Raw genomic sequence first — 47,234 nt, forward strand, 5'->3', positions numbered from 1 at the left:
GCCGCCGCCCTGGGTTCCGCCCTGGGTGTTCCCATTGCCGTTGCCCTGGGTGCCGCCCTGGGTGTTCCCGCGGCCGTTGCCCTGGGTGCCGCCCTGGGTGTTGCCGTTTCCGTTGCCTTGTGTGCCGCCCTGGGTGTTACCGCCCTTGGGCATGCTGCCCTTCTTGAAGGTGTTGTTCTCGTGGTGCTGCTGGTGATGCCGGCCGGCCGAGTACGAGGTCTCGTGGTGCTTCATCGGTGCGGCCTCGGCGCTCGCCATACCGAGACCTCCGACGGCCAGAGCGGCGATGCAGGAAATACCGGCGATACGGGCGGCTATGTGACGTCGCGTGTTGTACATGAGAAAACCTCTTGTTCCTGTTTCCCGAGGGGGATGCAGTTCCGGATGAACTTGCGTAATTCATTTCAGCCGGTGTGGGGGCTGCCGTGTGTCCCCCGGTCGGTGGAGCGGGCGGCTGACATGCCCGTCAGCCCGTCGGCGCCCGCCGGGAAGCGGCTTCCCCCGGCCCCGGGAGGACACCGCACCCGGCCCGGCACGAGGGGTGCCGGACGCGGAAACGGCGAGGGCCCCCGTGAGCGGTGGGGGAACGTCGCACGTCCCTCTCACTGCCTCACGGGGGCCCGCTTGTCATGACAAGCGGTGGCCTTACGCCCTCATCGCGTCGGTGGCCGCCTCGAACGAGTCCGAGATGATTTGCTCTGTGATCTTCTCGGTCGCTTCCCCGGTGGCCATCTCCAGCGAGGAGGAGATCAGCTTCTCCGTCTCCTCGTCGACGACCTTGGTGGCGCCGGTCGTGCCGCCCTGGGTGTTGTTCGTGCCGCCCTGCGTCGCGCCCTGGGTGTTGTCGTCCCCGGCGCCCTGGGTCGCGCCCTGGACGTTGTCGGTGCCGCCCTGCGCGCCGCCGAGGGTGTTGCGGGTGCCGTTCTGCGTGCCGCCCTGGACGTTGTTGGTCCCGCCCTGGGCGCCGCCCTGCGCGTTGTGCGTGCCGGACTGGGTCCCGCCCTGGACGTTGTCGGTGCCGCCGACCGTGCCGCCCAGGGTGTTGTTGGTGCCACCGAGCTGCGCGCCGCCCTGGACGTTGTCGGTGCCGCCCTGCGCACCGCCCTGGATGTTGTGGTCACCGCCCTGCGCGGCGCTCTGCGTGTTCCCGATGCCGCCCTGGGTGTTCCCGGTGCCGCCCTGAGTGCCGCCTCGGCCGCCGGCGCCGACCACCTGGACGTTGTTGCTGTTTCCGTCCCCGTTGTTGACGACGTCGCCAACAAATCCGCCATTATTAAAGATGATCGTATATTTGGCGGAGGGGTCGGGGGCGTGGCGGAATTCCGCGGAAGCCTGGCTCGCTGTTGCACCCGTCAGCGCCATGGCAGCGGCAATGGACAGGGTTGTGTAGAGGCCTACCCTTTTCACAGCAGCCCTTTCGTGCGGTAGATAGCAGATAGGATTTTCCTGCCGGACCAAAATGGCGTAAATCGGCACTGCATATCTAGTGCGACACGGCCCTGTCACCCATACAGACTGCGGCCGGACTTCTGCGGACACGGCCCCCGGTTCCGGCCGGCGCCACCGCTGCGCCGGCCGGGCGGACGGGTCGGGTGGACTGTGCCTTCTCCGGTGGGCCGCCTCGTGTCTTCCTGCCGGACCGCGCGGTCAGACGGTCGCGGCCAGCCAGCCGATGGTTTCCGTCGTGTGTTTGCCGTCGCTCTTCGCGGCGCCGGCGTACACCTCGTTCAGGCGGATCAGGAAGCCCGTGGGCGTGACGTCATGGATGCGGATGCCCGGCGTCTCCGGGCCGTTGAAGGTCTGGGTCAGGGGGAGCACGACAACACTTGAACCGGGCGGGAACGGAGTGGGAAAGGTGACGCGGGTGAAGGTCGAGGTGTTGCCGCCGGTCGTCTCGATCGCGTTGTCGGAGTTCAGATCGATCTTGCCGGTCTGGATGAAGCTCATCGTGACCTCCTTGGTGGGAGGACGTGCCTGGCTGTCCTCGCCGGCTGGAGGGAGGCTTGTCGTTCCGTACACTCTGTATGCCGAAGTCCCGCGGATGAGTGATCGCCTTTCGGACAGGCGGAACGCCGACGCGTGGGCCCGGAGTGAAGGTGTCCGACCGGACGCCCGCCGGCCGTGCGCCCCCGCGTCCGCTCGGTACACCCGGCGCACCCCCTCGACGGCACGGGCCGCGACGAGCCGGGCGGGATTCCACCACCGGCGGGTCGAAGCCCCCGCCGGCGCGTCACTGCTCACCGAGGGGTGGCTGCCGGGCCAGGAACTCCTCGAACGCCGCCCTCTGCTTCGGGTCCATGAAGCCCTGGCGGACGCTGCGGGCCTGTTCCTCGAGCCAGTGCGCCTCGTCGGGGTCCAGCAGTTCGGCGACCACCACGCCTCCGCGAGCGACTGCCGTGCGCCCTCCTACGCGACGGCGAAAGAGCGTGAACGGGCCGAATTCCATCGGGTGGGCCAACTCCCGCTCCCCGGGACCGACTTCGCTCTCGCTCTCATGGTCACCGGTCGGGCAGGCGGTCGGTGCCCAGTGTTCCCAGAGGGCCAGCGTGGCGGCGGGCACCAGCACCGCGCGCTCCGCCTCTCCGCCTCCCTCCCACATGAAGGTGACGGTGACCGGTTCGCCGACCGCCTCGGCCAGTCCGAGTACCCGCTCCATCTCGTCGTCGACCGGGTAGGCCGCTACTGCATCGATCTGTATACCCATGGTGCCGCAGGCTACTGGCCGCCTCCGACAGTGCAGTTGTACGGCGGTCCCGGTACGGTTGCCGGCCGGAGGCCGAGCCGCCGCCCCCGTGGCGCTTCTCGTGCCAGGCCCACCCGAGGGGCGCCGCACCGCGTCCGAGGATCGACTCGGGCGGGGACCGACTCGGACGGGGATCGACTCTTGCGGGGACCGACTCGGGCGGGGATCCAGGGCTGCCGGGGACCCCCGCGGCCTCGCCGGGCGCCCTCGCACGAGCGCGGCGGGCTCCGGGACCGGAGGGGCGTGGCGCACTTGGCCTCCTCCCGCTCACGTCACCAGACGCAGTGACGTCGCCGCGACACCCAGTCGTACGCTCTGGCCCCAGGTCAGCTCCAGGGCGTCGGTCTCCATCCCGTCCCCGAATACCACCATCCGGTCCGACTCCACGGTCAGCCGCAGGTCCTGCCCCCGCCCCAGGTCACCCGCGACCCTCGACGTGCCGGTCGCGGGTGACGGCCATGCCTCGCGCACGAACCACAGGAGCCGCGGGTCGCGCGGCTCGGGCATGGGCGCGCTGCTGCCGCGCTCCAGCCACAGGGAGCGGAGCCACCCGGTGGCGCCCGTCCCGGTGCCGACCAGCACGCCGGACGATGCCTGGGCCTCGCCCGGGTCCGCCTCGCCGTCGGTGCTCAGGCGGTAGCGGGCCGTCTGGTGACCGGGCGAGCCCACATAGATCTCGTTCAGCGCGAGAAGGCGCTGGGTGTCGTCGGCGACGGCCTCGACCATGGTCAGCTCCTCCACCCGGCCCCCGGCGGCGGTGGCGGCACGCAGCAAGGAGGCCGTGTCGGCGGAGCGGTGACGGACGAGCACCCCCGGGTTGCGTCCCGGATCGGTGTCGACACCCACCACCGGCTGCCCGGACAGATACTTCGCGGTGTTGGCGACCAGACCGTCCTGACCGACCACGATCACCACGTCCTCCGGCGCGAACAGGAAGCGGTCCAGGTCCGACCGTTCCACCCCGGATCTGCGCCAGGTGAGCGGCACCGCCGACGCCACGACGCGCAGGGCCCGCCGGGTGTCGTCGTGGCGGCGGACCACCTCGTCGATCGAACGGCCCCGGCTGGAGAGGAAGAACGCGGCCTGGCCGTGCGTCCCGTGCCGGGCGAGCAGCCCCTCGTACTCGGTCCTGCGGTGCACGAGCACCGCGCGCGGAGCCAGGCTCACGCGTCCGCCCGGCCTTCCGGGCGGCCGAGCCTGGCGAGGAGACCGCTCAACACGTCGGGGGAGAGGGTGACGCTGTCGATCCGCGGCAGGTTCTCCGCCAGCCGGGTCGCCGCCAGTGCGTGCAGCGTGGCCGGGTCGACCTCGCCGTGCACCCGCAGCCAGGCGGCCTGGGCCTCCGCCCGCGCCGCACCCGTCGCGCGAGCCGCCTCGGCCTCGGCTCGGGCGAGGCGGACCTTGCGGGCCGCCTCGGCCTCGGTCCGTACACCGTCGGCGGCCGCCTTCTCCTCGGCCTCACGACGCGCGTTGGTGCCGCGCTGGTCGACCAACTGCTCCTCGCGCCTGGCCAGTTCGATCTGGCTGGCCAGCTCGTTCTCGGCGATGGCACGCTCGCGCTCGACGGCGACGGCCCGCCGCTCGTACGTGGCCCGGTCCGCCTCCTGCTGGATCTGCTCGCGGGCCGGGGTGCGCAGGGCGCGCTCCACCTCGGCCTCGGGCCGGATCGCGACGACGCGTACGGCCACCACGTCGATGCCGGTCGCCGGCAGGCGGGGCTCGGCCGCGAGTCCGGCGGCGACCCGGTCCCGCACGGAGGCGACGCCGTCCACCAGGGCGACGGCCAGCGGGGTCCGGGCCAGTACGTCCAGCGTGTGCTGCTGGGCGGTCTCGGTGAGGAGGGTGGCGATCTGCTCCAGAGGGGTGCCGCGCCAGCTCCCGCTGTCCGGGTCTATGGAGAAGTCCAGCCGGTTCGCCGCCTCGGCGGGGTCGCTGATCCGGTAGGTGACGGTGGCCTGCACGGTGACGTCCTGGAAGTCGGCCGTACGGGCGTGGAACGCCATGGCCAGTTCCCGGTCGTCCACCGGCACTTCGGAGAGCGCCGCCGACAGCGACCGGTACCAGAAGCTGAGCCCCCGGCCGTCGTGGGCGAGCCGGCCGCGCTTGTGGTGGCGGACGTGGGCGGTGGGCGCGCAGCGCAGATGGCGCCATCCGAAGCGCCGGGTGATGTCGGCCATGGTGAACCCCCTTGATTTCGTCAGTGAGACGATAATAGGGAGCGTTGATCTCGTCAACCAGACGAAAACGATGCGGCACCTACGACCCGGCACACGCCGGGGCGGAGGCCGCGCGCCTGGCCCACCGCCGGAGCGGACCGGGGTTCGGGCCGGCCCGAGCACTCACACGCCCCCGACGGCCGCGTCCGGGCGCGCCACACCGGCCCCGGAACCCCCTTTGCGCGCCGGCCACTTCGTCCCTGGCCGGACCACTCCCCGGTGGGCGGCGGTCCGGCCCGGGACGACGTGCCGGGTGACGTGTCTCAGCGGACCGTGACGTCGAAGACCGGTGAGGCCGTCCTGCCGTTGACGATGCGCAGGTCGTTCTTGCCCTTGAGGCCCAGCTTGACGCCCAGCGAGTAGGAGCCGTCGCGCGAGACCGGGGCCGAGGCGGGAAGGGAGACCCAACTGCCGCGCTGCTTCTGCTGCAGGGTCACCTTGCTGCCGGCCGCGATGCCGGTGGTCTTGCCGGTGACCCGGAACAGCTCCCAGGCCCGGACCGAGGTCTTGGACGGCTTGGCGGTGATGCCGGTCTGGGCGGCCGGGGCCTGCTGTGCCACGGACGCGGAAGGCGTGGTGTGCGTGGCCGTTCCGGTGGCTGCCGTCGCGGTGCCCGCGAGGGCGAGGGAGGCGGCGCCCAGAGCACCGATGACGGCCGTACGCAGGGAGTGCCGCTTCGAGATCATCACTGGCATGTCCTTTTCTGTGACGAGGATGGCTTTTCGTGCCGGAAGTGAGCTACATGCCATTTGGTGTAGTCAGTCATGGAGACGGCAGGGGAGCGGCGGACGTTCATCGCCGTCATGTCCGCGTCCTGTAACAGCCGACCGGCCCCACACGCCCGCTGTTCAGGCAGGCGCGTGCACAGGACCGCCGCCGCCTCCGGCCGGCCGCTCGTCGCGGGACCGCCCGTACGCCCTCGTCATGGAGGCACGGGCGGATCAGGCGACGGCGGCACCGCTACGGTCCGCCGGCACAGCGGACCTCGCGCCGGTCACTTCCGTTCCAGCGCGGCCAGCCTCAGCTCGAGCTGGTCGATCCGGTGTCGTAGCAGGGCGACCTGGGCTTCCAGGCCGACCTCCCGCTCCGCCCTGCGTTGAATGCGCGGTGACGCGGCGGCGCGCTCGATCACTGCCTCCAACTGGACAAGGCGCTGAGGCCCGTTCGGGCCGTCCACCAGCCGTGACCGGATCTCGCCGTTGCGGTACCACGACCGCAGGGCCGAGCGGGACACGCCGGTCTCGGCTTCCGCCTTGGCCAGGGTGACCCAGGGCGTCTCGTCCAGCTGCTCGAACAGCTCCAGCTCGCTCTGCCAGCGCGCGAGCCGGTCCTCCCAGTCCGACGGAGTCCCCATCGCACCCTCCCTTGAACACAGTGACCCTGTCAATACCAGTGTATTGACAGGGTTGAGACCATCGAACCATGCCATTCGAACGGTTCACGGTGGAAGCCCGCAAAGTAGTCGTCACGGCTCAGGAGGAGGCGAGGCTGCTGAAACACAGCCACATCGGCACGGAGCACATCCTGTTGGGGCTGCTGGACGATCAGGACAGCATCGCGGCGAAAGCCCTGCACCAGCTCGGGTACGACAAGGCGGCGGCACAGGCAGACATCGCCGCTGTGGCCGAGCCCGGCACGCGGGAGCTGCGCGGCCACATCCCGTTCGCGCCGAGCGCGAAGAAGACGCTCGAACTCGCCCTGCGCGAGGCGCAGCAGCTGCACCACCACCACATCGGTACGGAACACATCCTGCTCGCCCTCGTCAGGGAGGGTGGGGGCGACGGGGCGGGTGCGGGTGCGAAGGTGCTCGCCGAGCGGATCACCCCGGTCGACAAGGTCCGCACCGCGGTGCTGGCCCTGCTGGAGGGACCGCAGCAGGCCGCGGCAGGCCCGTGGCCGGCCGGCACACCCGCGACCGAGGACACCGTGTCCGCCGCCAGCGCGCTGGCCGGTGGCGCACCGGTCGGCAGCCATCACCTGCTCGAGGCGATGCTGAGGGCGGAGAACAGCATGGCGGCCAGGGTGCTGCGTGAACTCGGGGTCGACCCCGACGCGGTCGCCGCCAAGATCGACGAGATCGACCCGGAGACGACCACGGACGCGAACCCGGAGGAGGCCGCCGCCCGGAGGATGGAGATCCGGCTGGTCGACGACGAGGTGCACCTGATCCTGCGGGACCCGGCAACGGTCACGGCCGCCAGGAAGGTGACCGAGTTGTCCGGCGGACCGGTCCTGGGCGCCGGGCCGGTCGCCGGCATGTTCGTCCCGCTCTGGCGGTCGACCAACCAACTGCTGTCGCGGATCCAGCGTGTGCTGGAACCGGAGCACGACGACGCGGACGCAGCCGCCGGAAGCAAGACGGCCAAGATCCTGCGCACGGTGCTCGCGCCCCGGCTCCGCCGGTGAACCGACGATCAGCGGCCCACCGGTTCCGCGGGTGAACCCGCTGATCAACGGCCCACCGGCTCCGCGGGTGAACCGACTGATCAACGGCCCGGAACCGGTCGGTGGGCCAGCCGGAGCGACTACGCGGTGCACGACCGGGCGCTGACATCGCCTCACCTGCGACCGAGGCGCCACACGCAGCAGGTCCGCCGCGCCGAGTGAGGCGCGGCGCGGCGGACGGCAGGCCGCGCCACCCACGAACAGACATCACGGTGCATCGGAGGCAACCATGACCATCAGCATCATCGGAGCCGGACCGGGCGGCCTGGCCCTCGCCCGCGTGCTGCACATGAACGGCATCGACGCCGTCGTGTACGAACGAGACCCCGCTCGGGGCGCGCGCGGTCAGGGCGGCACGCTCGACCTGCACGCCGCGACCGGCCAGCGAGCGATGCGCGAGGCCGGACTGATCGACCGGTTTCAGGCGCTCGCCCGTCGTGAGGGGCAGGACCTGAAACTGTTCGAGCCGGACGGCACCCTCCTGCTCCAGGTGGACACGCCCGACGACGCGCCGCTCGAACGCCCCGAGATCGACCGTGCCGATCTGCGCAACCTGTTACTGGACTCCCTCCCCGCACATGCGGTGCGCTGGGGGCACTCGCTCGAATCCGCCGACGACGGCGTCCTGCACTTCGCCGACGGCAGCAGCGCCCCGTTCGACCTGCTGGTCGGTGCCGACGGCGCGTACTCCCGGGTCCGCCCCCTGCTCACCGACGCCCGGCCGGCACACACCGGCCAGAACGTCGTCGAGCTCGGCATCCCCGACATCGACCGCACCCACCCCGACCTCGCGGCGACGGTCGGGCGCGGGAACTACTGGGTGCTGGGCGACGGACAGTCCCTGTCGGCGCAGCGCAACGGCGACGGCCGCGTACGCGTCTATCTCAGCTTCCACGACACCGCCGAGGACTGGTTCGCGACCAGCGGGATCCCGTTCAGCGACCCGGCCGCAGCCCGCGAGCGGCTGACCGGCCTGTTCACCGGCTGGGACCCACGGGTCACCGAACTGATCGCTGCCTGTGACGGCGCGGTCCTGCCACGACCGATCACCACTCTCCCGGTCGGGCTGACCTGGCTGTCGCAGCCGGACGTGACGCTGCTCGGCGATGCCGCGCACCTGATGCCGCCGGTGGGGCAGGGCGCCAACATGGCGCTGCTCGACGGGGTCCTGCTCGGCCTCGCGCTGGTCGCCCACGCGGACGATTTCTCCGGCGCGGTCGAAGAGTACGAACGCGAGATGTTCGAACGTACCAGCGCCGCCGGCCGGCAGTCCGCGTACGTCCAGGACATCCTGGCGTCGCCGGACGCCGGCCAGAAGATGCTCGCTTTCTTCCAACCGGACGAAACAGGCGGCCAGTCCTGACGGAACGGAGGGACCGGGCCCCGGAACCCGCCCGACGTATCTGCCGCGAGGTGACCGAGTCCGCCTGTCTGGCAGGTGACCAGGTGGGTGGCCGGCATGGGTCCGGGCGGCCGTCACCAGGTGGGCGAGGAGTCCGCCCCGCCCTGCTATGGTGCGCCGATGTCATCGATCAGGCAGTTCCAGGTCACCTTCGACTGCGCGGAACCCGCGCGTCTCGCCGGTTTCTGGTGCGAGGTGCTGGGATACGTCGTACCGCCGGTCCCGGAGGGCTTCGACACGTGGGAGGACTACCACCGTTCGCTGCCGCCTGAGAAGCAGGTCGTCTACTTCGCATGCAGTGATCCTTCGGGCATGGGCCCGCGCGTGCTGTTCCAGCGCGTGCCCGAAGGGAAGGTCGTCAAGAACCGGGTGCATCTCGACGTGCGGGTCGGCACCGGACTCGTGGGTGAAGAGCGCCTGGCCGCCCTGGAGGCCGAGTGCGCACGGCTGGTCGCGCTCGGCGCGGTGCACGTGCGCACGCTGCTCGCCGACGAGGAGAACGAGTCCTGCATCCTGATGCAGGACATCGAGGGCAACGAGTTCTGTCTCGACTGAACCGCTGCGGCCCGACGTGAGCGAGGCCGGACCGGCAGGCAGGGGCCGTCTGGTCCCGCACCGGTAGCCGGGCCGTCCGGGGGAGGGGCGCCCAGGAGTGGACAGCTCGCCGGTCCGCGAGCTCGATTCTGCTCAAGGTCACCGATGGTCCGGTCACGAGCCGAGTCTGGCAGGTGCAGTCGCCCCGGCGTGGCGTTCACGAACAGGCGCTCAGCTTGCCGTTCGACCGCCGGGCCGCTCTTCATCGCCTCGTGGACTGCGAGTTCCTCTGGAGTGCCGAGGAAGGCCGGCCCGGCCCGCAGCCGGCTGTCCGTCAACGTATGCGTCGCTCAGCGCAGTTGCGGCGCGCCCACCTCGATGTCGAAGTCGCACACCTGCGCCCGTACATGACGCCCCTTGGCATCCGTCATCCGCACCGAGGAACCGTCCTTGGTGTGCGGGGGCACCACGGTGATGCTGGGGTCGTACGCGGCCGAGACCTCGCAGCCGTCGCCCGGAGCGGCCGTCGCCTCGTAGAAGAGCGGGAATTCGACGGTGTGGCCCGGGTGCAGCTCCACGTGCACCGGTGCGGCCCCCCTCTTCGGTTTCCCGTCGGCGGCCGGCCCCTTGCCGATGTGCACGTCGATGTCCGGGTAGCCGTCGAAGGCGCAGGATTTCGGTCCGTTGTTCTCGGCGCTGAGCGTGGCCGCCCCACCGTCCGGGTGCTTGCCGAGCAGGCGGGTCATCTTCCAGTCCAGCTGGGACGTCCGGCACGCGACGGAGCGAGCGTCGGACGCACTGCGATCGGTGCCGCAGGCCGCGGATCCCAGCGTGACCACCAGGCCGAGAGCGGCGACCGCCAGTATCCGCCGTGCCATGTGAATCCTCCCGCCGAAGACACCCCGGCGGGCCTCGGTGTTACTGCTCCCGCCTCACACCAATCTAGATGCGCGCAACGCGGAAGCGGTTCCAGCGAGCGGGTCCTACTCGGTGAACGCCTGTCGGCAGTGTGCGAGCAACCGGCCTACCGCCGGGGTTGGCGCGCTCTTCCAGATCAGGGCGAGTACCGCTGGTGTGCCGACGTCGTCGATGGCGCGGACGGTGAGCCGGTCGCGGTGCTTCTCGGCCATCGAGCTGCTGAGGACGGCGACGCCGAGCCCGCGTGCGGCGAGGTCGGCGATCGCGTCCGCGGCACTGGCCTGCAGCGTGATCGTGGGGTGGAGGCCCTGTGCGGCGCACGCCTGGTCGAACACCGTGCGGAGGCCCGTACCGGGTGGCATGCACGCGATCGGGTGGGCGATGAGGTCACGCAGGCGGAGGTGCGGCTGTTTCGCCAGGGGGTGCCCGGCGGGGACTGCCGCGGTGAGCCGTTCGCTGATGATCGTCAGCGCTTCCAGCCCGTCGGGAGCGGTGGTCGCGGTTCCGACGAGTGCCAGGTCGAACGCGCCGGTACGCACCCCTTCGACGAGCCGGTCGGAGCTGTCCTCCAGGAGCACGATCTCCACACCTGCATGGGCCTCGTGGAACGCGGCGAGGGCGTCGAACAGCGGGGTGAGCGTGCAGCCGATGACCATCCCGACGGTGACCCGGCCCCGGATCAGGTCGGTCACCTCGCCCACTGCCTGGCCGACCGCTCCGGCCGCGGCGAGTGCGGCGCGGGCGTGATCGAGCGCGGCCTTACCCGCGACGGTGAGGGTGACGACGCGGGCCGACCGGTCGAACAGCTCGGCACCGAGTTCTCGTTCCAGCTGCCGGACCTGGGCGCTGACCCCGGACTGGCTGATGTGCACCCGCTCGGCCGCGCGGGTGAAGCTCCGCTCCTCCGCGACGGCGACGAAGTACTCCAGCTGCCTCAGTTCCATGACTGAGAATTCTAGTTCGCAGAAGAACCATCTGTTGGACTTCTGGACGCTCCGCGACCAGGCTGAGGAGCACCGGAAACCGATCCCAGGAGGAATCATGTCGGAGTACGAGAAGGCCATGCGCCCCGAGGACATCACCCGCTTGTTCGTCGAGCGCTCCAACGCCGGTGACGCGGCCGGAGTCGCCGCCCTCTACGAAGAGGATGCCGTGCTGGCCTACCCGCCCGGCAAGCTGACGGAGGGGCGGGAGGCGATCCGCGCACTGTGGGAGAAGGTGCTGGCCAACGGCCCCCGCTTCGAGCCGGAACAACCGCTGCCGACGCTGGTCAGCGGGGACATCGCGCTCACTTCGACCCCACCGAGGGACGGGACCGGCGCGCGGGCCCAGGTGGTCAGGCGTCAGCCCGACGGAAGCTGGCTGCGCCTGCTCGACCAGCCCGAGTTCACCCCGCCCGCCCGCTGACCCCTTCCGCCTCCCAATGCGGCCCAGGACGGCAGGTGTTGCGCGGAGAGCGGTGTCCGGCCGGTCACCCACGCCGGTCCGCCCCCGTACGCATGCCGGGCATACCCCCACACTCACCCGCACGGCGTCCAGCGGTTGATGCGTTCACCCCACCGCTGTCGCACCGGCCGGATATCGTGCTGTGTCCCCGGCAGGAAGGGCGATGACGCCATGGGCAGATCTGCCTCCAGGAGCTTGGCCCGTGTGGGCCTCGTGATGAGCACGTCACTGCTGTCGGCCGTGCTCTGCGGTACGGCGAGCGGGGCTGTCCCCGAGGACGCCGGGGGGCAGACGGCAGCGGTCCCCGCCGCACGTGTGGGCGGCGAACGCGACTGTCCCGTCGTGTACTTCGACCTGGGTGAGACCCTTCTGCACACCGCCGACGACGGCAGCACCGACTACCTGCGCGGCGCGGCCTCCTACCTGCGCGCTCTGCGTGAACGCCACATCAGGGTCGGCCTGATCACCAACGTCCCCTCCTCCTGGGGCACGACCGACGCCGAGCGTGCCGCCAGGCTGAAAGAGGAGGTCGACGCCACCTGGCGGGGGCCGGTCCCCTTCGCCTGGGCGGATTTCGGGGACCGGATCCTGACTCCGCGCGCCGAGACCGAGCGTAAGCCGGCCCCGGTCCTCTGGCAGCGTGCGAAGGCCGAGTCGGGCCGCTGCCGCGTCGTGTACGAGGCGGAGACGGCCGAAGAGGTCTCGGTGGCCTCCTCGCTGGGCTTCGTGTCGTACCAGGTGGGCCGACCCCACCGGCCCGCGTTCCTGCCGGTGGGCCTCGTGGAACTCCTCGGCCGTCGGTCCCGCTGAGCCAGGACCGGGCACCCTGCCTCCGCCTACCGGCGGCCCGCGGGCCAGTGCGGGTTCGGCATGCCGTCGTCGCCCATGTGTGCCCGCCGCCAGATCGCCTTCCAGCTGTACGCGGCCGCAGGCACGGACGGGTGCCTTCGTCCGCACGGACACGGCGCCGGCGCCCAGGCACACCGGCCGCACAGCTCGACCCGTCCGTGCCCGGTCGAGTGCGGCTCCGGCTGCCCCTCGTTCCCGCACGCGGGGCAGCCGGGCAGCTCAGCGCCGTCCAGAAGCGCGTTCTGCCGCCGGACGTACTCGGTCAGCAGCAGAGGCGGGTGGCGCAGCGGGTCGTCGTACCAGGCGCGGGCCGGCCCGTCCCAGGGGCTGCGCAGCCACCACGGCCGAGGATTCGGCACAGCCCGTCGCCCGGACCGCTTCTCCGCCCGGCGTTGCGCCGCGTACTCCTCCGCCCGCGCGAGCCACAGCACTCGTGCCTCGTGCAGTTCCTCCACCGCCCGCACCAGCGCCTCGGGGTCCGCCCGCAGGTGCCGAGGGATCCGTGCGCTCAGCGTGAGGTGGTGGTATGTCGCCCGGAGACCGTAGGGCGCGAAGACGGTGAGGCAGGTGCGCAGCGCGCTGTGCCGGCGGTGGAGGGGGAGCCGGGCGTCGTGCACCCGCGCTCGGTGGGTCAGGAAGCTGCTCACCTCGTGAACTGTAGGTCCGGTGCCCGGGCCGGAGGCGTGGACCCCGAGCCCGGGCACCCCGGCGGGCCGCCTGCGGCCCGCCGGGGTGCCCGGCCCGTTCAGTGGGCGGCGAGGAGCTCCAGCGTGTCGATCACCCGGTTGGAGAAGCCCCACTCGTTGTCGTACCACGCGACCACCTTGACGTGGCGGCCGTCGACGCGGGTGAGGGCCGAATCGAAGATCGACGAAGCGGGGTTCCCCGTGATGTCCGACGACACGAGCGGGTCGTCCGAGTACTCGAGGACGCCCGCGAGCGGCCCCTCCGCCGCGGCGCGGTAGGCCGCCAGCACGTCGTCACGCGTCACCTCGCGGGCGACGGTCGTGTTGAGTTCGACGATGGAGCCCACCGGCACCGGCACGCGGATCGAGTCACCCGAGAGCTTGCCGTCGAGGTTCGGCAGCACCAGGCCGATCGCCTTGGCGGCCCCGGTCGTGGTCGGCACGATGTTGACGCCGGCGGCCCGGGCACGACGGGCGTCGCGGTGGGGGCCGTCCTGCAGGTTCTGCTCCTGCGTGTAGGCGTGCACCGTCGTCATGAACCCGTGCTCGATGCCGGCCAGTTCGTCGAGGACGGCGGCCAGCGGCGCGAGGGCGTTGGTGGTGCAGGAGGCGTTCGAGACGATCGTGTGCACGGCCGGGTCGTAGGCGTCGGTGTTGACGCCGAACGCGAGCGTGACGTCGGCGCCGTCCGACGGTGCGCTGACGAGCACCTTCCTCGCGCCCGCGTCGAGGTGGGCCCGGGCGGCCTTGGCCGAGGTGAAGCGGCCGGTGGCCTCCAGGACGATGTCGACGCCGAGCTCGGACCACGGCAGTCGCGCCGGTTCGCGTTCGGCCAGCACCGTGATCCGCCGGCCGTCGACGACGAGGGCGTCTCCGTCGACGGTCACCGGACGCCCCAGCCGGCCGGCCGTGCTGTCGTAGGCCAGCAGGCGGGCGAGAGTGGCGGGCTCGGTCAGATCGTTGACGGCGACGATCTCGAGGGTGCTGTCGCGCTCCAGCAGTGCGCGCAGCACATTGCGTCCGATGCGGCCGAATCCGTTGATGGCGATGCGAGTCATGAGTGATGTCCCTTCCCTTCGCCACCAGCGTCGCCCGCTGCCCGCCTCGCGGACAGTGGCGGGATCGCCATGGTTCAAAAGGATCCCGCCACAAGGCCCCACCCCCGGGTGCCCGGCGGGTCACTCGCCCCGGGTGAAGGTGCGCCGGTACTCGCTCGGTGTGGTGCCGAGGATGCGCTGGAAGTGCAGGCGCAGGTTCGCACCGGTGCCGAGCCCGACGTCCCCGGCGATCTGCTCGACGCTGCGCTGCGAGCGTTCCAGCAGCTCCCGGGCGAGGTCGATACGGGCCCGCATCACCCACTGCATCGGCGTGTAGCCGGTCTCCTCGACGAAGCGCCGGGAGAACGTGCGCGGTGAGACCTCGGCCTGCCGCGCCAGGATGTCGAGGGTGAGGGGCTCGCCGAGCCGGTGCAGCGCCCACTCACGGGTGGCGGCGAACCGCTCGCCGAGGGGCTCGGGAACGCTGCGCGGCACGTACTGGGCCTGACCGCCACTGCGGTAGGGAGCGGCGACCAGACGCCGGGCCGCATGGTTGGACGCGGCCACTCCCAGGTCGCCGCGCAGGATGTGCAGGCACAGGTCGATGCCGGAGGCGGCGCCGGCCGAGGTGAGCACGCTGCCCTCGTCCACGAACAGCACGTTCTCGTCGACCTTCACGAGCGGGTGCCTGGCCTTGAGTGCCCGCGTGTAGTGCCAGTGCGTCGTGGCGCGCCTGCCGTCGAGCAGGCCCGTGGCGGCGAGCGCGAAGGCGCCCGTCGAGATGGCCGCGAGTCGTGCGCCCCGGGCGTGGGCGGCGATCAGCGCGTCGACGACGGCCTGCGGCGGGTCGTCGCGGTCCGGGAAGCGGTAGCCGGGGACGAAGACGATGTCGGCCCACGCAAGTGCGTCGAGGCCGTGGGCGACGTCGTAGGCGAGGCCGTCGCCGCCGGTCACGAGACCGGGCGACGCCCCGCACACCCGCACCTCGTACGGCATGCTCGCGCGGGTCGTGAAAACCTGCGCGGGAATTCCGACATCGAGCGGCTTCGCCCCCTCGAGCACGAGGACGGCTACGCGATGCAGGCGGGTGGCTGGCACAGGAAGAGATTACGTGGGCCGTGACGGCGGTACGTCCGCTGTGGGGACGGGCTGTGGGGACGGGACGCGGGGACGGGACGTGGGGACAGGCTGTGGGGACGGGCCGTGGCGGACGGGCCGTGGCGGACGGGCTGTGGGGACGGGTGGACAGGGGATCCTCCGGAACGTGCCTCCGCCCGCGCGGAGCCGGCCGGTGGCACTCGGCCACGTCGGCATCGGCTGACCGGATCGGCCTCGTGCGGCGTCGCGGAGGTCCGGTACGTGTGCTCCGGGCGGCCCCGGCCGGCGCAGCCGGCGGCACGGAGGGGGAGGGGACGTGGGCGAGGGGTCGGCGCCCGCGCCCCGTCCGGCAGCCGGTGGCGTCCGGTCAGACGGACCGCTCGGCGCCGTAGTAGCCATGGCGCAGGCGGAATCGCATGGGCTCGGTGCCGTCGGCCCGGATGTGCCCGATCAGCGTCGACCGCAGTGGCTCGGGCAGCTGCCTGCCGTGCGCGCCGGTCCATTCGAGCGACGCGAAGAGCTGGGCTGCGCCGTCCAGTTGGGCCGGGCTCGGCGAGTGCGTGGTCAGCGCGGTGAGGACGAGGCCGGGGTCTTCGGCGAGCAGCAGCTGCTGGACCGCCAGGTCGTACCACTTCAGACCGCCGTTGGGCTCCCTGGCGGCGGCTCCGGCCCAGGCCAGCAGGGCGAGGACCCGCTCGACGCCGTCGGGACAGACGCGGGGGACGAGCGTCGTGAGCCGGACTGTGGCCGCGCGGAGTCGGTCCGACCGGGTTCGCGGGTCACGTCCCGGCGGGTCGCAGACGTCCATGGCCGCCTCGCGCAGTCCGGCGGGCGCGGCCTGGACCCAGCGCAGCTGACGCCGGTCCTCCTCGGCCCGCTGCGCGGCCAGCCGCGCCTGAGCCACCCGGGACGCCGTCAGGCCCTGTTGCGCCAGCCACTCGGTGAGTGCCGAACCGTCACGCAGGTCGGCGTCGCTGTCGCCGAGGCCCCGAAGACCCGACCGGTGGTGCAGCGTCCAGCAGGCGATCACCCGGTCGTCCACGTCGTGAACCATGATCGTCGGGCCGCCGTCGCACCGGCACCGGTCGCCCGTACCGCCGTCCACGACGGCCAGGAGGCGGCTCAGGTCCGCGATCCCGGTGCCGGTCACCACGGTCCGCGCCACATCGGCGGAGTCCACGTCGGCAGGCGATCCCTCGGTGATCACGACGCGCCCGGCACGCTCCAGTACGTCGCGCAGGCGAGCCGTCGTCGGGGCGCCCTCATCCATACCTGTCGTTCCCTCGGAGATCACGTGCGCGAGAATAGCCGCGCCGTTCCGCCGACGGCCTCCGGGCACCGGAGCGGTGCCTGGGGCCAGGACCCGTCCGGTGCCGCGTCCGCGACCCTGTCCGGCGCCGGGGACCGGTGCTGCGGTCAGTGTCGGGCCGGCCCTGTCCTGCGCCGGTGACCGGCACTGCGGCCATGGTCCCGTCCGGCCCGCCGTCGGCGGTGTCCCGGCAGGGACCGAGCCGCCCGGAGAGAGCCGCGGGACCTGCCCGGTCTCGGGTGTGGTGCCCGGCCGACTGATCAGGCGGAGCGTTCGGGGATGGTGGGAAGGATCTTCTCGGCGATGTCGCGAAGAACGGCGTCGTCCGGGAGGGCTCCGGACTCGCTCCACACGGTGATGTCGTAGCTGCCCCCTCGGTCCGTGCGGTCCAGGGCGACCGAGAGAGTTCTCGCAAGGGGGCCTTGGTCGACCGGTGCAGCGGATCCGTCGCCGCTGAGGTCGATCGTCAGCTTGAGGGTGTGGTCCGAGGAGAAGGCCCCGGGGCGGCCGAGGACCTGGACCGTCTTGATGTCCTTCTCGCCCACGGTTTCCTTCAGCTTCACGTACTGCGCCACCGACAACTCGTCGTAGGTGGCCGAGATTTTGACGGTGTAGGTGTCGAACCGGACCTCGGCCTCCGGCTGGGCGACCCTCCCGCCGGACAGGGGAGCGGTGTTGTCGCTGCCGGATGCCGCGGTCGCCGTCTCTCCGGGCGTTCCGAGCAGCTGGGCCAGATCGGGCCGGTTGAGCGCCTCGCACAGCTCCTGACCGGTCACCGCGCCGGGCTCGGCCTGGTAGGCCCTCGGCAGCTCCTCGTGTTCCCTGCTCGAACAGGACGCGGGTCGCGATGCGCTGTCGTCGGACGGCATCACGCGCGGGAGCAAGAACAGCGCGGCCGCGATCGCCCCGAACACGGCGACAGCCGCAACGCCCTGGGCCCACGCGTTGGGCTCCTTCCGCGCAGTGGCCGTGACGGGACGCGGGCCGGATCCGTACTGAGGTCGCGGCTGGGGTCCGGCCTCGGACCGGAGTCCGGCGGCCGCATCGACGGCCAACCCGTCCGCGGACACCGCCGGGTCCGTGTGGGGTCCGGCCTCCGACCGGAGTGAGGCGGCCGCATCGACGGCCACCCCGTCCGCGGACGCCGCCGGGTCCGTGTTCCGGCGTGCTCGCAGGGCCTGGACCACGGAATGGACGCGCACCGCGGTGAAGACGAGGAACACGACGCCGAGGCCGGCCGCGAGCCGTTCATGCTCCTGGACGGCGAGATACAGGATGCGTATGCCGAGGACGGACCCGATGACGATGAGCAGGGGCTCTCGGACCCAGAAGGGGAGGCGGCGGATGAGGAAACCGAGCATCCGGTGATCTCACCACGTACGCCCTGGTGGAAGACACAGTTCCGCGCCGTTCGGGAGCCTGGCGAGCGCAGTGCCCCGGCAGGGCTCCACGGCGTCGGTCCCACATCGCCGATTCCCGCCCCGAGGCCCCTCCCGCAGGGCCCCGTGTGCCGGGGTCGCACGCTCCGGCGTAGGGTCGCGGTCGGCAGTGCCGGGCGGGGGTGGCCGACAATGCCGAGCGGGTGCGGCCGACAACGCCGAGCAGGGGTGGCCGAGAATCCCGAGCGGGGGCGGCCGACAACCAAGCGGGGGCGGCCGACGGCACGGACCGACGTCGGAGGTAACCTCGGCCGGCCATGGCACGGGCGGCCCCGCGTGCCGGGAACAGCCGGTCCGTCCGGCACTGTTGCACAGGCCGAGGGACCGGGGCCGGACCGGCGGGGGACACGGAGACCACCGGGTCGCCCCCCGACAGGGCCCGGGCCCAGAGGAGCGCGGTGCCCCCGCCGAGCTCCCGTACCGACACCTATGTCCGCAGGAGGATGTTTCATGACCGACCGGCCCTTGACGCTCATGGCAGTGCACGCCCACCCCGACGACGAGGCCACCGGAACCGGAGGGGTCCTCGCGCGGTATGCGGCGGAGGGCATCCGTACGGTTCTCGTGACGTGTACCGACGGCGGTTGCGGTGATGGCCCGGGAGGTGTCAAGCCGGGCGATCCCGGGCACGATCCCGCGGCCGTCGCCCTGATGCGCCGTCGCGAACTCGAGGCGAGCTGTGACGTCCTGAAGGTCAGCGATCTGGAGATGCTGGACTACGCCGACTCCGGGATGATGGGCTGGCCGAGCAACGACGCCCCCGGATCGTTCTGGCGGACCCCCGTGGAGGAAGGCGCCGCCCGACTCGCGGAACTCATGCGGCACTACCGGCCCGATGTGGTCGTCACCTACGACGAGAACGGCTTCTACGGCCACCCGGACCACATCCAGGCCCACCGCATCACGATGGCGGCGCTGGAGATGACCGCGCTGACACCGAAGGTGTACTGGACGACGATGCCCCGCTCGATGATGCAGCAGTTCGGTGAGATCCTGCGCGAGTTCAACGAGGACATGCCGGAGCCGGATCCTGCGGAGGCCGCCGCGATGGCCGAGATAGGTCTTCCCGACGACGAGGTCACCACGTGGGTGGACACCACCGCGTTCAGCGGTCAGAAGTTCGACGCGCTGGCCGCGCACGCCAGCCAGGGCGAGAACATCTTCTTCCTCAAGATGGGCAAGGAGAGGTTCGGCGAGTTCATGGGCGTGGAGACCTTCGTACGCGTCCGGGACACCTCCGGTGCGCCCGTACCGGAGAACGATCTCTTCGCCGGACTGCGCTGACCCGCCTGTCGGACCGCTGCCAGGGAAAGCTCATGGGCCGTACGGTGTGATCGGGCGCTCTCGCGAACCCTCATGCTTGGTCCGGCGTTCCGGCGTTCCGGCGTTCCGGCGTTCCGGCGTTCCGGCCGTGCCCGGGGGCTCTCCGGCGTTCCCGCCGTGCCCGGGGGCTCCGGCGTTCCGGCCGTGCCCGGGGACCAGAGGTGGGTCGTCGCCTCGGTCCCGGGCTCCGCGGTCAGGAGGTCTGAGGTCAGGCCGTCGCCTTGACCAGCCGTTTCATGCCGGGCTCGTCGGTCACACAGCCCACCAGGCCGAGCCCCCGGGCCAGAGCCAGGTCGCGTTCGTCGTTGACGGTCCAGGCCATCACGTCGATGCCGGCGGCGGCGCACCTCTCCACGATGGCCCGGTTCAGCTGACGCAGTTCCACGCTGACCAGGGTGGCACCGACTTTCTGGGCGCGGCCGACGAAGGTGTCGCTGTGCGCGCTGGGGCCCGCCACCAGAACGGTGCGGGCCTGCGGCAGCAGGTGGTGGATCTCGCTCAGGGCCTCGTCGTGGAACGACAGCACGGAGACCCGGTCCAGCAGGTCGCGGTCGGACAGCATCCCGGCCAGTGACCGGGCGGCGGCCACGTCCTTGATCTCCGCCTGGATCGGCAGTGCCGGCCCGACGGCGTCCAGCACCTCCCCGAACGTCGGGATGCGCTCGCCGAGGCCGGCATCGAGCGCCTTGAGCTGCCGCAGCTCCTGGTCGGCGATCGGACCGGAGCCGTCCGTCGTGCGGTCCAGGGTCTCGTCGTGCAGGACGACGAGTTCGCCGTCCTTGCTCAGATGCAGGTCCAGTTCGATGCCGTCCAGGCCCTCCCGTTCGGCCCGCAGGAAGGAGCGCAGGGTGTTCTCCGGCTCGGCGGCCATGACGCCGCGGTGGCCGATGGTGAAGAAAGACACGAGGTTGCCGTCCTTGGGTCTGGTCGTCCGGTCCGGAGCAGCCGTACGAGCGCCGTGCGTCAACCGGGCGGAGGGGAGGCCGCCCGGCGCGGCGCCCCAGCGTAATGGGCCCGTCCGGCATGGTCCCGGACGGAACGCCGGTCGTGGCGCCCGGCACGATGCGCGGGCCGGCCCCGAGGCGCTCCGCGCCGCTCACCACACGTCGCCGGACGAAGGATCAGGCCGCTGGGGTACCGGCAGCGCGCCCGGACGAGGGGTCAGCCTGACGTCGTACCGGGAGCGCCCCCGGACGAAGGATCAGCCCGCTGTCATACCGGGAGTGTCCCCGTTCAGCGGCGCCCGCGTCGGACGAGCCGTGCGCCGAGGCCCAGGCGGGTGCTGACGGCGGCCACGCAGCCGCCGACGAGGATCCCGGGCCACGAGCCCAGGCCGAGGGCGCGGCACGGCAGGACGGTCACGGTCAGCGCGGCCAGGGCCACGACGAGGTCCACGGCCGCCGCCCTCCGTCCGCCCGGCCGTCCGGCGCCGGTCAGTCCCAGTAGCGCGGATGCGCGCCGCCGTGTCCCGTCGCTCATGACAGCTGTCCCATCAGGCAGCCGGCCGCCGCGATCGACACATAGCCCCAGGGCCCGCCGGCGAACTTGACCATCCGCAACCCGGCGCGGGCACGCTGGATGTTGACGGAGACGTGGTGGGCCTGCACGGGGACGTAGGCGGCGAGAACGCCCATGCCGCACTTCTTCGCGGCCTTCTTCACCGTCTTGCCGGTCTTCTTCCATTTCCAGCTGAACGGATTCCACCAGGGATCGGCCACGACGGGGAAGGCCGTGCTCGCCGTGAAGTCCACCCGCTGCACCAGCGTGTCGCCGTCCAGGCGGTACGAGGTCGGGACGGCGGCTCCCCGGGCGTCCCTCGCCCAGGGGGCGTTGACGGCCGCGACGGGCTCGTCCGGGTCCGCCGGGACGATCACCACGGAACCACCGGACTCCTGCCGGAGCGCGCTCCCGGCGGGGCGGCGCAGCGGCACTCGGTACTCGTGCGGAGCGTCCGCCCTCTTGATGACCTGGAGGGTACGGCTGCCACCCGCCAGGGTCGGCTGGACGACGGTGTCCACGGCGGCGCCCGCATCGGCGTACACCACGCTGCCGCCCAGGTTGACGCCCTCGGTGGCCCGCCCGGCCGAGCCGATGCCGACGGCGCTGATGTCGTCGGGCTTCACCTCGATGGCTCCCGATGGGTCCCAGGGGACGGTGACGGTGCCGGTCGCCGTCTCGGCGATCGCGGCGTACCGGCTGTCGCTGGTTCCGGCCGGCGCGATGTCGGCCGCGTCCATGCGCACGGGGCCGCCGCTGACCGTGGTGGTCAGCGTGCCTTCCGGGTCGGCCCAGGTGGTGGACGTCTCGGTCCGCAGGTCGAGTACCTCCACCCTGCGGCCGGACATCTGCGCGGCGACGAGGGCGGACTCGGCGGTGGCGGCCTCGGTGACGGGCGTTCCCGGGGGAGTCTGCGCACGGGTGTCGTCCCGTGGAGAGGACCGAGGCGCGGTTTCCCTCTCGCCCCTGCTCCCCCCTTCGCCTGCCAGCGCGGGCACGGACGAGCCGAGCAGGGCGAGCGCCGCCAGGACCGAGACGCTCCCCGCAGCGAGGGTCCGGCGGTGTCCACGTCGTGTCGACGACATGTATGTCCTTGCGATCGGGATCGGCCCCCGCTCACGGGGGCGTGACCCATGGTCAGTGACCGACGCAAGGGTAAATTGATCTTAAAGGGCATGCAAATTACTGTCAAATACCCTCTCGTGTTGTTTCGTTGTGTGATTTGTCGCAACTTCGAGCTGTGGTCGCCCGGTTGCGCGTCGTACGGGTCTACTCGGCCCAGGCGCGCTCCAGCAGGGCGGCGAAGGGGGCGGGCTTCCGTCCGATCAGCTGGGCGAGCGTCGGGTCGACGGCGGCGAACTCGCCGTTGCGCGCCGCCGTGAAGATGCTCAGCATCAGGGCGGCGATCGGAGCTGGGGTGCCGTGCGCCAGGGCCTGCTCGTGGAAGGTGTCGTCGGGGACGGGGCTGCGGGTGAAGCGCCGTCCGGTGACTCGGGACGCGATCTCGGCGATGGTGCCGAAGTCGAGCGCCGCCGGGCCGGTGAGCGGCGGGGTGGGCCCCTCGAAGCGGCCCTCTTGGGTGAGGATCACGGCTGTGGCGTCGGCGAGGTCGTCGTGCCCGGTCCAGGCGACGGGGCCGTCGGCGGGGAGCGCGATGTCGCCGGTGTGGCGGGCGGGCTCCAGGAACTGCAGGGCGCTGGCGGCGTAGAAGCCGTTGCGCAGCGCGGTCCAGGGCAGTCCGGTGGCGCGCAGCAGGTCCTCGGTTCGGGCGTGGTCGCGGCATGCCTGGAAGCGGGAGTCGTGGGCGGCGCCCATCTGACTGGTGTAGAGGATGCGGCCGACGCCGGCCCGCACGGCGGCGTCGATGGCGGTGCGATGGCCGGTGACGCACTCCTCGCCGGTGCGGTCGAGGGAGACGAGGAGCAGCTGCTCGGCCCCTTCGAAGGCGTGCGCGAGCGAGGCGGGATCGTCGAAGCTGCCCTGCCGGACACGGACGCCGCGGTCCGCCAGCTCCCGGGCCCTGTGGGGGTCGCGGACGCTGACGCCGACGCGGTCGGCGGGAACGCGCTCCAGGAGGCGTTCGACCGTGCGGCGGCCGAGCTCACCGGTGGCTCCGGTCACGATGATCATTCTGGATCACAAGTGATGCCGGGCCCCCTGGAAGGGGACGGTGTACCTGATGCCCGGCGCGCTGGAAAAGGGCGGCGTAAGGGAAGACCCGTCCCGGCCCTCCCGTCACGCCACCACCAGCACCGAAGTCGCCCCGCACGGCGACTGCCGGCCCCTGGTCACCTTCGTCACCCGGCCGTGTCCAGGGCGGTGTCGAACAGGGCGCACTCCAAGAGCTCCGGAGCCGCGTTCGACGGCCAGCCGCTGACGGCGCTCAACTGTTCGGCCGCCGCGTGCATGAAGGACAGGTACACCTCGTAACGGTGGGGCGACCAGTCCCAGTCGGCCCATACCCAGGCCGCGACCGTCCCGTCGGGATCGTGACCGCTCTCCCGGCCGACGCCGGCTGCCAGCGAGCGCATGCGCCGGGCCAGGACACGGTCGAGGACGAGCGGTCGGGGCCCGTGCGCGGGACGGATCGCCTGACCGGCGAAGTACAGGAACTTGGTGAAGAACGACGGGCCCAGCCCGGCGACACGCCGGTGCAGCGCGGCGTAGGCGTGCCGTCCACCGTGCTCGCCCAGCGCGGTGACCGCCTCGGCGAGCGCCGTCTCCAGACCTCCCGTGGCGAGGATCTTCTCCAGCGTGGCCGGACCGCTGCCGCCCGGGGTGCCGCGCTTGCCCTTGCCCCACACATAGGTGGCGACCAGGGCTTCGGTGAAGGCATCCCGCCGCAGCGCGTCCGCGACGGCCGTCGTCGCCAGAGCCCGGCTGATACCGGCGTCACCTCCGGTGGACCGGGGTGCCAGCGCCGCCGGCCAGGGGGTGACCCGCGCCCAACGGGCGGGGGTGTAGCGGACGGTGTGCGCGCCCGGCGTCGCGTCCGCGAACCGGGCCGCGTTGTCGCCCCACCAGTGCACCAGTGCCGTGACGGCCTCCTCGGGCAGTCGACGCGCGGCCATCTCCTGGTCCACCGCGTCCGCCCGCCTCTGCCTGTCCATCGTCCCCCCTGGCAACCGCTTCGACGGGCCTGCCCCCGCCCCGGAACAGGATCCTTGCACCGCCCGGCTGGTTTCGGTAGCCGCCTTCGGTCGAGTCCGCGCTCCCCGCGCCCCTGCCGTCAGCACGGCCGGCGGTACGGCACGCCGCCCAGATAGTGGCGCCACTCGTCGTGAGTGAGGGGTGTGCCGGCGAATCTGCACGCGTCGGCGACCACCTTCCCGAAGTCGGTCGGCAGAGTGTGGGCGGTCCCGTCGAACACGCCGACGACGGCCTGCCGCCCGTCCGGGGTGAACCTGATGCCGAGTACCGCCGTCGTGAAACCCACGAGCACGGCGTCCTTCTCCGGCCGCCGGGGCGAGGACATCCGCCAGATCCGGGCTGTGCGGTCGTCACTTCCCGCGGCCAGCGTCCGGCCGTCGGGACTGAACGCGACACTGCCGACCACATCGGTGGGGCCGGCCAGCGCGGCCAGCAGCGCCGGGCGGTGCGCTCCCGTGACGTCCCAGAGTTTCACCGGATGGTCGCCGCCACCGGACGTGGCGAGGACACCGGTGCGCTGGTTGAAGGCGACCGCGAGGGTGGTCGTGTCGTGTGCCGGCCAGTCGGCGCGCTCCACGGGGTGCCCCGGCGACGTCATGTCCCAGAGGATGACGCGCTTGTCACCACCTCCCGCGCTCGCCAGGAGCCTGCCGTCCGCGCTGAAGGCCACGGACCGGACCTCGTCCCGGTGACCGGGCAGGCTGACGCCGCGCCGGGGCCGCCTGACGGACCGTGTGTCCCACAGCACCATGTCCCCGCCGCTGCCGGCGCTCACCAGAGTGCGCCCCGTCGGACTGAAGGCGAGAGCGCGCACCGTCCTCGTGCCCGTCTGCACGGTGGAGAGCCGGTGCGGTCTGCGCGGGTCGGCGATGTCCCACAGGGAGAGGACACCGTCGGCCCCCGCGCTGGCCAGGACGGATCCGCCGGGGCGCATGGCGACGGCATAGACGGCGTCGCTGTGGCCGTTGAGCACCGCCGTCCGGCGGGGGTGACGCGGATCGCGCATGTCCCACAGCCGCACGGTGTGGTCCCGGCACGCCGTCGCCAGCACCGTGCCGTCGGGGCTCACGTCGAGGGCGTACATCTCGGCACTGTGCGCGGTCCAGGTGGACATCAGTGTGCTGAGGAGCGCGTCGCGGCCCTGCCGGCCCGGTCGCAGCCGGTAGGCGGCCAGGGCGACCCGGGCGGCCAGGTCCGGCGACCTGTGCACCAGTTCGGTGGCTGCCGCACTCGCGTTGCGGGCGACCGCGTCGTCGCGCTGGGCCGTGACCTCCCGGTTGGCGCGCACGGCGAGCAGAGAGGTGGTCAGGGACACCGCGAGAAGCACCGCCGACACGGCGGTCAGCAGACGCCGTCGGCGCCGGCGCCGGGCGGCTGCCGCCCGGTCGGCGCCCTCCGCTGCCAGACTCGCGTCGAGGAACGCCTTCTCGGTCGCCGTGAGACCCGTGTCCCCGGCCCGCGCCAGGGGCCGTGCCGCTTCCAGACGCGTGCCTCTCAGCAGGGCTCCCGGGTCGTGCTCCAGGTGCGTCCAGGCGGCGGCCGCTTCCGTCAGCTGCCGACGGGTGCGCAGCACCTCGCGGTCTTCCGCGAGCCATCCGCGCAGCCGTGGCCAGCCGCGGATGAGCGCTTCGTGCGTCAGTTCCACGTGCCGGCCGTCCACGGTGATCAGACGTTCGCAGGCGGCGCGGTCGAGGATCGCCGCGGTGTCGGGGTCGGCCGACAACTCGGAGCGGCGGATGCGGCGTTTGGTGTCCTCGGTTCCCTCCCCGACGGCGATGAGCCGCAGGAACAGGTGCCGGGCCGCGTCCTTCTGCCGGCTGCTGAGGGTTTCGTAGAACCGTTCAGCGGTGTGGCTCAGGGCGTGCTCGATGGACCCCGCGGTCCGGCATGCCTCCATGGACAGCAGTGTGCCCCGGCGGTGCCTCCAGGTCTCCAGCAGGGCGTGGGAGAGCAGGGGGAGCATCCCGGCGTTGCCGTGGGCCTGGGCGGTCAGGTAGGCCAGCAGCTGTCCCTCGACTCGGCAGCCCACCGCGGCGGCAGGCCGGCAGATGGCCCGGTGGAGTTCCTCGGAGTCCATCGGGCCGAGCGTCACCATCGCCGCGTCGAGGGTCCTGGCCAGTCCGACGTGTGCGATGCAGTGGGCGTAGAAGTCCGCCCGGACTCCCAGGACCACGCGGCAGGCGCTGTTCTGGGCCCCGGCGGCCAGGACGAGTGCATCGATGAAGGGGTCGCGTTCCGTGGGACGGGAGCAGAGCGTGAAGATCTCCTCGAACTGGTCGACGACCAGCACCACCTCGCACGGCTCGGGTCCCGCGCAGGCGATCTGACGCAGGAGGAGGTGCAGGTTCTCGGGGTGTCCCCGCAGTTCCGCCAGCAGCCGGCCGGGTGTGGTGGCGCTGTGGGCCGCCAGGCGTACGGCCATCTCCTCCAGTGGCCGGGCACCCGGTGTGAGCGTGATGACGATCCGCCCCTCGGACCGCAGGCACGGTGACAGGCCCGCGTGCAGCACCGAGGACTTGCCGGCTCCCGAAGCACCGAAGACGGCGACGAACCGTTGTTCCGTGAGCCGCCTCCGCAGCTGCTCGACCACGCGTTCCCGGCCGAAGAAGAACCGGCTCTGCCCTGAGCCGAAGGAGGCGAGGCCCGGGTAGGGCGAGTCGTCCTGCTCCTGCGGGGGAGCAGTGGCGTCCGCGGCGTGCTGCGCGGACGCGATGCCCGCTGTCGTCGTGTGCCAGAGAGCCTCCCACTGCTCCACGTCGCCTTCGCAGGCTCTGACATAGCCCCGGGTCACTTCCAGGGACGGCAGTCTCCGGCCCGCCGCGGCGCTCGACAGGGTCGCCACCGAATAGTGCGCGCGTGCCGCGAGATCCCGGTAGGAGGGGCCGCCCGCCGTCCGGCGCAGTTCCCTCAGCCCGGCGGCGAACCGCACCACCGGATCGTCGCCGTCCGGAAGCGGTGACTCTTTGCGTGGCATCGTTCCCCCGTTCCGACCTCTACTGCAGCAAGTGTCGGGGTCCGCGGAGGCTGGCGGGGGCGGAGGGATGATTTTCGGCCCGTAGGTCACCGGACGGTGTGAAAGGGACCGGCACTCCCGGCCGCTGACGCCTCGCGCCAGGACCGGCACTCCCGGCCGCTGACGCCTCGCGCCAGGAGCGCCCCTGCCCGGACCGGCCGGCAGCCGCCTCAGGCGGTGCGATGTTCCGACGTTGATTGTTCATCACGGTCGTCCGGACAGCGAACAAGGAACGTCGGCTATCCCTGAACCGAGGCCGGGGGCGATTCCCCGGCTCGTCACACCCTCACACCCTCACACCGTCACACTGGAGGATCCATGCGTTCGGTACTGGTCACGGCAGCGGTGTTCGGCCTGATCGTGGGAAGCGGCGCGGCCGCGGGAGCCGCGGAGACGGCTCGGGCGTCCGAGGCGAGCTGGACATGCGCGAAGGACGTCTGTCTCCGGGTCGGCGACGAAGCCCGGCTCAGGGATGCGCACGGCTGCAACCACAAGGTCTGCATCAACGTCATCGGCAATGCGTCCGGCTACAAGACCAGCGGCTACTACAGCGGCTCGAACCGGTTCTACGGCCACATCAACGTGTGGGGTCCCAACATGAGGGTCAACGGCCAGGACAGCGCCTATCCCGGCGTCGCGGGGACCGGCCGGGGCTCCGGCCAGACCTGTGCCGAGGGCTGGGAACTCTCCGGCGGCACGTACACCTCCGTCGGACTGCCCTGCGAGCAGGTGAGCTGACAGCGAGCCGCACCGCCTGAGCACGCGGCCAAGCGTGGCCGTTCCCGGCCGGTGACCGCGCGGGACGGGAGGCACTGCCGTAGCCCGCTGGGCCCGGCGGTGCCGGCGCCTCTCCCGTCCGGCAGGCGACCGGACGGGGGAGACGACGCGGTCTCCCGGCCGGCGATCAGACCAGGCCGGTCACCTCGCGGGCGCGACGCCCAACCCACTGTCCGGCCTCGTCCACCGACTCCAGGGTCGTGGCCTCGTTCGGCACCCGGTCATGCCCCTCGACGACCCTCCGGAGCGTGTCGGCGATGCCGTTGACACAGGGCGTCGCCGCTGTCGCCGCTGTCGCCGACCAGGAGTGCCACGGTGTGTGTGATCCAGGCGACCCGCCCACGGTCCACCGGTGTCGTCTCCCGTTCCCGCTCCCACGGGACGGAGCCGGCGCGCCCGGCGTCGAGGCCATGCGCCGATCGTGCACACGCGGCCCGGGAGTGAGGCGGGGGACGGTTCCTGGGCGTTGCTCCTCGACCGTGCGAGCCACACGAGGGACAGCACGATCGCGGGAGTCATCGGAGAGTGGAAGATCATGGAGATGAAGCCCGATCTGTGCGGGGACGGCGACGGTCGCGGGCAGCACACCCCGGAACAGTGCCCTGCGGAACGGCCCGGCCCCCTTCGGGCGGTGTCCGTCAGTGCGAGAGCATGATCTACGGTCTTCTACTGCACCACTTCGATCAGTTCGACAACGGGGAAGTACGCACATGCGCAAGACAGCCACCCTCACGATCAGCCTGCTTGCGGCCGCCGCGCTGCTCACCGGGTGCGGCAGCGACAAGAAGGACGCCGACGCGGCCGAGACGGGACACGCCTCACCGAGCGGCACGGTGAGCGGCGGCGCCAAGGGCTCGGACGCGGCGAAGAAGGGCGTTGCGCACCAGGTGGTCTTCGAGGTGGGCGGCACGGGCGCATCCCGGGTCCTGTGGATCGGGAACACGAACCACTTCGAGCAGGTGACCCTGCCCTGGACGAAGACGGAGACCGTGCAACTGGAGGACGCCGAGCTGAAGGTCGGCGTCACGGTGTCGGTGGTCCCCGGCTCGGTCGAGGGACCGGACGGGATGCTCAAGCCCGCCCCGTGCACCATCAAGGTCGACGGCAAGCAGGTCGCCGACAACCAGGGTGGCAAGTCGGCGGCGCCCTGCAAGTACAAGCTCGAGGACTGACGGCAGGCTTCGCTGCGGTCCTTCGGCGCCGGTGGGGCCGCAGCGAAGAGGCGTCGCGCCCGCCCCACGCCCGGGAGGGCCCGCAGGCGGCGAAGGGCACGCCCGCCTCGCACCGTGCGGCAGCAGCCCGGACCAGGCCCCGGAGCAGCTCACGGACCTGATCCGAACCGTGCCTCCGCCCACCGCCCGCACCTCCTCGCACCGGTGCGTGCGCCGGGCGGTAGGGCGGGGCGGACTGTCAGCCCTGGCTGCAGTAGTCGACCCAGCGGTGGGAAGATATGTTGTCGTTGACCGATTTGCCGAACTGGGGCAGGCCGGCGCCGTAGGTGAACCTCCACTGCCCCGAGGGCAGGTTGTTCCAGGAGTCGCCGCGGCTGATACAGGCGTGCGCTTCCGTGCCCGCCACGCCGGAGTAGAGGTCGACGGCGTCCAGCGTCGTGGCGTAGCCGTTGTTCCAGATGTCGGAGGCCTTGTTCCGGCACGGGCCCCAGTTGTCCGAGTTGTACTCCCAGAAGCAGGGGGTGCCGCCGCCGAAGGGATCGGTCCAGGCGTGCAGCAGGCCGTCGGCCGCGGCGGCGCTGCGCGAAGCGCGGTCGGAACCCTGCGTCGCGTGACCGGCGGACGGCACGGGTGCGGCCGACGCGTGGGCCGCGGGGACGAAGCCGAGCGCGAGGCTCGCGGCGAGGGCTCCGGTGACGATGAACTGCTTGGTCAGCACGGTGTTCTCCTTGTCCGGGCGGCTGGCGCCGCCCGTGGTCCGATGGCCGCGTGGGCCGTCACGCGGCGGGTCCGCCGCGAGGTCTGAGGGGCCGGTGGTCAGCCGCGGGCGATGAGGGCTCGGGCGCGGGGCAGTGCCGCTTCGGTCAGCCGGGCGAGGTCGCCGTAGGCGCCCGGGTAGCGCTGTCGCAGCCGTGTGTCGTAGGAACGGTCGACGGCCGCGGCGACCCGGGACAGCCCCGTGGACCGCGCGCAGGTGGCCTCGGCCACGGCGAGCCGGATCTCCCGCGCGCGGCTGACGCCACGCTCGGCGGTGGCCCGGCTGATCCGGGGATCGGTGTACGGCTGCCCGGCTGCCTTCATGCACCTTGCCCAGTCTTCACGGGCGTCGAGGTAGCGCTGATCCTGCTGGACCGCCGCCATCCGCTCACCGGTCAGGACGGTGGTGGTCCGTGTGGCGCGGAACCAGGCAGGCAGGTCGCCGTACAGGCGGCGTTCGGCCTCCGCCGTGCAGCCCGTGTCGCTGTGGGTGACCCGGACGCCGTTGGGCAGGTCGGCGGTGAGCCCGTCGGGGCGCGGGCCGTTCAGCGCGGCGACGACGGCGGTGCGGCGGTCGGGTGGCAACGACAGCAGGTAGTGCTTGTTGGGGTCGATCGCGGCGGCCCGCCGCAGAGCGGCGCGCTGTTCGGCTCCGTAGCCGTGGGTCCTGGCCCAGCCGATGTCGTCGAGCACGTAGGGGAAGTCGCGGCGCGCTGTGGCCGGTGCGACCACCCAGAAGCGGAAGCCGTGCCGGCGCATGCAGTCGCGTTCCAGCAACTGCTCGGCGACGTCGAGGACTTGCCGCGAGGTGCCGGTCCGCGCGACCGCCCTGACGTCCGCCTCCGTGTCGGCCCGGGTGTCCGCTCGGGCGCCCGCCCGGCTGTCCGCCTTCGTGTCCGTCCGGGTGTCCGCCTGGGCGCCCGCCCGGATGTCCGACGCCGGCCGACGGGCCGGGGCGTCGTCGCTGTGTCCCGTGCATCCCAGCAGCAGTGACATGGCCGCTGCCGCGCCCGCCACCCCCGCTGCCGTCCGTGCCGCCTGCCCCATGCCCCGACTCCCTCCACACCGTCCCGCCGTCCGGTCCGGAAGGTGTCTAACCCGCCCGCGTTGTTCGGTGTCAGCGGGCGGCAGCCTGACAAACAACGCCCGGACAACGGCTTCCCCGTCGCCGGTGTGCCCCGCGGGCCGAGCCGCGGGGCCGCCCGGCGCGGCGACCGGATCGCCGCCTGCCTGGACGACCTGGAGCGGGGTCGCGCCCGGCTGTCAGCGCATCCGGGTGAAGGTGGCGAAGAGGTCACCCGTGTACCAGGCCGAACCGTCGTCACCGGTGACGATCCGCTCCGCATCCCGGCCTTGCCCTGGCCGTTTGGGGTTGACGTCCCACTCCCGGTAGCCGATCGGGTTGCCGGCGGCGTCATCGCGGGGCAGCGTGCCCTCCCGGTTCGCCCAGACCGCGCCGCCGCGGGTGCCCGAGCCGTCGTTCGGCGGCCACTGACCGGCGTCGATCTTGCTCAGCGTGTCCCAGGCGCTCTGCGGCACCACGGCGGAGCTGACGGCACCAGCGGGAGCGACCGGCGCGGCGCCGAGGTGGCCGATCGCCGACGCGGTCGGCGCGAACAGGACCGCGGCGGCGACGGAAGCCGAGGCCACAGCCATCATCTTCTTGATCATGACCGGCTCAACGAACCAGCTCCGACCCGGACACGGGCGCGCTTTGCGGGCCCGGGTGAACCACCTGCCTGCTGTACGCACCGGCATCGGATCACCTCGGCCGACCCGGCCCGCATCCGCGTCGCTTCGGCATCGGCGGCTCCGGGGATCTGTCGGGAAGGACATGCCTACCCGGCGACCGGTCAGGGCGACCGCGACACGGGGGCGGAGCAGACCGCTCCGGCCGGACGAGTCAGCGCCTTCCCGGCTCGGCGGGCGGGACGATGTCGCGCTTGAGGATCTTTCCGGTGGGCCCCTTCGGCAGCGCGTCCACGATCCAGACTCTGCGCGGGTACTTGTAGGCGGCGACCTGACGCTTGACGTACTCACGCAGCTCGTCGGCCGTCGCCCGGGCGCCCGGCCTGAGAACGACCGCCGCTCCGACCTCCTCACCGAGATCGGAACCGGGGAGGCCGATCACCGCGGCGTCGGCGACCGCCGGATGCGCATAGAGCACGTCCTCGACTTCACGCGGATACACGTTGTAGCCGCCCCGGATGATCACATCCTTCTTCCGGCCGACGATCCAGAAGTAGCCGTCCTCGTCGACCCGGCCGAGGTCGCCGGTGTGGAACCAACCGTCCCGGAACACGGCGGCGGTCTCCTCGGGGCGTTGCCAGTACCGTTTCATCACGTTGTGCCCGCGGACGGCGATCTCGCCGGTTTCCCCGCGCGGTACCTCCCTGCCGTCGTCGACCACCCGCATCGCGACGCCCGGGACCGGCGTGCCGATCGAGCCGGGCCTGGGACCGGCCTGCAGGGTGTTGAACGACGCGACAGGCGAGGTCTCCGACAGTCCGTACCCTTCGAGCACCACGCAGTCGTATGCCGCCTGGAAGGCGTGCAACACGTGGACCGGCATCGCGGCGCCACCGGAGAGGGACACGCGCAGCCGGGAGTCGGAGCGGGCGCCCGGGCCGGGTTGCCGCAGCATCCTGCTGAACACCGTCGGCACCCCGGCGAAGACGGTCACCCCGTGCTCGCCGATGACGCCTCGCGCCCGTGCGGCGTCGAAGCGGGGCAGAAGGGTGAGGCAGGCGCCGGAGCGGACGGCGGCGTTGAGAGTGCAGGTCTGCCCGAACGCGTGGAACAGCGGCAGCCCACCGAAGATCACATCGTCAGGGGTGAGCCGGAGCAACTCGGTGGCCACGACGCCGCAGTTGCGGATGAGGTTGGCGTGGGTCAGTTCGGCGCCCTTCGGCTCACCGGTCGTTCCCGAGGTGTAGAGGATCACCGCGGTGTCGTCCTCATGCCGGGCGGTCGGTTCCGCGAGGGAGGGAGCGGACGCCGGCAGTTCGTCGAAGGTCTCGGGACCGACGACGATCGTCTCGGCCCCGGCTCGCCCCGCACCGGTCCGCGCCTCGTCGGCGCAGCCGTGCCAGCACAACAGGAGCCGGGCGCCCGAGTCGCCGAGGTAGTAGGCGATCTCGCCGGACTTGAGCAGGGGGTTCATGGGAACGACGATCCCGCCGGCCCTGAGTACGCCGAAGTAGGCGAGGGCGAACTCCGGTACGTTCGGCAGCATGATGGCCACCCGCACGCCGGGTCCCACGCCATGGTCTCGGAGCAGTCCGGCTGTGCGGGCACTCCTCTGATCGAGCGTGCGATAGGAAACGGTGACGTCCCCGAGACGGAGCGCGGTGCGCCCCGGATGAGCCCGCGCGCTTCTCACCACGAGGAATGCGAGGTTCATGTCAGCTCCTGTCCTTCGTGCTCCATCCGATCGCACTCCGGCCCCGCGGACCGCGCCGCCGTCGTCCGGTGCCGGCCCCCGCCCTGCGAGTCAGCTGAACGACGAGGAGGATGCGGTCCCTCCCGCCGAGAGGCCACCGGCACGGCGCTGATCGCCGACGAGTCGGCCGCGGTCGGTGTTCCGCCAGACGGGCCCACCCGTGAAACTCCCGAGGTGAAGGATTGGGTGAAGGAATTCCCCCGGTAACCAGAGAATAGGTACGAACCGCACGACGACCACTGGATGCGCGGTACGACCTTCGGGTGGGAATTGGTGCCGACGGCACAATCCGTCGGCGGCACGGGCGCAGGACCGCTGGAGAGTACGGCGTCGAGGCCAGCAGCGGAGAGGTCGCGGACCGCCCTGTAGGGTTGACTCATGGCTGCGGAGCACCCTGAGGCCGCAAAACAACTGTCCGTGGTCGCGGAGAACCTGGGGTCACACCTTCCGGAGGTCAGCCGCGACATAGGCGACCATGTGATCGCCGAGATACCCGAGCTGAGGGGCGACGCAACCGTCGTCAGAATTCTGCGGGCGAGCATCGCGGAAAATGTCTCCACGTTGCTGCACATCTTCGAGAACGACATACCCGTCGAAAAGACAGAGGCTCCGGTAGCCGCTCTTGAATACGCCCGGAGGCTGGCTCAGCGAGGTATCTCTCTCAGCGCGATGGTCAGGGCCTACCGGATCGGGCACTGGCGTTTTCTGCAGTGGTGCCTGGACGAACTCAGCCGTCAGAACGCCGAGGAGGAACTGGCGACCGCGACCAACCGGCGCATGCTGCACGTGAGCTTCGGCTACATCGACCGCGTGACCGAACATGTCATCGAGGTCTACCAGCAGGAACGCGATCACTGGCTGCTCAGTCAGACCGCCGCGCGAGCCGCGCGCGTGCGGGACATCCTCACCGAGAAGAACGTCGACCCCGACCGGGCTGAGCCCGCCCTCGGCCACCGTCTCCGCCAGAACCACCTCGGACTGGTCGTCTGGTCGCCCGCACTGAAGAGTGAGGGCGAGGGACTCGCCCTGCTCGACCGGATCACCAATGAGATCGCCCGACGGCTCGACTGCCCCGCCAGGCCGCTGTTCGTCCCCCGGGATGCGCTCCTCTCCTGGGCTTGGCTACCGCTCGGCTCGCACAGCGACGTCTCCTGGCAACAGCTGGCGGACGCCGTCGAGCGCAGCGATCCTTCCGTGCACGTGTGCGCTGGATGCGTGGGCTACGGCATCGAGGGATTCCGCTCCACGCACCGACAGGCGGTGCGCACCCAGGAACTGGCGTCAGCGGCCGACCCGGCCCCCCAGTTCACCGGCTTCGCCACGGTCGCTCCGATCGCCTTGATGTCCACGAACATCGACGACCTGCGCGCCTGGGTATGGGGCATCCTCGGCCCGTTGGCCGTCGACGACGAGAACTCGGCGCGGCTCCGTGAGACGGCACAGATCTTCCTGGACACGAACTGCAGTTACACCGCTACCGCCAGCACTCAGATCCTGCACAAGAACACCGTCCAGTACCGCATCCGCAAGGCCGAGGAAATCATGGGACACCCTGTTCAGAAGGGGCACACCGATCTGGAAGTGGCGCTGCGCGCCGTTCAGTACCTCGGCTCGACGCTCCTTCGCACCCGCTCCGCCTGACATACCCGGGGCCGCGCCCTACAGCATGGCTGTCTGGGGCTGTGTGGCGACCACGATGACGGTGGTGGTGCCGGCGGTCAGACCCGCCTTGAACTCGCGCTCCAGATCCTCGGTCGTCTCCACGTCCACGGCACGGCATCCGAAACCGCGGGCCACGGAGGCGATGTCCAGGCCGGGCAGGTCCAGCCCCGGGACGCCCGGAGTCTCCTCCAGTACGGCGAACGACTTGAGGATGGAGTACTCCCGGTTCCGCATGACCACGTACACGATCGGGAGACTGTGCTGCGCCGCCGTCCAGACGGCCTGCACGGAGTACTGGAAGGAACCGTCGCCGATCAGACCGACCACCGGTCGTTCGACACCCCTGGCCCGGTCGCCCAGCGCGACTCCCACCGCCGCAGGGGTGCCCCAGCCGATGCCTCCGCTGGCCGTCGCGAAGAACGAGCCGGTCCTGACCGTGGGAAGCCATTCCACCTGCTGCGCCATCGTGGAGGTCGACTCGTTGACGACGACCGCGTCGGGCGGCCGGACCCTGCTCAGGGCGGCGTAGACCTCCGGCGGGGTGAGCGGGCTGTTCGGCACCTGGGGCAGCACACCGGGCCGCGCCATCGGCTCGGGCACGGTGCGTGCGGATCCCTCCGTGACCATGTCCAGGAGCAGCTCGACAGCCGTCCTGGGATCGCCGATGAGGCTGTCGCCCACGCGGGCCGCCGCGGCGACATCGGGGTCCGCGGTGATCTGCAGCAGCTCGGTGCCCGCGGGCAGGTAGTCGCCGGGCACGTAGGGGTAGTACCGGAAGACCTCCGCGCCGATCACCACCACCAGGTCGTGCCCGGTCAGCCGCTCGCTGACGGTCTTCACCGACATGCCCAGCGGGCCGCCGAAGAGAGGGTGGTCCTCCGGAAAGGAAGCACGGTCCAGCAGCGGGGCGCCGTAGACGGCCGCGCGCAGCTTCTCCGCCAGGGCGACGGCCCCGTCCCAGCCGCCACCGCGGTCGACCTCCGGTCCGAAGACCAGCGCGGGCCGCCGACTCGCGGAGATACGGCCGGCGAAGCCGCGCAGCCGCTCCGTGTCGGGGGCGACACGGTCGCTCACCGTCCGCACCCGGGTGAAGCCGGACAGGGGCCGCTTCCAGTCGTCCATGGGAATCGACAGGTAGACCGGACCCGCCGGCGGCTGCAACGCCTTGGCGTAGGCCCGCATGAAAGCCTCGGGGACGTCTTCGGCGCGGGCCGGCTCGTAGGCCCACTTCACCCACGGCTTCGGCAGCGTGGTGGCCTCGCGGTTGCCGAGATACGGCTCTCCGATGACCAGTTCCCGGTGCTGCTGACCCGTGGTGACGATCAGGGGCGTGTTTCCGTGGTAGGCCGCTACCAGGTTGCCCACGGCGTTGCCCAGCCCGGCTGAGGAGTGCACGTTGACCAGCGCGGGGTGGCGGGTCACCTGAGCGTAGGCGTCCGCCATCGCGACGACGGACGCCTCCTGCAGGGCCAGGACGTAGGTGAAATCGTCGGGGAAGTCCTGCAGGAACGTCTGCTCGGTGGATCCGGGATTACCGAAAACGGTGGTGAGTCCGAGGGTCCGCAGCAGATCGTAGGTCACGCTTCGGACAGTGGATTGTCCAGTCATCGTCGGACGCCCTTTCTTGCGATGAGGAAACGGCTGTTCTTGCGATACGGGGAATGGCTGTGCGTGTGGGGTGAGACCTCGGCGAGGTCCGTGCACACGCCTGTCGGCCGGCCCCGGTGTCAGCGGCCCTGCCAGTGCGGCGGGCGCCTTTCGATGAAGGCACGGGCGCCCTCCCGTGCGTCGTGGGAGGCCAGCACCGGTGCGACGATCCGGTCCTGCTCGACGAAGGCGTCCTGGTCGCTGAAGGCTCGCCGCTCGTTGACGACGCGTTTGACCGCCGCCACGGCCAGGGGCGCGTTGTGCGCGATACCGGTGGCAAGTTCAAGGGCCCGCTGCACAGCGTGTCCCGGTTCCGTGAGGTGATTGACCAGGCCGAACCGCTCGGCGCGCTCGGCGGGCAGAGGATCACCGGTGAGCAGCAGCTCCAGGGCGATGTTGCGCGGGATCCGCTCGGGCAGGCGCACCATGCCTCCCTCGGGCGGCACGATGCCGTAGTGGACCTCGGTCTGGCCGAAGGTGGCGTCCCGCGCGGCCACGATCATGTCGCAGGCGAGCGCCATCTCGGTTCCGCCACCCAGCGCATAGCCCTCGACGGCGGCGATGAGAGGGGTCCTCGTCCCGCCGCGGGTGATGCCGGCGAAGCCCCGTCCTTCGATGATGGGAGTGTCTCCGGCCGCGAAGGCCTTGAGGTCCATGCCGGCGCTGAAGACGCCGCCCGCCCCGCAGATGATGCCGACCATGAGGTCGTCTCGGGACTCCAGACGGTCCACGGCGGCCGCCAAGGCCCTGGCGGTGGCACCGTCGACGGCGTTGCGGGCCTCCGGCCGGTCGATCGTGATCACGAGGATGCCGTCGTTCTCCTCGGTCCGTACGGTCGGCGTGTCCGTGGCTGCGGTCATGATGGTGCTCCGTTCTTCGCTCGCACTGCCGCGAGGCGGCTTCAGGCGACGGCTCCGGCCTTGCGCAGCTCCTTGATCCCGGCGGCGTCGAAGCCGAGGTCGTGGAGCACGGACTCGGTGTGTTCGCCCAGGTCAGGAGCCGGGCCGGGACGGACCTTCCGTTCCTGGTCCAGCCGGACGGGACTGTCGACGGTCAGGTGCGGCTCCTCGCTGCCGTCGTCGATCGGCACGAACACCTGGTTGGCGAGGAGCTGAGGGTCCCGGGCGCACTCCTCGAGTGTCTGGACGACCCCGTACGTGAGCCCCGCGGTGTCGAGTACCTCGCGCCACTCGGCCAGGGAGCGGGCCGCGAACGTCTTGTCCAGCAGGGCGACGATTTCGGCGGCGTGGGCTCGGCGGCTCGGCGGGTCGGCGTAGCGCGGGTTCTCCACCGCCTCGGGGTGCCCGATGGCCTCGAGGAAGAGGGGGAGCTGCTTGTCCTCGTTGACGAAGACGAGGACGATCCAGCGGTCGTCCGCCGTGCGGTACACGTTCCCGAGCGCATTGGGCGGGTCGGACCGGTCCACGGGCCGAGGGGGCTTCGCGCCGACCAGCACGGCTTGCAGCCACATGCTCGCCGCCCAGGCGCCTTCGGCGAGCAGCGAGGCCGTGACGCGTGCGCCCTGGCCGGTCCTCTCCCGCCGGTACAACGCGGTCATGATGCCGGCGAACAACGTGATGGCCGTCGAGTGATCACCCGATCCGAACGCGTTCATGGCCGGCGGTACGTCCCTCTGGCGTGTGAGGTCCATCAGTCCGCTGCGCGCCCAGTACGCCGTGACGTCGAAACCGGGCAGATACGCATCCGGACCGGCCTCGCCGAAGCCGGTGACATCCGCGTAGACCAGCCGCGGATTGAGGGGGACCAGAGCGTCGTATTCCAGGCCCAGCTTCTCGCGGGTCCGCGGCGGGAAGTTGGTCACCAGCACGTCGGCCCACCGCACCAGACCTTCGAGCACGGGGCGGGCGCCGGGCGACTTGAGGTCGAGCGCGATGCTGCGCTTGTTGCGGTTGTCCAGTTGCCAGGGGTAGTTGATCCCATCGGCATGGGGGTTGGGCGGGATGCGGCTGAGCGAACGGTACGCGTCGCCGACGTGCGGCGGTTCCACCTTCACGACGTCGGCGCCGAAGTCACCGAGTACGGTGGCCGCGGCGGGCCCGGCGATGAAACTCGCCAGGTCGACGACGTGCAGTCCCTCCAGGAGGGGAGTGTTGCTCATGACTGCTCCTTGTCTTCTGTGGAGCCGCGCGCGGTGCCTGGACGGCCCCGCCGTCTCGCGGTGCCCCGGTACACGCCCGGATCAGTGGCCGGGCGCCACAGGCACGAAGGCGTTGTGGCCGGTGATGTCACGGCCGACGATCAGCGCCTGCACGGTGTCGGTGCCCTCGTAGGTGTCGATGGCCTCGATGTCGCAGAGGTGCCGGGCGACGTGGTAGTCGAGCAGGATCCCGTTGCCGCCGAGCATGTCCCGGGCGTCGGCGAGGATGGCCCGGGCCCGTTCGGTGTGGTGCATCTTGGCCAGCGCGACCCGGGGCATCGAGTACTCGCCCTGGTCCAGGAGTTGGCTGAGCCGGAACTGCATGCACAGCATGTCGGTGATGTCCGCCAGCATGCGGGAGAGCCGGTACTGGACGAGCTGGAAGGCGGCCAACGGCATCCCGAACTGCTTGCGCTGCCTGGCATAGGCCAGAGCCGTCTCGTAGCCCGCGACGGCGGCGCCGATCGACTCCCAGGCGACGCAGAAGCGCGAGGCCAGCAGGACTTTCTCGGTGTCGCGGAAGGTGTTCACGTGCGCCAGCCGCTGCTCGGCGGGTACCCGGACGTCGGTGAGGGAGATCTGCGCGTTCTGGACGCAGCGCAGAGCGGTCTTGCCCGTGATGACCCGGGCGTCGAACCCGGGCGTGCCCTTCTCGACCACGTAACCGCCCACGTGTCCGTCGTCGCCGCGAGCCCAGATGATCACGTAGTCGGCGAAGGTCGCGTTGCCGATCCACCTCTTGTGACCGTTGAGGACGTAGCAATCACCGTCCCGGCGTGCTGTCGCCTCCAGGTTCACCACGTCCGTGCCGTGCGCCGGCTCGGTGAGCCCGAAGGCTCCGATCTTCTCCAGACGTGCCATGGGCGGCAGAAAGCGCTGCTTCTGCTCCTCGGAGCCCAGGAGCCCTACCGACATCATGGCCAGGGCCGAGTGGACCCCCATGAACGTCGAAATACTCAGATCCCCCCGGGCCAGTTCGAGGATCACCAAGCCGGCCGTCAGATTGCTCATCCCCGGGGAGCCATGACCGGAGATCTGAAAGCCTGCGATGTCCAGCTGCGCCAGCTTGGGCACCAGCTCGAAGGGGAATTCCCCCCGCTCCCAGTACGGGTTGATGATCGGGGTGACTTCGGCGTCCATGAACGCGCGGACCTTCTTCCGTAGGGCCCGCTGCTCGTCGGTGAGCAGGTTGTCCAGCAGGTAGTAGTCCGTCTGTTCGGGGCCGCCCAGTACCGGCGGCTCCACTCCGGACGGTTCTCCGTCGCCGTCCGGGAGAGCGTTGTTCAGCACGGTCTGGGCCGGGTCGGCTGCCGTGCCCTGTGTCGCCTTCATCTTCCGCTCCGTCCGCTCGGAACCCGCTTGCGCCGGGGAGAACGACGCTAGGAGCGAGCAGCGGTGCGGTCATTGGGCGCGGAACACCAGATCCGGTCCTCTTTTGGTGTCCTTGAGCCAATCCGCCCGGGAGCGCCTGCGTGTCAGCCTGACAGCACGGCCACGGGTGCGCCGCCGCGCCACCTCTGCTGCCGTGCTGACCCGACGACCAGAGGAATCGGCCATGAACACACCCAACGCCTGGGTCGGAATGCTTCCGCCAGCCTTCGATCCGGACTACATCGAGCACGCGGTGGTGCCCTACCTCAAGAGCAGCGAGTACGTGGGGGAACGGCCCGCACTTCCCATGATCGACCTCGCCCTGAGCAAGGAGAACGCGGCCCCGCCGCACTTTTGGGGCATGCTCTACGAGGGGTGGGCGCCCGATCCGGAGAAGGGCACCACGGTCTTCATCACGGGCTACGGCCAGCGGGGACCGGACAACGAGCGAAAGAAGATCTACGCCTCGGCCACCACACCGGATCTCTGCGCGGCCAAGTACGTCCCCAAGATCCGCGGTTTCCTCGCCCGGCTGTTCGCCGACACCAACGCCGGCAAGCCGCTGATGCACGAGTACTACCGAAACTACTTCGACCTCTACTGGGACCTCCACCTCGGCGTCACCGGCGACGCCATCCCCTCCGAGGTGCGCGCGATCGGCGCCGGCTTCACCGCCGTCCTCGGCCACTGGTATCCCACGGAGAGCATCGTGCGGGAGAACATCATGCGCGTACGCGAACTGCGTCCGCGGCTCACGCAGTGGATCGACCAACGGGTGCAGGCAGTGATCGACGGCGACGTCGACGATCCCGAGGGGACCTTCGTCCACTACTGGCTCAAGAACGGCCGGGGGAGTGAGCACTTCCGCCGCGAGGACATCGTCTTCGAGTGCTTCCACAACTTCCTGGCGTTCAGCCAGTGGGGCAACATGATCTACCGCACCATGGCGTTGCTGAACGAGCGCCACGGTGACAGCGCCGTACGCAACTGGTTCCGGCGGACCATGACGAGCGGCCCGGACACGGACGACGGTGGCACGTTCACCCGACTCGACCGCTACGTGATGGAGCTCTTTCGCACGGTTTCCCCGAACGGCGGCAGCCTTTCGACCGTGAGCACCGAACGGGGTGCCGATCCCCGTCTGGGCAACGTGCTCACCTCGCACTCCTCGGCGAGCAGGGATCCACGGCAGTGGAGCAACCCGGACGAGTTCGATCCGGACAGGTACCGGGACGCGCCGACGACTGCCGACGATCCGGAGACGAGACGCCGCCAGGCAGGACTGGCGCGCTGCCCCTTCCCACCGCGACCGTTCTCCGTCAAGGACGGCCGCCGGGCGGAGATGACCAACAGCGCTTTCGGCGCCGTGTACGGAGTGGTCGACGGCACCGCGTACCCGATCTGCGACACGGCCGGCTATGCGCCGTTCGGATTCGGCTACCGGCGGTGCGGCGGCGAGCAACTCACCACGGAGTTCATCAAGGAGTTCCTGCGAACGGTGTGGAGCCGCGGGATCGAATTCACCACGCTCCGCCTTGAGCATCACGAGCACATACCCGTTTCGCCCCGGACGGTCATCGACGACGACATCGGCTTCCTGCGCAGGCCGTGAACTGTTCTCCATGGTCTGACAGCCGGCGCACTGGGGAGAACCCGACCATGGGGCCTATGGCTGGCCGGATGGTTCGCCAGACGTGTCGATCTTTAGCGTTGCCTCATGTCGATCACGCTGAGTCGGAACAACCGTCGGACAGTGACCGTGCTAGCTGTCGCCCTTCTGGCGTTGTTCGTTCCGGCAGAATCCAGGGCGGCGGCTCCCGACCGCCTGTCCCAACTGCAGCGTGATGTCGACGTCCTGCGGGACGACGGCATCACAGGCGTGACGGCGAGGCTGGAGACGCCCGACGGGGTGCGGACCGTCCGTAGCGGGGTCGGTGATCTCACCACCGGGCAGCCTGTGGCCGCGGACGGCTACCTGAGGATCGGCAGCACCACGAAGACGTTCGTCGCGGCCGTACTGCTCCAACTCGCCGGCGAAGGCAAGCTGTCGCTGGACGACACGGTGGACACGTGGCTGCCCGGCCTGGTCCGCGGCCACGGCAATGACGGGCACCGGGTCACTCTGCGCCGGCTTCTCCAGCACACCAGCGGGCTGCCCGACTACATCGGCGACGTCGTTCCTGACCTCAGCGCGGCCGGGTATCGCGCGAACCGCTGGACCACCTACACGTCCCGACAGCGTGTGGCCCTCGCGATGAAGCACCAGCCGTCCTTCGCGCCCGGTGCCGGCTGGGAGTACTCCAACACCAACTACGTTGTCCTCGGCATGGTCGTCGAAGCGGTCACGGGACATTCGTGGGAGTACGAGGTCCGGGCCAGGATTCTTCGTCCGCTGCGGCTCACCCGCACCCGTACGCCCGGGGACTGGCCGTTCCTGCCCGGCCCTCATGCCCGGGACTACCAGCAGTTCGAGCCGGGTGGTGCCATGACCGACACCACGGTCGCCTACCTCCCCTTCGACGCCGACGCCGACGGGTCGATGATCAGTACGGCTGGGGACGTCAACCGGTTCTTCACAGCACTGATGCAAGGCAGGCTTCTGGCCCCCGCGCAGCTGGCTGAGATGCGGCGCACCGTCGAAGTCCCCGCAGACCGCGGCTTCCCCTCGGGCACGCGCGACGGGCTCGGCCTGTTCTGGACACCGCTGTCCTGCGGCGGCGGGTACTGGGGGCACAGCGGCGACGGATTCGGATACCTGGTGTGGCCTGCCACGACTTCCGACGGCCGGACCACCGTCACGGTCTCCCTGCACAGCCGACCGGGCGACGAAAGCACCGGAGCCCGGCAGATCCACGACGTCACGGCTCTCGTCGACCACGCCCTGTGCTCCGCCCGTCGGTCTCCGACGTCTACATGAGCAGCACTTTCCCACCACACCGAACGAGGCCGCTGCGACGATCCCTCACGCCGTGTTCGCCTTGGTCGGCCCGTGCGCCTGAACCCAACCGGCTCTGCCCCGGGCGCCCGTCCGGCTCGAAGAACCGGCGCCCCGCCACCCACTACGACGTGGGCAAAACGATTAAGCGGCGCCCTTGTTGTCGTCGATCTGGAAGGTGATGACGTCGACTTCGTCGGTTCCCGACAGATCTGGGTAGTGGCCCTTGAGGGCTTCCCGGAGTTCGGCTGCGGTCGTCAGTCCCTCAGCTTTGGCGTCCTGGTCGGTGAGTTCGCTGACCAGGCAGTGCCTGACGCCGGTCACCTCTGCCGCCAGGACGACTTCAGGGTCGCTCTCGAACACCAGCCGTGCCGGGCCGAGCTGTGCCGGGTCACGGAAGCGGGTGGTCCTGGTCTTGGCGCCGGAGCGGACGACTTCGAGGTAGCGAGGGTGGAACCGAACGATCGGGGGACCGGCCGTGTCGGGGTCTCGGTAGAGCGAGAGGTCGAGACCGTTCATACCCGACTCCGGGGCCCATCGCTGAGCCAGCGGCATCAGGTCGGCTGCGAGCACGGACCTGAGCCCTGCGGGGGTGGGCACGATGACGCGCATAGCGGGGTAGTAGTCCACGAAGACCTGCCGATCGCGCCCGCACGGTCCGATGACCCCGCGCCCGTGGTTTCCCACGGCGACGATGCAGCGCATCTGGCGGGCACCCTGGGCCCGCGCAGCTCCCAGAGCCACGAGTTCGGCGCAGGGCCCGCCGGTGAAGTGGTAGAGGTTCACGCCGGCGAACATCCGGTAATCGGCGGCCATGACCGCGGCGCCCACCGTGTGGATCCCGTCCTCATCGGGCCCGGCGTCGGTATGCGCGTCTATGGTGCGGCGTGCCAGCTCCACGAGCTCACACTCGTCATCATCGAGAGCTCGTGCAGATGACGGGACGTACACCTTTTTGACCTTCCCTTCCTTCAGCAGTCGCCCAAGATCATTCCACGCCACGCAGGCGGGCTCCACAGGTTTGCCCGCCGCCTGGCCCGGCAGCGCCGCCGCACCGAGGCGGCCCCGGCCGTTCTCGCAGCCGCCGCCCGCCGGGTGGTGCCCAACGGCCATCACGTCCCCGCACGCTGACGGGAGATCACGGGATCTCACCTTGTGCCCCCGGTCCGTGCAGGTGCCAGGTCCGAGGATGGCATCCTCGGCGAAGGTACGGAATCGCGGGCTGCGTGCGGCCCCGGGGTCGTGCCATCCGGCGCCGACCGAGGCAGGGGCTGTTCGGACCAGATCACCTTGCCGGTCTGCGTGTGCCGCGCCCCCCAACGCTCAGCGAGCCGGGCGACGAGGAACAGGCCGCGGCCGCTCTCGTCTTTGGTGGATGCCTGATGCAGGTGGGGAATCGCGGTGCTGCAGTCGAACACTTCGCAGGTGAGGGCGTGATCGCGGAGCAGCCGGAGGTGGATCGGCCCGGTGGTGTAGCGCATGGCGTTGCTCACAAGCTCGCTGAGGATCAGCTCGGTCGTGAAGACAAGGTCGCTCAGACCCCATTGCGCAAGCTGCCGCGTCACGGCAGCGCGCAGGTCCGCCACCGCCGCCGGCTCGGAAGGTACATCCCAGTCGGCGATCTGGTCGGCTCGCATGCCGTGGGTGCGGGCGACCAGCAGAGCGACGGCGCCACCGGGGCGCGCCGGGCGCAGTGCGTCGAACACGGCCGCGCAGACCTCCTCCGGATCGCCGACGCCGTTGCGGGTGCCGGCCCGGCGCAGAACCTCCCTGAGCAGTGCGCACCCGGCATCGTCGCCGCCCCGGCCCCGGCCCCGGCATCGGGCCAGGCCGTGGCCGCAGAGCAGGAGCTGGCTCCCCTCGGGCACCTCCCACTCCGTGGTGGTGAACGACCCATGGTCCAGGCCCAGGGGCGGCCCGGCGGCGACCTCGGGGAAGTACACCCGGCCATCGGGACTGACCACGGCGGGCGGCTGATGGCCGGCCCGGGACACCGCGCAGCGCCGGGAGACCTGGTCGTAGATCGCGTACAGACAGGTCGCTCCCCTGACGGAGCCGTGCCAGTCGTCAGAGCTGCGGTCCCAGCGTGCCACGAGATGATCGAGGCGGCCCAGAAGTTCGTCGGGCGCCAAGCCGGTCGAGGCGAGGTCGCGGACTGCACCGCGCAGCCGGCCGGTCCAGGCGTGGGCGCGGCGGCCGCGGCCCACGACGCTGCCCACAGCCATGGCCACGCGATTCTCGGGCAGCGCGACGCACTCCACCCAGTCGCCCGAGGTCTGCGGCCGTGCAGGACGACAGCGGACGGCCACGTCGACAGCGTGCTGGGCGATCGGGCTCCGGGAGAGCTGCGAGGTCTCGAAGGGTGACGGTCGTGGTGCGTCCGCGGACGTTGTCGTCTCCATGTCCCGCTCCTCGTGACGTCGTGGGAAGCGTTCGCATTCCCGAACCCGACGCTAGAGCCGCGGTGCACGTCAGCCACTGGGCGCAGGACACCACCTCTCACCGGAAGTTGGTATCAGCGGGCCAACGGGCCTTCTCATCGTCGTCCCGGCCCTGGACGGCTCGCAGCACAGCGGGCGTTCCCGGCCGGGAACGCCCGCTGTGCTGCGAGCCGGCGTCCCCGGTGGGGAACGCCGGATCCGTCTCTAGTAGCCTCCTCCACCCCAGCCGTCGCCGTCGCCGTTGTCGCCGTAGCCGCCTCCGCCGTAGCCCCCGCCGCCTCCGCCGTAGCCACCGCCGTCTCCGCCGTGGCCCCCGCCGCCATGAGCCGAATAGCCGACCGGGTGGCTCTGCTCCGCTGCCGCCGCCGCACCGACCCCCATACCGGTGCAAGCGAGGACGACGACTGCGGCAGAGGCGACGGAAGCCAGGCGGCCCATACGAGATACATGTCCCCTCATGGTGTTCTCCCTTGCGATCCGAACTGAATGACGAGTTGTTCCGTGCTGTCCACCACGCTACGGACGAGCACAGGTCATTCCCTCGGACGCAGAACACGAGAAAGTCAGCACCGTTCGTACCGGAGACCCAACACGGGCAACGGGTGACAGCAGTCAGTGCCATGCGGCCGGCGGCTGGAGCCAGGCGCCGACGTTGGTCGAGTTCTGCTCGCTGGCCGGCGTCCCGCCACACCGACGGCGGCGCCACCGAGGCCAGATGCCGCCTGCTCCGGTCGCGGTGCCCGGATGCATCCTTCTTCGGCCGCACCCACGGCGCACAGGGCAGGACGACCTTCGGGCTACCTTCCCGACATCACCTGCCGGGATACCAGCGAGCCAGCTGGTCCTTGATCCACGGGTCGAAGACCGCCTGGCGGTGGGCGGCGGAGGGGTAGAAGGTGGCCAGCTGGTCGGCGATCCACGGATCCGTGGGCTGCCGGGCAGTGTCCCGGCCCTCCGCGCCGGCCGTGGCGCCGGGGGCCCGGTGGTGGTCCGCCGCAGGAGTAGCCGCCATCGCCGAGCTGCCGCCGGCCACCAGGGCGCCGCCGGCGATCGCGGCGCACACGCCTGCGCTCACGATGCGTCGCGTCAACATCATGCTCGATTCCTCCTTGATCCGGGCCGCCTCGCGGGATCACCGTGCGAGACGGGCCGTACAGCTATTCGGAACCGTATGTTCCGGTTGGTGCTCCTACCCTTCCGTATGTCTCACACACCCCTCCCGTCGCTCGTTTCGGCGTGCGTGTCGTCGGAAGGGCGACGGGCTGTTTCACGGTTGCCGGACAGTCGGTGCGCCGTTTTTCTTTTGTGTGCATGACCTGTGTGAGCCGGGGTAGGCGCGCGATCGTCGGCTCGTACAGGCAGGCCGACGGTGTGCAGCGACAGGGGAGGGAAGCATCATGGCGACAGTGACTGCGGCGAAGACGGACCTGGACGTGGCTGGTCTGCCGGAGGTGGCCGACCCCTCGCAGGTGGCTCCGAAGGACGCCCGGCAGCTGACGCGTCTCTTCTTCGACCAGCTCTCGCGGCTGGAGGAGGGCACGGCCGAGTACAGCTACGCCCGGAACACGCTGATCGAGATGAACATGTCCCTGGTCCGCTTCGCGGCCGGCCGGTTCCGCAGCCGCGGACCGGAGGAGATGGAGGACATCGTCCAGGTCGGCATGATCGGCCTGATCAAGGCCATCGACCGGTTCGAGCTGACCCGTGAGGTGGAGTTCACCTCGTTCGCCATCCCCTACATCGTCGGCGAGATCAAGCGGTTCTTCCG

44 protein-coding genes are annotated in these 47,234 nt (G+C 71.0%); 12 read left to right on the forward strand and 32 right to left on the reverse strand.

Annotated elements, in window-relative coordinates; translation table 11 throughout:
- From GT045_RS27035 to GT045_RS27070, 8 genes are all read right to left on the reverse strand, one after another.
- Window positions 1-339: hypothetical protein (locus GT045_RS27035; RefSeq protein WP_202529072.1), on the reverse strand; the 339-nt coding region annotated here is incomplete at its 3' end.
- Between the two features lie 306 nt (window positions 340-645).
- Complete coding sequence (locus GT045_RS27040; RefSeq protein ID WP_161298157.1) at window positions 646-1,362, reverse strand: hypothetical protein; 717 nt, start codon at window positions 1,360-1,362, stop codon at window positions 646-648.
- Between the two features lie 285 nt (window positions 1,363-1,647).
- Window positions 1,648-1,947 (reverse strand): hypothetical protein, encoded by a 300-nt coding sequence (locus tag GT045_RS27045; RefSeq protein WP_161298158.1) that lies wholly within the window; start codon window positions 1,945-1,947, stop codon window positions 1,648-1,650.
- Between the two features lie 283 nt (window positions 1,948-2,230).
- A complete protein-coding gene (locus tag GT045_RS27050) occupies window positions 2,231-2,704 on the reverse strand; it encodes a hypothetical protein (protein ID WP_161335749.1) in 474 nt (157 codons plus the stop codon).
- 306 nt (window positions 2,705-3,010) lie between these two features.
- Window positions 3,011-3,910: a hypothetical protein gene (locus GT045_RS27055; protein WP_161335750.1), complete on the reverse strand. Its 900-nt coding sequence runs from the start codon at window positions 3,908-3,910 to the stop codon at window positions 3,011-3,013.
- On the reverse strand, window positions 3,907-4,920 hold the full coding sequence (locus GT045_RS27060; RefSeq protein WP_161335751.1) for an SPFH domain-containing protein: 1,014 nt from the start codon (window positions 4,918-4,920) through the stop codon (window positions 3,907-3,909). The genes GT045_RS27055 and GT045_RS27060 overlap by 4 nt, the downstream gene beginning before the upstream one ends.
- Window positions 4,921-5,222: 302 nt before the next feature.
- On the reverse strand, window positions 5,223-5,645 hold the full coding sequence (locus tag GT045_RS27065) for a hypothetical protein (protein ID WP_202529073.1): 423 nt from the start codon (window positions 5,643-5,645) through the stop codon (window positions 5,223-5,225).
- 308 nt (window positions 5,646-5,953) lie between these two features.
- A complete protein-coding gene (locus GT045_RS27070; protein WP_161335753.1) occupies window positions 5,954-6,313 on the reverse strand; it encodes an excisionase in 360 nt (119 codons plus the stop codon).
- Between the two features lie 68 nt (window positions 6,314-6,381).
- On the opposite strand from GT045_RS27070, the gene GT045_RS27075 reads away from it, so the two are divergent.
- The 3 genes from GT045_RS27075 to GT045_RS27085 all read left to right on the forward strand — a co-directional run bounded on the left by GT045_RS27075 (window position 6,382) and on the right by GT045_RS27085 (window position 9,361).
- Window positions 6,382-7,365: a Clp protease N-terminal domain-containing protein gene (locus GT045_RS27075; protein ID WP_161335754.1), complete on the forward strand. Its 984-nt coding sequence runs from the start codon at window positions 6,382-6,384 to the stop codon at window positions 7,363-7,365.
- A gap of 268 nt (window positions 7,366-7,633) precedes the next feature.
- Complete coding sequence (locus GT045_RS27080; protein ID WP_161335755.1) at window positions 7,634-8,767, forward strand: NAD(P)/FAD-dependent oxidoreductase; 1,134 nt, start codon at window positions 7,634-7,636, stop codon at window positions 8,765-8,767.
- A gap of 159 nt (window positions 8,768-8,926) precedes the next feature.
- Complete coding sequence (locus GT045_RS27085) at window positions 8,927-9,361, forward strand: VOC family protein (RefSeq protein WP_161298166.1); 435 nt, start codon at window positions 8,927-8,929, stop codon at window positions 9,359-9,361.
- A 329-nt stretch (window positions 9,362-9,690) separates the two neighbouring features.
- On the opposite strand, the gene GT045_RS27090 is transcribed toward GT045_RS27085, so the two are convergent.
- Window positions 9,691-10,218, reverse strand: a complete 528-nt coding sequence (locus tag GT045_RS27090; RefSeq protein ID WP_161335756.1) for a DUF4232 domain-containing protein — start codon at window positions 10,216-10,218, stop codon at window positions 9,691-9,693.
- Between the two features lie 105 nt (window positions 10,219-10,323).
- The gene (locus GT045_RS27095) at window positions 10,324-11,202 is read right to left on the reverse strand and encodes a LysR family transcriptional regulator (protein WP_161335757.1); all 879 of its coding nucleotides are present in this window, start codon (window positions 11,200-11,202) and stop codon (window positions 10,324-10,326) included.
- Between the two features lie 97 nt (window positions 11,203-11,299).
- On the opposite strand from GT045_RS27095, the gene GT045_RS27100 reads away from it, so the two are divergent.
- Both GT045_RS27100 and GT045_RS27105 read left to right on the forward strand, forming a co-directional pair.
- A complete protein-coding gene (locus tag GT045_RS27100) occupies window positions 11,300-11,665 on the forward strand; it encodes a nuclear transport factor 2 family protein (RefSeq protein WP_161298169.1) in 366 nt (121 codons plus the stop codon).
- A gap of 243 nt (window positions 11,666-11,908) precedes the next feature.
- Window positions 11,909-12,514 carry a hypothetical protein gene (locus GT045_RS27105; protein ID WP_345942770.1) on the forward strand — a complete coding sequence of 202 codons (606 nt, stop codon included), beginning with the start codon at window positions 11,909-11,911 and terminating at the stop codon, window positions 12,512-12,514.
- 26 nt (window positions 12,515-12,540) lie between these two features.
- Here GT045_RS27105 and GT045_RS27110 read toward each other — a convergent pair whose 3' ends face one another.
- The 5 genes from GT045_RS27110 to GT045_RS27130 all read right to left on the reverse strand — a co-directional run bounded on the left by GT045_RS27110 (window position 12,541) and on the right by GT045_RS27130 (window position 18,044).
- Window positions 12,541-13,200, reverse strand: a complete 660-nt coding sequence (locus GT045_RS27110; protein ID WP_161335759.1) for a hypothetical protein — start codon at window positions 13,198-13,200, stop codon at window positions 12,541-12,543.
- A 98-nt stretch (window positions 13,201-13,298) separates the two neighbouring features.
- A complete protein-coding gene (gene gap / locus GT045_RS27115; RefSeq protein WP_161335760.1) occupies window positions 13,299-14,297 on the reverse strand; it encodes a type I glyceraldehyde-3-phosphate dehydrogenase in 999 nt (332 codons plus the stop codon).
- A gap of 120 nt (window positions 14,298-14,417) precedes the next feature.
- Window positions 14,418-15,374: a helix-turn-helix domain-containing protein gene (locus tag GT045_RS27120; RefSeq protein ID WP_161335761.1), complete on the reverse strand. Its 957-nt coding sequence runs from the start codon at window positions 15,372-15,374 to the stop codon at window positions 14,418-14,420.
- Window positions 15,375-15,741: 367 nt separating this feature from the next.
- Window positions 15,742-16,644, reverse strand: a complete 903-nt coding sequence (locus tag GT045_RS27125; protein ID WP_161335762.1) for a hypothetical protein — start codon at window positions 16,642-16,644, stop codon at window positions 15,742-15,744.
- Window positions 16,645-16,943: 299 nt separating this feature from the next.
- Window positions 16,944-18,044: a DUF6215 domain-containing protein gene (locus GT045_RS27130; RefSeq protein ID WP_161335763.1), complete on the reverse strand. Its 1,101-nt coding sequence runs from the start codon at window positions 18,042-18,044 to the stop codon at window positions 16,944-16,946.
- Window positions 18,045-18,572: 528 nt separating this feature from the next.
- Here GT045_RS27130 and GT045_RS27135 point away from each other — a divergent pair.
- Window positions 18,573-19,406, forward strand: a complete 834-nt coding sequence (locus GT045_RS27135; protein WP_161335764.1) for a PIG-L family deacetylase — start codon at window positions 18,573-18,575, stop codon at window positions 19,404-19,406.
- A 247-nt stretch (window positions 19,407-19,653) separates the two neighbouring features.
- Here GT045_RS27135 and GT045_RS27140 read toward each other — a convergent pair whose 3' ends face one another.
- From GT045_RS27140 to GT045_RS27165, 6 genes are all read right to left on the reverse strand, one after another.
- Window positions 19,654-20,349, reverse strand: coding sequence for a glycerophosphodiester phosphodiesterase family protein (locus tag GT045_RS27140; protein WP_161335765.1), 696 nt, complete (start codon window positions 20,347-20,349; stop codon window positions 19,654-19,656).
- A gap of 329 nt (window positions 20,350-20,678) precedes the next feature.
- Window positions 20,679-20,924 (reverse strand): hypothetical protein, encoded by a 246-nt coding sequence (locus GT045_RS27145; protein WP_161335766.1) that lies wholly within the window; start codon window positions 20,922-20,924, stop codon window positions 20,679-20,681.
- The gene (locus tag GT045_RS27150) at window positions 20,921-22,027 is read right to left on the reverse strand and encodes a hypothetical protein (protein WP_161335767.1); all 1,107 of its coding nucleotides are present in this window, start codon (window positions 22,025-22,027) and stop codon (window positions 20,921-20,923) included. Before GT045_RS27150 ends, GT045_RS27145 begins: the two co-directional genes overlap by 4 nt.
- A gap of 184 nt (window positions 22,028-22,211) precedes the next feature.
- Entirely contained in the window at window positions 22,212-23,072 is an 861-nt protein-coding gene (locus tag GT045_RS27155; RefSeq protein ID WP_161335768.1) for an SDR family oxidoreductase, read from the reverse strand.
- A 167-nt stretch (window positions 23,073-23,239) separates the two neighbouring features.
- Window positions 23,240-24,052 carry a hypothetical protein gene (locus GT045_RS27160; protein ID WP_161335769.1) on the reverse strand — a complete coding sequence of 271 codons (813 nt, stop codon included), beginning with the start codon at window positions 24,050-24,052 and terminating at the stop codon, window positions 23,240-23,242.
- A 119-nt stretch (window positions 24,053-24,171) separates the two neighbouring features.
- Entirely contained in the window at window positions 24,172-27,066 is a 2,895-nt protein-coding gene (locus tag GT045_RS27165; protein WP_161335770.1) for a hypothetical protein, read from the reverse strand.
- Window positions 27,067-27,423: 357 nt separating this feature from the next.
- On the opposite strand from GT045_RS27165, the gene GT045_RS27170 reads away from it, so the two are divergent.
- Window positions 27,424-27,843 carry a hypothetical protein gene (locus tag GT045_RS27170; protein WP_161335771.1) on the forward strand — a complete coding sequence of 140 codons (420 nt, stop codon included), beginning with the start codon at window positions 27,424-27,426 and terminating at the stop codon, window positions 27,841-27,843.
- Window positions 27,844-28,592: 749 nt separating this feature from the next.
- A complete protein-coding gene (locus GT045_RS27175) occupies window positions 28,593-29,054 on the forward strand; it encodes a hypothetical protein (protein ID WP_161291135.1) in 462 nt (153 codons plus the stop codon).
- A gap of 238 nt (window positions 29,055-29,292) precedes the next feature.
- On the opposite strand, the gene GT045_RS27180 is transcribed toward GT045_RS27175, so the two are convergent.
- The 4 genes from GT045_RS27180 to GT045_RS27195 all read right to left on the reverse strand — a co-directional run bounded on the left by GT045_RS27180 (window position 29,293) and on the right by GT045_RS27195 (window position 33,213).
- On the reverse strand, window positions 29,293-29,772 hold the full coding sequence (locus GT045_RS27180; protein ID WP_161291133.1) for a hypothetical protein: 480 nt from the start codon (window positions 29,770-29,772) through the stop codon (window positions 29,293-29,295).
- A gap of 98 nt (window positions 29,773-29,870) precedes the next feature.
- The gene (locus GT045_RS27185; protein ID WP_161335772.1) at window positions 29,871-30,857 is read right to left on the reverse strand and encodes a hypothetical protein; all 987 of its coding nucleotides are present in this window, start codon (window positions 30,855-30,857) and stop codon (window positions 29,871-29,873) included.
- 216 nt (window positions 30,858-31,073) lie between these two features.
- Complete coding sequence (locus tag GT045_RS27190) at window positions 31,074-31,481, reverse strand: ribonuclease domain-containing protein (RefSeq protein WP_202529074.1); 408 nt, start codon at window positions 31,479-31,481, stop codon at window positions 31,074-31,076.
- 232 nt (window positions 31,482-31,713) lie between these two features.
- Window positions 31,714-33,213, reverse strand: coding sequence for a long-chain fatty acid--CoA ligase (locus tag GT045_RS27195; protein ID WP_161335773.1), 1,500 nt, complete (start codon window positions 33,211-33,213; stop codon window positions 31,714-31,716).
- Window positions 33,214-33,630: 417 nt separating this feature from the next.
- Between GT045_RS27195 and GT045_RS27200 the strand changes: the two genes are divergently transcribed.
- A complete protein-coding gene (locus tag GT045_RS27200; protein WP_161335774.1) occupies window positions 33,631-34,893 on the forward strand; it encodes a helix-turn-helix domain-containing protein in 1,263 nt (420 codons plus the stop codon).
- An 18-nt stretch (window positions 34,894-34,911) separates the two neighbouring features.
- Here GT045_RS27200 and mdlC read toward each other — a convergent pair whose 3' ends face one another.
- The 4 genes from mdlC to GT045_RS27220 form a co-directional block, all read right to left on the reverse strand.
- A complete protein-coding gene (gene mdlC / locus GT045_RS27205) occupies window positions 34,912-36,495 on the reverse strand; it encodes a benzoylformate decarboxylase (protein WP_345942771.1) in 1,584 nt (527 codons plus the stop codon).
- Between the two features lie 146 nt (window positions 36,496-36,641).
- On the reverse strand, window positions 36,642-37,421 hold the full coding sequence (locus tag GT045_RS27210; RefSeq protein ID WP_161335775.1) for a crotonase/enoyl-CoA hydratase family protein: 780 nt from the start codon (window positions 37,419-37,421) through the stop codon (window positions 36,642-36,644).
- Window positions 37,422-37,462: 41 nt separating this feature from the next.
- A complete protein-coding gene (locus GT045_RS27215; RefSeq protein WP_161335776.1) occupies window positions 37,463-38,680 on the reverse strand; it encodes a CoA transferase in 1,218 nt (405 codons plus the stop codon).
- A gap of 81 nt (window positions 38,681-38,761) precedes the next feature.
- Entirely contained in the window at window positions 38,762-40,051 is a 1,290-nt protein-coding gene (locus GT045_RS27220) for an acyl-CoA dehydrogenase family protein (protein ID WP_161298681.1), read from the reverse strand.
- 223 nt (window positions 40,052-40,274) lie between these two features.
- Here GT045_RS27220 and GT045_RS27225 point away from each other — a divergent pair, with 223 nt between their 5' ends.
- Window positions 40,275-41,702 (forward strand): cytochrome P450, encoded by a 1,428-nt coding sequence (locus tag GT045_RS27225; protein ID WP_161335777.1) that lies wholly within the window; start codon window positions 40,275-40,277, stop codon window positions 41,700-41,702.
- Between the two features lie 141 nt (window positions 41,703-41,843).
- Entirely contained in the window at window positions 41,844-43,007 is a 1,164-nt protein-coding gene (locus GT045_RS27230) for a serine hydrolase domain-containing protein (protein WP_345942772.1), read from the forward strand.
- Window positions 43,008-43,169: 162 nt separating this feature from the next.
- Here the strand turns inward: GT045_RS27230 and GT045_RS27235 are convergent, their stop codons facing one another.
- The 3 genes from GT045_RS27235 to GT045_RS27250 form a co-directional block, all read right to left on the reverse strand.
- Window positions 43,170-44,138 (reverse strand): ASCH domain-containing protein, encoded by a 969-nt coding sequence (locus tag GT045_RS27235; RefSeq protein WP_237538907.1) that lies wholly within the window; start codon window positions 44,136-44,138, stop codon window positions 43,170-43,172.
- 35 nt (window positions 44,139-44,173) lie between these two features.
- Complete coding sequence (locus GT045_RS27240) at window positions 44,174-45,334, reverse strand: ATP-binding SpoIIE family protein phosphatase (RefSeq protein WP_161335778.1); 1,161 nt, start codon at window positions 45,332-45,334, stop codon at window positions 44,174-44,176.
- Window positions 45,335-46,277: 943 nt separating this feature from the next.
- On the reverse strand, window positions 46,278-46,562 hold the full coding sequence (locus tag GT045_RS27250; RefSeq protein ID WP_161335779.1) for a hypothetical protein: 285 nt from the start codon (window positions 46,560-46,562) through the stop codon (window positions 46,278-46,280).
- Between the two features lie 301 nt (window positions 46,563-46,863).
- Between GT045_RS27250 and GT045_RS27255 the strand changes: the two genes are divergently transcribed.
- Window positions 46,864-47,234, forward strand: a 371-nt coding sequence (locus tag GT045_RS27255) for a sigma-70 family RNA polymerase sigma factor (RefSeq protein ID WP_161335780.1), incomplete at its 3' end; no start/stop codon positions are given.

The organism is Streptomyces sp. SID486 (genome assembly GCF_009865385.1).
Classification (GTDB): domain Bacteria; phylum Actinomycetota; class Actinomycetes; order Streptomycetales; family Streptomycetaceae; genus Streptomyces.

Coding starts and splice junctions, on each gene's coding strand:
- GT045_RS27160 (WP_161335769.1), bottom strand. CDS start 24,052: ATGGACAGGCAGAGGCGGGCGGACGCGGTGGACCAGGAGATGGCCGCG.
- GT045_RS27135 (WP_161335764.1), top strand. CDS start 18,573: ATGACCGACCGGCCCTTGACGCTCATGGCAGTGCACGCCCACCCCGAC.
- GT045_RS27085 (WP_161298166.1), top strand. CDS start 8,927: ATGTCATCGATCAGGCAGTTCCAGGTCACCTTCGACTGCGCGGAACCC.
- GT045_RS27065 (WP_202529073.1), bottom strand. CDS start 5,645: ATGATCTCGAAGCGGCACTCCCTGCGTACGGCCGTCATCGGTGCTCTG.
- GT045_RS27200 (WP_161335774.1), top strand. CDS start 33,631: ATGGCTGCGGAGCACCCTGAGGCCGCAAAACAACTGTCCGTGGTCGCG.
- GT045_RS27215 (WP_161335776.1), bottom strand. CDS start 38,680: ATGAGCAACACTCCCCTCCTGGAGGGACTGCACGTCGTCGACCTGGCG.
- gap (WP_161335760.1), bottom strand. CDS start 14,297: ATGACTCGCATCGCCATCAACGGATTCGGCCGCATCGGACGCAATGTG.
- GT045_RS27095 (WP_161335757.1), bottom strand. CDS start 11,202: ATGGAACTGAGGCAGCTGGAGTACTTCGTCGCCGTCGCGGAGGAGCGG.
- GT045_RS27235 (WP_237538907.1), bottom strand. CDS start 44,138: ATGGCCGTTGGGCACCACCCGGCGGGCGGCGGCTGCGAGAACGGCCGG.
- GT045_RS27045 (WP_161298158.1), bottom strand. CDS start 1,947: ATGAGCTTCATCCAGACCGGCAAGATCGATCTGAACTCCGACAACGCG.
- GT045_RS27165 (WP_161335770.1), bottom strand. CDS start 27,066: ATGCCACGCAAAGAGTCACCGCTTCCGGACGGCGACGATCCGGTGGTG.
- GT045_RS27130 (WP_161335763.1), bottom strand. CDS start 18,044: ATGCTCGGTTTCCTCATCCGCCGCCTCCCCTTCTGGGTCCGAGAGCCC.
- GT045_RS27225 (WP_161335777.1), top strand. CDS start 40,275: ATGAACACACCCAACGCCTGGGTCGGAATGCTTCCGCCAGCCTTCGAT.
- GT045_RS27170 (WP_161335771.1), top strand. CDS start 27,424: ATGCGTTCGGTACTGGTCACGGCAGCGGTGTTCGGCCTGATCGTGGGA.
- GT045_RS27190 (WP_202529074.1), bottom strand. CDS start 31,481: ATGATCAAGAAGATGATGGCTGTGGCCTCGGCTTCCGTCGCCGCCGCG.
- GT045_RS27150 (WP_161335767.1), bottom strand. CDS start 22,027: ATGTCGTCGACACGACGTGGACACCGCCGGACCCTCGCTGCGGGGAGC.
- GT045_RS27040 (WP_161298157.1), bottom strand. CDS start 1,362: ATGGCGCTGACGGGTGCAACAGCGAGCCAGGCTTCCGCGGAATTCCGC.
- GT045_RS27075 (WP_161335754.1), top strand. CDS start 6,382: ATGCCATTCGAACGGTTCACGGTGGAAGCCCGCAAAGTAGTCGTCACG.
- GT045_RS27210 (WP_161335775.1), bottom strand. CDS start 37,421: ATGACCGCAGCCACGGACACGCCGACCGTACGGACCGAGGAGAACGAC.
- GT045_RS27175 (WP_161291135.1), top strand. CDS start 28,593: ATGCGCAAGACAGCCACCCTCACGATCAGCCTGCTTGCGGCCGCCGCG.
- GT045_RS27125 (WP_161335762.1), bottom strand. CDS start 16,644: ATGGATGAGGGCGCCCCGACGACGGCTCGCCTGCGCGACGTACTGGAG.
- GT045_RS27100 (WP_161298169.1), top strand. CDS start 11,300: ATGTCGGAGTACGAGAAGGCCATGCGCCCCGAGGACATCACCCGCTTG.
- GT045_RS27050 (WP_161335749.1), bottom strand. CDS start 2,704: ATGGGTATACAGATCGATGCAGTAGCGGCCTACCCGGTCGACGACGAG.
- GT045_RS27220 (WP_161298681.1), bottom strand. CDS start 40,051: ATGAAGGCGACACAGGGCACGGCAGCCGACCCGGCCCAGACCGTGCTG.
- GT045_RS27080 (WP_161335755.1), top strand. CDS start 7,634: ATGACCATCAGCATCATCGGAGCCGGACCGGGCGGCCTGGCCCTCGCC.
- GT045_RS27195 (WP_161335773.1), bottom strand. CDS start 33,213: ATGAACCTCGCATTCCTCGTGGTGAGAAGCGCGCGGGCTCATCCGGGG.
- GT045_RS27070 (WP_161335753.1), bottom strand. CDS start 6,313: ATGGGGACTCCGTCGGACTGGGAGGACCGGCTCGCGCGCTGGCAGAGC.
- GT045_RS27145 (WP_161335766.1), bottom strand. CDS start 20,924: ATGAGCGACGGGACACGGCGGCGCGCATCCGCGCTACTGGGACTGACC.
- GT045_RS27155 (WP_161335768.1), bottom strand. CDS start 23,072: ATGATCATCGTGACCGGAGCCACCGGTGAGCTCGGCCGCCGCACGGTC.
- GT045_RS27060 (WP_161335751.1), bottom strand. CDS start 4,920: ATGGCCGACATCACCCGGCGCTTCGGATGGCGCCATCTGCGCTGCGCG.
- GT045_RS27090 (WP_161335756.1), bottom strand. CDS start 10,218: ATGGCACGGCGGATACTGGCGGTCGCCGCTCTCGGCCTGGTGGTCACG.
- GT045_RS27185 (WP_161335772.1), bottom strand. CDS start 30,857: ATGGGGCAGGCGGCACGGACGGCAGCGGGGGTGGCGGGCGCGGCAGCG.
- GT045_RS27250 (WP_161335779.1), bottom strand. CDS start 46,562: ATGATGTTGACGCGACGCATCGTGAGCGCAGGCGTGTGCGCCGCGATC.